The following is a 57,551-nucleotide window of genomic DNA, read 5'->3' as shown; positions in this document are numbered from 1 at the left end:
GCTACGGCTATTGAATGTGAACTAATGTACAGTTGAGCTTGTGCAATCAGCAATGGTTTATTCTAACTTAGCAGCTATGAAACCAAGCGCTAAGTTTAACAGGTGAGCTTCTTCTATGATAAGCTCAGCTAGGTTGATGTTGAAAAATTGGATTTTCTGTAATGAAAACATGGTTTAAAGCTTACCTACAATTAGATAAAGATATTGAAAATAACTTATATAGGAAAAAAGTTACCAGTAAATTTATCTTGTTATTATCTTTTACTATCCTCTCCGTTTTGCTGCTTGGTAACTTTATTTATAGCAACCAGGCTACTTTTTATGTGAATCTTAGCTTATTCATCATTATGTCATTAATAATGCTTTTACCTGGCCAGCAACGAAAATACGCTTCACATATTGTCTTGCACTTTATGGCATTAGGTATTTTGTTGGTGGTTTATTTTAATCAGGGTAAAGAATATACCCCCATTTGGTCTTTTCTCTATATCTTCCTCATTATGTCCCTCTATGGACACCGAATAGGTTTACGAATATCTCTGTTTTATTTGACGATATTACTTATATTATTATTCTCATTTACTCCTAGGGCATTGACTACTATGGAGTTTATACGCTTTACTATGGTTGCTTGTTTTACCCTCTTTTTTGCCTATTTGGCGGAAATGCTTATTTCGAGAACATTTGAAAAATTAATTACCGCCAAAAGCCAGTTAGAGCAGTTAAGCAAAACAGATGCTTTAACAGGCCTTTTTAACCGTCGCCATTTTGATGAAGTACTGCCACAGAAAATGAGCAGTGCTAACAGAGGCCATGATTTATTAGCACTGGTGATTATCGATATAGATCATTTTAAAGGCTATAACGATACTTTTGGCCATCCTGCCGGTGATGTGGCCCTTGTTGCACTAGCAAATTTATTAAAAATACAAATGAAGCGGGGTAACGACGCTGTTTTCCGTTTAGGTGGCGAAGAATTTGCACTGCTGTATCAAGCGAAAAGTGACCAGGCCGCAGTCAAGTTAATCGAAGATATTCGGGTAGCCGTAGAAAACTTGGATCAATACTGTGATATTGAAAAGAAAATAACCATATCTGCCGGGCTATTATTGATTAATTCGAAACAAAATATAGCGGTAGAAACTGCCTATGAATTAGCGGATAAATTGTTATATCAAGCAAAAAATTCTGGGAGAAATAAGGTGGTAATATCAAACTGATAAACTGATAAACAGATAGCCATAGGCTAGCCATTTATCAGGGTTATACAGTCGTTATTTTTTTGGAATATTAGCCAATACAGCGACTAATAATTGCCAATATAGCGCAACGCTAGCAATTTCAATTTTTTCATCGGGTGAGTGAGGGAAGTTAATTGTTGGTCCAATAGACACCATATCCCAATGCGGATAAGCGCTTTTAAATAAACCACACTCTAAACCAGCATGAATGACCATTACCGCAGGGACTTTATTAAATATGCTTTGATAGGTATCACGTACGGTCTGCATGATGGCAGAATCGGTATTAGGCTTCCAACCAGGGTATGCGCCTGAGAAGATAATGCTAGCACCAGCAAGCTCAAAAACAGATTGTACTGTCCGTTGAGTTTCTAAACGGCCATCGTCATGTAAGCTACGAATAAGGACCATAGCATTAAATTTGTTACCGCGAGTATGCATAACACCAAAGTTTAATGAGGTTTCCACAATACCGTCAATATCATCACTCATACGCATTACACCATTTGGGCAAGCATTGAGCGCGCGTAAAATGGCGGCTTGTGTTGCTTTTGTCCAACACTGGTCAAAGTCTTCGGGAGAAATTAATAACATGTCGATATCAGTTTCGATAGCACCAAGGTTTGCTCTAATGGTTGCTAAGTAGTCTGATAAAGCAATTTTTAATGGCTCAACTTTATCTTTAGCAATAACAAAACTGGCATTGGCTTCACGAGGAATAGCATTGCGTAAACTACCACCATTTAGCTCAGTTAAACCTATATCGAACTCATTGCTTGCCTCTAATAAAAAGCGCACTAATAATTTATTAGCATTGGCACGGCCAGTATGAATATCAACACCTGAATGACCACCTTTCAAACCAGAGATAGATAAGTTAAAAGCTTTATAATCGCTTGGCACATCCTCAAAAGTTAGTGGGAAAGTTGCATTGCCATCAATACCACCAGCACAACCCATGTACACCTCACCTTCTTGCTCAGAATCGGTGTTAATTAAAATATCACCGTCAAGCCAACCTGCTTCTAGGCCAAAAGCGCCTGTCATACCTGCTTCTTCATCAATGGTTACCAGTACTTCTAATGGGCCATGAGGAATATCATCACTGGCTAAAACCGCTAATGCTGAAGCTAAACCAACACCGTTGTCAGCACCTAGTGTTGTCCCTTCAGCCGTTACCCAATCACCGGATTCGATAATATAGGGCTTAATAGGGTCGGTTAAAAAGTCATGGTCAGTGTCATTGTTTTTTTGTGGCACCATATCCATATGTGCTTGTAAGATAATGCCTTTGCGATCTTCCATGCCTGCGGTTGCTGGCTTTTTAAGAATTAAGTTGCCGACAGCATCTTCCTTAATAGCTAAACCAAGTTCTTTGGCCCAGTCTTGGATCCACAAAGAGATTTTTTGCTCATGTTTAGATGGATGTGGAATACTGCAAATTTTTTCAAATAATTGCCATAAACGGGCAGGTTTTAATTGTGAGAGAGCACTCATAGGTTTCCTCGGGAAATATTAATATTATTTTGCTGTAAATAACAGGTATAGCCAATGCTATTTTGCTTACAGCTTAGATGATGACAGTGTTATTGCTATTATTTATCGGCCATTAAAAATTGCCATTGTTCACTAAAGTCACTACTGGGTTTCTTACTATAACCTGAGCGAACAAATTGGCTCATTTTACCTTCAGCGAAAGCAACAAGTAAGCTAGCTAAAGCGGCTTCACTAATGGTAAATGTTTTGCCTTCACGTAGTTTACGTTCACGCAAAACTTGTTTAAATTGTGATTCTAATTTTTCAAAAAATTGATGAACTCTGCCACGTAAGCGTTCATTTTCACCCATTAAGGCGTCACCCGCTAAAATTCGACACATGCCAGGATTGCGTTCAGAAAAAACTAATAACACATGCAGGATATGATGGCATCTTACTAAGGCTTCTTTATGGTCCGCTAAAATTAAATTGATGCGAGAAAAGATAGACTCTTCAATAAAGTCAATTAAGCCTTCAAACATACGTGCTTTTGACGGGAAGTGACGGTATAAAGCGGCTTCTGAAAAACCCACTTCTGCAGCTAACTTTGCCGTAGTGATACGCTGTCCCGGACAATTTTCTAACATTAATGCTAAAGATTCTAATATTTGGTGTTTACGGTTTGGCTTTTGGTTTTTACTTTGTGTGGCGACCATAGTTAAACATTCTCTATTGTTATTGTGCTATCCGTTAAGCTTACAGAGCGAGTTAGCTCTTAAAGTTATTGAGTTTTATTGCTTAGTACTTTTCGCTAGATAATGTTGATTGATTAATGACACTAGCTGTTTGGCAATTACCTGTTTATTGGCCAAAGGAATTTCTATCTTATCAACAGAGCTAAAAAGGGTTAAGGCATTATCATCACTGTTAAAACCTTGCCCTGCTTTCGACACATCATTGGCAGCAATTAAGTCTAAATTCTTACGCATTAACTTACCACGGGCATAGTGCTCGAGGTTTTGTGTTTCAGCAGCAAAACCAACGATAAAAGGCTTATTGGCTAACTGTGCCACATCAGCAACAATATCGTGGTTTTTGACGAGAGAAAGTTGCATATGTTCATTGTCTTTCTTAATTTTTTCTTTGGCAATATCAGCAACTCGATAATCAGCAACGGCAGCACAAGCAACAAAAGTAGTCCCTTGTGGCGCGTAAGTTAGCGCTTGCTGATGCATTTCTTCGGCACTAGTGACTTGAATTAATTGACAGCCTATGGGAGCTGAGATATTTACCGGACCAGAAATCAAAGTCACTTTAGCGCCAGCACGTAATGCGGCATGAGCAATGGCATAGCCCATTTTTCCTGAACTATGGTTAGAAATATATCGCACAGGGTCTATCGCTTCACGTGTTGGCCCGGCAGTAATAACCCAGTGTTGATTTTGTAGGTATTTGTCGGCAAAAAAACCACTACTCAAGCTCACCAATTCATCAACCTCTAGCATTCGACCTAAGCCAACATCGCCACAAGCCTGTTCGCCCGCACCAGGACCCCAAATATGCAGGCCCCATTGCTTTAATGTACTGATATTTGCTTGAGTTGCTTTGGCATGCCACATTTGTTGATTCATAGCTGGGGCAATGGCAATTGGCGCACTGGTCGCTAAACATAAAGTGGATAATAAATCATTGGCCATGCCGGCAGTGATACGAGCAATAATATCAGCGGTGGCAGGAGCAATTACAATCAAATCAGCCCATTTAGCCAATTCAATATGACCCATGGCAAGTTCAGCCTGACTATCGAGTAAGCTATCTGAAACATGATTGCCCGAGACAACTTGCAGTGTTAACGGGGTAATAAAAGCCTTAGCGCCGTCGGTCATAACCACACGTACATCTGCGCCCTGATCTTTAAGTCGGCGTACCAATTCGGGGGTTTTGTAGGCGGCGATGCCACCAGTAATCCCCAGTAGTATTTTTTTGTCCTGAAGAATTTGCATAAGCTGCTAATCTTAAAGTAACCAATAATGCCGATAAGATAACATTTATTGGCATTATTTAGAAATAACTGTTGCTAAATAAAGACAGTAATCCATCGATTCAAAACACCAAAATGTAAAGCAAGGACGCACTTATGTTAAAAGGAACAGCGCTTAAAAAATTGCCGCTAAAGTCAAGTGTGTTAAAAGATTGGCCCGAATTAGAAAGGCCGCGAGAGAAGCTGGTTCATTTGGGCTCAGCAAGTTTAAGTGATGCGGAGTTGTTGGCGATATTTTTAAGAACCGGGGTCAAAGGCTGCCATGTGGTCGATCTTGCACGGCAGTTGCTGACGAGCTTTGGTAGTCTGGGTGCTATTTTTTCTGCTAGTCAGGAGGATTTTTGTTCAAGACACGGACTTGGTACGGCTAAGTATGTACAACTGCAAGCTTGTTTAGAAATGTCTAAACGTTATTTAGCCGAGAAAATGAAACAGAGCGACTGTGCCTTAACCTCTTCACAAGCAACTCGCAATTACTTAATAAGTGAATTACGTTTTGAAAGTCGTGAAATATTCGCGGTATTATTTTTAGATAATCAGCATCAAGTATTAACCTTTGAACGGCTATTCTTTGGCACACTGGATGCGGCCGCTGTTTACCCTAGAGTTATCGTCGAACAAGCATTAAAACATCATGCGGCTGCGGTAATTTTAACGCACAACCATCCTTCAGGTGTCGCCGAAGCAAGCCTTGCCGATAAACAAATAACCAATAAATTAATACAAGCGTTGCAGCTAATTGATGTGCGGGTATTGGACCATATCATTGTTGCGGGCAATCAATGTTATTCGTTTGCAGAACATGATGAAATTCCCTAATTAAAAGGGAGATATAGTGGATAATTTGCTAAAAACTTGAAAGGCAATTACTTTTAATTAGTGACTAGCTTAAACAATAAGAAAGAAGGATCATCCGATGACTGATAGTAATAGCGAGGAAATGGAACGACGTACATCGTTTCGTTTAGATATGGAAAAAGAGTTGGTGGATATCGTTTGGAACGATGAAAAAGGTCAAGAACATAATAAAAAAATTATTTGTTTAGACTTTGCCCGTGGTGGCTTGAAATTAGATTGTGATGAAAGCTTACCCGTTAATACCGCCGTAACCGTGGTATTTAAATCAGCAAATGCCCGTCACCAAAAGCTTTATGGCAAAGTGTTGCGCAGTATTAAACAAGAAAATGGCTGGTTTGAAATTGCTTTAGTCTTAGATAAAAATGCTTAGTAATTAAAGAGTAAGTTGGCTTGTTGAGGTAAAAGCAATATCGTGAAATTGAACTACAATTAGCACGGTAAGATGTTAATTATATTGTGGTAAAGGACGGTACTAAGCATGATGATATTAGTGGGTGGCGAAAAAGGAGGCAGTGGCAAAAGCTGCTTAGCGCAAAACTTAGCGGTATATTTCGCCGGAAATAAGAAAGCAATAGTGTTAATGGTTGATTGTGATCCGCAAAGAACAACTTCAGATTGGATACAAGCTAGAAATGGCGATCCGTCATTACCGGCAATTAATTGTATTCAACTGTATGGCAAAATTCGTAATGATTTACTGAGCTTAGTACAGCATTATGACTACGTTATCGTCGATTGTGGTGGCCAAGATAACCTTGCCTTGAGGGCGGCAATGTCTGTTGCAGATCACGTCATTATTCCTTTGAGGCCTAAAAGGCGAGATTTGAAAACAGTAGCTCATATGGAAGATATGCTCAGTACTTGTAAAATGGTAAATCCGAAAATGATAGCCTCATTTGTTATTACTCAGTGTCCATCATTACCAAACCAAGCGGGAAGAATACTTGAAGCAAAAGAAGTGTGTAGCTCATACGGCATTAATGTTTTAGATGCGGTAACCTATAATCGTAACGTTTATGATGATAGTGAAGAGCAGGGCTCTTCTGTTATTGAAATAGATCCCACAGGTAAAGCGGCCCTAGAGATGATGGCTATTGCCGAAGAGTTATTGGCAATGGAACCGGACAATTCACATGAGTTTAACTGATTTAAAGAAAAGCAAGGATGGCAAGGCGAAAAAGAAAAACTTCACCATCGATGAGTTTATCTCCGATGCTGAAGATTATGCAAAAGGCGCCCCTAAAATTGTTAGTGAATTGACTAACGAAGGCACTGCTCATAAGTTAAACCTTAAGCAAGCGTTTAGTGAAGCAAAGCGCTATGTTGAAATGACAGAAATGGAACATCGGCAGGCGCAAGAGGTTAAAGTTGGTGTTAGAAATAAGGCTGAAAAGCCATTTCGCCGGGCAACTTTTACTTTAAGTGAAGAGGCGATTGAGCAGCTTCATGATTTATCTGCAGGATCAGACTTAGCTAAATCTCATATTTTGCGTATTTTAATCGATGAATTGTGTAATAAAGAACAAAATGAGCAATTAAAGAAGTTATTGCAGTCAAGAATCGGTTAATTTCACATGTTTTAACTAAATTTTGTTGACTTTTCACCCTTGAAAGAGACACTATTTAGTCGAAAACTCACTGTTTAGCTGAGTTTTTTCTTTATATATCCTATTTAACTATATGAAACTTATTGAGAACTACTATTTTTTTAGTATTTTTCTATTAAAGCTAGTATTAGTTAATCAGTTTCTCTATAATATGCCACCTTTTTCAGGATCCCGAGACGACGGTCTTGGGGAAAATATAGCTCGAGCTGAAATTAATATTGGAGTACTCACATGTCTAAAGTTTGCCAAGTAACAGGCAAAGTGCCAATGGTTGGAAACAACCGTTCTCACGCAAGAAACGCGACTCGTCGTCGTTTTTTACCTAACCTTCAATCTCACCGTTTTTGGGTTGAGAGTGAAAATCGTTTCGTTAAATTACGTTTAACTCCGAAAGGAATGCGTATTATCGATAAAAAAGGTATTGATGTTGTTTTAGCAGACATCCGTGCCCGTGGCGAAAAAGTTTAATAACTTTATTATTCTAAGGAAAATACTATGCGCGATAAAATTCGTTTAGTTTCTAGTGCTGGTACTGGTCATTTTTATACTACTGATAAGAATAAAAAGACTATGCCTGAGAAAATGGAAATCAAAAAATTTGATCCAACCATTCGCAAGCACGTAATCTATAAAGAAGCTAAAATTAAGTAATTAATTTTGTTTCTACTAAAAGCCCGGTTTATACCGGGTTTTTTTATGTCTGGAATAAAGCATAAGCTGCATTTGTAAATGCATGTGGGCTGTTATGCGCGCTATTCTATAAAAAGTTCAGTATGATAATGGCATCGCTAACGTGGAATATTTGTATGAAACTATCTCGGACCGGGTGGAATAACGTCATTATATTTTCAGTAATGATAATAATTTTATTGATCAATGCTACTAATGACAAACTCTTCCCAAAGGAAGGAAAGGCAAATAATGCCGAGCAATTAATTCTCCCTCAACATAGTATTATTTTAACGCTAGCAATCGATTTTTCATTAAGCCAACAAGTGTTATTTGAACGTAGAGGCCGCAGTTGGCAGTTAACCGCTAAAGGTGTCTTGTTGGAAAAAACTGATCAACAGATTGAGCAGATGATGTTTGCTTGGCAAGAAAGTAGTGGCTTAGTACAGGCCGCTGAAATTATCATTGATAGTGAGCAAAGTATTACAGTGAAAATTGCTTTAGCGGGAGAATCGCAAGCACGAATTTTTATGTTATATCCACTTAATGACCAGTTATTAGTTTATCAGCAACAAGGCAATACCTGGTTAGCCTTGCCTCCAGCATTAGCTCAGCAGCTATTACCTATTATTTTGTAGTCATCTTTTTTAAGAGACAACAGTTTCCATTGCTTAAATAAGAATAAATTATGCCAGAATTACCCGAAGTTGAAGTATGCCGCTTAGGTATAAGCCCTCATATAATCGCTCAGCAGGTCATTAAGGTGACTATTCGTGATAGCCGCTTACGATGGCCTATCCCTGAAGAAGTACGCTCCGTAGTAGGCTTACCTGTACTTGCTGTGGATCGCCGCGCTAAATACCTTTTATTGCGCTTTAAAACCGGTACGTTATTACTGCATTTAGGTATGTCAGGCACGGTAAGAGTTATTGAGCATGATACGCCTGTAGCTAAACATGATCATTTTGATCTCGCTTTTCAACACGGCAAGGTATTGCGCCTTAATGATCCTCGACGCTTTGGTGCGGTTTTATGGCTAGCGAATGATGAAGATGAATTAGGCTTACTTAGTAAATTAGGACCAGAGCCCCTTAGTGATGACTTTTACCCAGGTTATTTGTTTAGCAAAGCTAAAAATAGAAAAGTACCTATCAAGACCTTTTTAATGAACAATCATATTGTCGTAGGGGTAGGTAATATTTATGCTAATGAAGCATTATTTCAAGCGGGGATTTTACCGACAACGAAAGCGGGTGATATTGATGAGGCAAGACTCAATAATTTAACCAATATTATTAAACAAGTACTGAGTGCTGCGATTGCCCAAGGGGGCACCACTCTTAAGGACTTTACCCAAGCAGATGGCCGCCCAGGTTATTTTGCTCAATCACTGATGGTATACGGTCGTGCAGGGCAAGCCTGTTTGACTTGCCAGACTAAGTTAGAGGAAATTAGACAGTCTAATCGTAGCTCTGTCTATTGCCCTATTTGCCAACAGGATTAGAGTCCCTAGCTTTGCTCTAATGCTTTTTTTACTACCGGATGGACAAACTGACTTACATCGCCATGGTGAAGGGCAACTTCTTTTACCAAGGTTGATGAAATAAATGAATTTTCTTCTGCCGGTGTCAGAAATACACTTTCAAGATCCGGGGATAAGCGACGATTCATATTTGCAAGCTGAAATTCGTATTCAAAGTCTGACACTGCGCGTAAACCACGAATAAGTACTTTGGCTTGGTGTTGCTTAGCAAAATCAACTAATAAGCCGCTAAAGCCAACGACAGTCACATTCTCTAAATGTTGAGTTACTTGCTCAATCATGGCAACACGCTGTGTTAAATCAAAGCGTGGTTGTTTACTGGGGCTTGAAGCAACACCAATAATGACTTCACTAAATAATTTACTAGCGCGAACAATTAAGTCGCTATGGCCATTGGTAACGGGATCAAAAGTACCTGGGTATATTGCTTTTATCGTCATTATCTACTGTTTTATTTAACGGTTGTTAAGGGGTATTGTAATGCTATACCCGTGACCATTCAAGATGCATGTTTCAGAGTGCTTGAGCAATTTTAATTAGAGGCGCTGTGATGAAATAATGGTTGTTCAGGAGAATATGCTCAGGATAATTGCTCCTGCATTATCCACATAAGGTACTTCCTGTACCGTCTGCATTCTCTAATAGGCTACATCCATGTAGCGCCCTTATAAATCACAGTAACGATGAAGTGATGTTGCTCAAACGCTTCTTCGATGGGTTAAAATGACTTTATACCGCGTTAAATAATCAAACCATAGAATGACTATGCTTAAATTATTCTCCTTGCCTAAAGCCATTTTAATTCCCACTGAAATCCAGCACTTTGATTTGTAACGGCTATAGAAGTGACTTAGTGCCAAGTTTTTATGTTTGCTAGTTTATCGCTAAGCCATGGATAACCAACTAAAATGAATAATTAATCATCAAGAAAAACAAAAAAGCTTAAAGTATTTACTCAAAACACTTTATATATACTGAATTTTGATAGTATTATTGTGCTAGTTTTAATCAAATCAATAAGAAGTAGTTGCATGAAAACCCGTGATAAAATAATCCAGGCCAGTATTGAATTATTTAATGAGCAAGGAGAGCGTAATGTCACCACTAATCATATCGCTGCTCACTTAGCCATTAGCCCTGGTAATCTGTATTATCATTTCCGTAATAAAGAAGACATTATTTTATCTATTTACGAAGAGTATGCACGTAGCTTGCTATTGGATACCTTGCCTAAGGTGTCTGCGGAAGTAAAGCCACTAGACTCACTTGTTGTGTATATGGATGCGGTTTTCCAAACGACAATGAAATTTCGTTTTTTTTATAGCAACCTACCTGTGTTACTGGATAAAAGTCCTAGCCTGCGAGAAAAATATGTTGAAGTGCAGCAGTCTATTTCAGAGCGTGTAAGTCAATTACTACTTTCATTAAGAGCTGCAGATATCATTGATTTTGGTGATGATGAATTGGCTGATATTGTCAGTATTTTACGTCTTATTAATACCTTTTGGGTAAGTTTTTATCAAACCCAAACCATAGTTAATGAAGTCAATGATTCGGTATTTTATCAAGGGGTGCTTAAAATATTAGTGATTTTACGTCCATATACTAAAGCACATGCCATGAGTGAACTTAATCAAGCGCGTGATGTATATCAGCAAAGGTACCAAGAAGCGGCAGAGACAGTTTAATATTAGTTAAGGGCTAAGCGGTCAATTCGAATTGAAAGTTATCCGGTTTTTCATAACCTTGGCTTACTGTAAAGTAAAAGCTTTCGATACGCTGAGCTCGCTGTTGTACCTCATTCGATTGTACACTATCAGTACTTTGATTAGAGGCTAGCTTTTGATTTGATGAGCTGGAGATAATAGCTTCTTGTGCGGATAATGTTTGCTTAATTAAGCTATCAAAATCAGTACTGTTATCACCTTGGTTATCATTACTACTCGGATTAGATTTAATATTAAGATTGCTACTAGCATTATTGGTTTGAGTCGCTGCATCACTGTTAATCGATAATATTTCTGATTGTGCTTCGAGAATTTTTTGCACTGCACTGGCGGCAACTCTGGTGTCTTGTGTTGACGGGTTTGCTGGCGCTAATGCCGCCGCATGCACCTTTTGCATCTTCATGATGGTTGCTTGTGGATCACCAGCGACACTGCTTAAGTCGACAGCAACCTCACCACCTACTGCATATTTTTTTCCATCAGGGCCCATTTTAAAAGTATAACTAGGAGAGCCTGTCGCGGAACCACCTATGGTCGCGTGAGCTAACTCATGCGCTTTTACTTCTTTATCTCTTTGTTGTAGCTGACTAATAATTTTTTCATCAGCAAGTGCTTGCTTGCTTGCTTCGTTATCCTTATCGTCTCCTGAAGTAGCAACTCCAGCGTCAGCATTTTGTTCTTCTTGCTTGTGTTCAGAATTATGTTGAGAGCTCTGCTCGCCTTGCTGTTGCTTGCCTTGCTCTTGCTCAGCAATAGAGCTAGCAGCATGCTCGGTTTGTTTTCTTAAGTTAGCAAAATCGACTTGTTCGTTTACTTGGGTAGGTGTTCTAGCGCGCTCTTTTTCTGAAGCGACACCTTTTTCAGCGGCAGCAGGGTTGGTGGCGGTAACTTGAGTGATAATTTGTCGTTGATGGTTATCTCGGCGCAAGCCTTCCGTAGGTGGGTTAACCACTGTTGCCAAGGATAAGTTTGCTGCATGCGGGGTGATATTCATAAATACAAATTATTTACCAATTAATAAAAAAGCTAACGGGTATATATTGTTAGGCGGTTACATCAAGTAGGGTGCCAAGTGCATCATCAGCACTTTTAATAACCTCTATGGACGCTTTGGCTTGAAATTCAGCCACTTTCAAATTAACAATCGCTCGGTTTAAATCTGGTATCTCTAAGTTACTATTTGGCTTAGTCACCTCAGTATTTACCTCGCCATTTTCGGCGGGATTCATTTGTTGTTCGGTGCTAAATGTTGTTGTGGCGACAATATCTGCAGCAGCTTGATCAGCCGTTGCTCTAGCATTTTGTAAGCCTTGTAACCCTGAATTAAATGCAGATGGTATTTCCATGGGTATTCCTCCACTGCTAATAGCTATATTGCTTAATTATTAATCTAAATGGCGAAAAAGTAAAGCTGAAATTTCATCTGGACAAGGCTTTATATCGCTATTTTTTCGGGGTAAGTTCGGTATTATTTTCGTTAAAATGTGAATTTAACCAAGTAATTAACACCTGATAAAAGTTATCAAGATGAGAAATAAATGGCGCATGGGAAGCGTGGTCAAATAAGTGCAAGTCACTCTGGGGAGCTAAACGATTAATTTTATCAATTACTGTTTTGGGTACCAAGCTATCGTTCTGTCCGTATAACCTTAAAAAAGGTTGTTGAATATTAGGTAACTTTTGGCGTAGATCACAGTGACTCAATAATGCCAGGGAGTCGGTTAATGTCTTTTGGCTAGGCAGGGCATGTGCCATCACTAACTTACTTATCAGCTTTAAATCTTGTCGAATAAGTGGGCTGCCCATGGCTTGAATTTTTAAGAAACCAGTTATCGTTTTCGCGGTATCTTGCGCTAATTGGCTATGAAAACTAGCAAGCACATTCTCCTTGATACCCGGCCAGTCATTTTTTTGTTGCTCGACAAAATACGGGCTGCTGGCAACCGTCACCAAAGCTAATACTTTTTCTGGGTATTTAAGAGACATCTCTGTTGCAATTAAGCCGCCCAATGACCAGCCAAGGTAGATAGCAGGTTGTTCAATAACCAGCTCTAGCTGATGGCAAATATTAGCTAAAGTATAGGGTTTTATATCAACAGCACTATTGATGCCAAAGCCCGGTAAATCCACCGTTATTAATTGGAAATTACTATTTTCACTTTCACTGAATAATTTTAATAGCGGCTGCCAAACACCAGAGTTCAAGCCCCAACCATGAATGAGCACAATAGGAATGGCATTTTTATTAAGACTGTTATTAGGAGGGAAGGTGGAAAATTTTAAGCTGTTTGCCATGCTTACTACTGCGTAATTAGGTATAAAGGTTTAGTTTATCTCATATCAGTTGATAGCAAAAGGAAAGCAAGGTGACATGGCAGCTAGACCTAAGCAAACTTAAAAGCTTTTATATTAAAACACTCAGGAATATTAGCTGTTGTGATCTGTGTGGTGCAAACGTTAGCGATAGCTACTTGCTTGGTTATTCGCTCCCGCAAGCCTTACTTTGCCAAGATTGTATCAACGATTTACCTTATTTTGATCAAACACTAGTTTCGGGTAATTTACTCAGTTGGCCGGCAATTCATCGTGCTTTACCAAAAATTCATTTTGAACAACTCTTTGCCTTATCACCCTATATCTACCCCTTCAATAAATGGCTGGCGCAAATGAAATATCTAGGTCGCTTTGAGCTAGCACATTTGTTTAGTGCTTTACTCTGTGCTCAGTGGCGATCAATGGCAAAGAATAACCCTATAGCTCCCGTTGATTTGGTGCTATCGGTGCCGTTACACGTTAAAAAATGGCAGCTGCGTGGTTATAACCAAGCACACCTTATCGCCAAGTGTTTTTCTAAGCAGCTAGCGCTGCCTTACGACTCAAAGTTAGTGGTGCGTATTACCAATAATACTAGCCAAATGGGAAAGACTGGTAATCAAAGGCGCAAGAATTTAGCTAATGCCTTTGAATTACAGCGAAACTTAGCGAGCGATATCAAGCATGTATTAATTATTGATGATGTGGTTACTACGGGTACCACAGTAAGTGAGATCAGTAAAATATTGAAACAAGCAGGGGTTGAAACCGTAACCTTAGTTACAGTTTGCTTAACCCTACCTAAAACTATTAGCTAGTTTTAAACCTTTAAATTATCTCTAATAAAGCACATTTTTATTCGGGTTAGTGTTTACTGATATGGCGTTGAAAAAGCTTTACTGAAAAATAAGCTGTTAGCGAGCAGTTTAGCAGTACCATGCCAATAACCTCTAAAGGCGAGCACCTCTGTGGTGGCAATGACCCTACCTTTACCGACGTTGTGAGCAACAATGGCGGCGTTATGTGCTAATCGATTAACTAAATTCTTGTCGGTATAACCACTTAGCAGTGGTGATGGGGTATAACGCGCTAAAGTTACAAACGGTTGTTGAGGCTGCTCCATAATTAAATTGCTATTACGAAATACTGGCAATAAACTTTGCTGATAACCATAAGCTAACGGATGACTTGTATCTAATTCTACTTGGAAGATAGCGCCGGCAATACGTTTTCGACTAGCTAGTTTTTCCTTATCTTGATAACTCAGGTTGTCATGATCAAATAACTGATTAATCTGTTTCTTGGTGAAGAATCTAGTACGTAATATTTCTTGTTTTGCTAACCATTGCGCCCCGCGTTTTTGGCCGATAATCACGCCACCTTGCTTGACCCATTGCTTTAATTGCTTCGCGGTATGCTCAGAGACATGCTGGTAATTACCATCAACAAGAATAATATGACTGTAAGTTGATAAATCAACGCGTCTTAGCTTGCTGTGATCAATAATTGATAACGGGATATTTAGTGTCTCATCAAGATAAAAGCGTACTTCGCCTGCTTCATACTGAGAAATACCACTACCACCCAACAACAGCGTCTTAGCCTTTTTTATTGGCTTTAATGAACTACTACCAATATCAACGCCTTTCATTGTTAAACCGGTAGTAATGCTGTCTAAGGGGATGCCTACATGATTACTGGCAGCAATTAATAGTCCTTGCCAATCTGCATTTTGTTGAATACCTGCTGGGATCACAATACTGCCGGCCTTAAAGTGTTTCTCTTTGCCATTGATTAAACTAGAAAAAGACTTAGTGGCTACTCTTGCTTTGATATTATTGGCGAGTAGGTTATTAAGTAATTTTGGCGCCAAAAAGTGGTGCCACTCGAAGATATAGCCATAAGCCGATTGGTTTTTGCTATTCTGTGTAAATGTAGCGGGTATTGACCAAGCTTGTTTGGCCAGTTTTAGTCCTCGTGTTCGGTTTACTTGAACCGCTTCAATGTTCATTGCCAAAGGCATAGTCCAGCCAGAAACATCGTAAAAGGTATTATCATTGAAATTGGTTTGTCGATTAAACAAAGCTTGAATCAGGCGGAATTGTGGTTGAGCAAGGGGTAAATAATAGCTGTTACTTTTTTGATATTCTTTATCTTTAAATTCAAAATCAGCAGTAAGCGGGTAAACCTTAATTTTATGCTGAGTCAGATTTGATAACAAAGCATTAAGGCGATAGTTATCTTTACTTTCATGTAATAAGTAACCGGAAAAGTCTTCTTTTTTGGCTAGTTTATTACTTTGCTGGTAGAAATCACTGCGATATCGTTTTAATTGCTGACGATTTTCCCAAGCACCATTAATGGTTGAAAGCGATGTGGTCACGTGGTTTTCAATACTAAACTCTAAGGTTAGTAAACCATTGATGCTTTCTTGCTGCATCCCCCTAGCACTGGCTTGTTCGAATAAAACGCCGATACTGCCATTAATATCTGGGTAGGTTGAGCCTTTGCCGTAGTAGAAATCATCAAAATTTTCTTCACTGTAATAAAGGCGCTGTTGCTTATCTAACGCTGCCGCATGAAAGGTGGCCAAGGTAGTGGTTAATTCGACATTTCTCTTTGGCGTTAGTGGATGAGTACGGCTTTGAATTCCCGGTTGAAAAAAGTAACTGCTGTTGTGGCCCATTTCGTGAAAATCACCAACAACATGCGGTTGATACTGATGGAAATACTTTAATCTGTGTTGACTCTCTTGTTGAGAAAGTAATAACCAATCGCGATTTAAATCAAACCAAAAGTGATTAGTTCGGCCGGTAATCCAGCCTTGGTGATGCTCCATATGATTAGCGTCACTATTGTCAGTTGAGTTGCGGTAAGTACTAACCCAATTAACAAATCTGTCCATGCCATCGGGGTTGATACTTGGCTCTAATACGATGACGGTATTGGCAAGTAACTCCGCCATTCTTTCATCGTCATTAGCCGCTAAATAATAAGCAACTATCATGGCAGCATTCGCACCACTTATTTCATCACCATGTACACTATAACCTAGCCAAATGACTAAGGGCACCTCATCGGATTTTTGCTTAGTAAGTTGCTGCTTATTCGGTGAAAATAAATCGCGTTCACTTAGTATATTGACTAAGTTAGCGAGATTTTCAGGACTAGAAATAGTCACCAGTAATTGCTCTCTTTGCTGAGCAGTTTTACCCATAGAGGTAATATTCACCCGTGCTGAGTTATTGGCTAGTGTATAGAAGTAGCTGCTCAGTTGGTCATGTCTGATATGGCGCTGACCAATTTCAAAGCCTAAAGTGCTGCTGGGTAAGGGGATTTCATTATTAAATTGGCTGCCTGCGGGCAAGTAGTCTTGTATTGGCTTGGCATCAAGCCAAATAGAGCAGAGTAAGGTGAATGAGATAATTAGAATTCGTATAAGTAACATCTAGGAGGCCCCTTTATTAGACTCGTCTAAAGTAGCAAACAAAAGCGTAAAAATCATTAGCACATAACTAAATTGCAGAGTAAAATGGACATACTTGAGTAAAACAGTCAGGTACTTTTCACTTTTAATGGATAAAACTGAATAAGTATCAGAGAGCAAAGAGAGTTAAAATAATGATCAGTATTTCAGAAAATGCTCAAAAGCATTTTATTAATTTACTTTCGCAACAAGCTGAAGGTACCCGTATTCGTGTTTTTGTCGTCAATCCAGGTACAGCGAAAGCTGAGTGTGGCGTTTCATACTGCCCACCTGACGCGATAGAGTCTGACGATATTGAAATTCCTTTTGACGGCTTTTCAGCTATGGTTGATGCCGACAGTAAAGGCTTTTTAGAAGACGCTGAAATTGATTTTACTACTGATCAAATGGGCTCACAGCTTACTTTGAAAGCGCCTAACGCTAAGCTACGTAAAGTTGCTGATGATGCGTCACTATTTGAACGTGTGCATTACTTTCTACAAGCGGAAGTTAACCCTCAATTAGCGGGTCATGGCGGCGAATGTACCTTAGTTGAAATTACTGACGACGGTTATGCGGTATTACAATTTGGCGGTGGCTGTAATGGTTGTGCACAAATTGACGTGACAGTAAAAGATGGTATTGAAAAGCAATTAGTTGATTTAATGGGTGATGAAATTAAAGGCGTTAAAGATGCAACTGAGCATGAACGCGGCGATCATTCATATTACTAAACCTAGTTTATATTACTCAGATAATATGACTAAGTAGATATGATTAAGCTATTAGAAAAACTAGGCCAAGATCCCCAGCGCAGTTTAACCCTGTTCTTATATGGACTTGGCCTTTTTGTTATCGGCTTGTTGTTCGTTGCCTTAGGTTATTTCCATCACCACCTATGGCAAATCATGGGTGTGATCATTTTAGCTCTTGCTTGTTTAATTGCCGCTTGGGGTTACCTCGGTATATTTGCTAATCGCTGGTTAAATATCATTTACCGTACTAGACCTAACCAAAAAATAAGCACTAATAACAACCCATAACTAATACCAACTCCATTAAGTTAGTTCCTACTTGGAATTGGTATAACTCACCTCTTTACAATACCCGCTAGGGTGAATGCAGTAATTCAATGACATTTATACTCAATTTAATTAAACACTACTGGCTGTTCATTACGGTTTTTTTACTAACTGCGATTGCCACGTTGTCTTTATGGCCAGCAGAATATTTACCGAAAGTTCCAGGAAGTGACAAAACTCATCACTTTATTTCTTATGGCGCATTAATGTTGCCGGTTGCGCTTCGAAAGCCTAAACACTGGCTCTGGATTGCGCTAGGGTTTGCTGCTTTTAGTGGTGCCATTGAATTGATTCAGCCGTATGTTAATCGTTATGGCGAATGGCTTGATATGGCCGCCAATGTTGCAGGTCTAGCTTGCGGCATTATCCTGGCAAAAATTCTTGAATACTTTTTTCAGAATACGCCGAGTAATATATAATTTCACCAGGCTGGTAAGTGATTGATTAATCGTTGACCGGCATCAAGTTTGACAGATAGTGGCATGTTAAAATCATGCCACTTTAAGCCAATCAAGTCAGTTACCTTATGTCAAAAGAAACTCCAGCTCACCATCTTCCTGTCGTACACCCACCCAAGCGGCTATGGCAAAAAATCTCTGCAATTATTGCCAAGACTAGTTTTGCTTTAGCTGCTATTGGAGTAGTGGCAATTCTAGTTTATGGCAATGACGTTGCCGCAGATATTAAAGCCGCTCTGGGTGCCACTACCTTTTTTTGTTTTGCTGTTGGTGTTGTTTGCCAAGCTATGGGTGGCACTAGCATCCCCAATTTAAAACCGGCACCGGACAAACTCAATTAACAAAAATGCGCTCAAGCACTTTCTCGTCGATAGCAATGAAAGTGACATGCTAGGGTCACCCCTCTGACCAGCATAAAACTTGAAAAGCAGCCCATAAGCCATGATTGCGCACTTAACCCGTAGTGACTAAACCGAGTAAAGGTACGGTTATATTTGATAAAATCATCGGTAACGCTAAGTAAAATAAGCATTTGTGTTGGCCTAAATGGCTAGTGTTAGACAAAGAAATACCCTAAAGTGCTAGTGGTTTACAGATAAAGACTTATCTCTTCTGATTTTTAAGGGTATATACCATGAAATATATATTGCGGACACTATTTTCAGTTTCATTATTATTGGGCGTTGTGCTCAACAGTCATGCCGCGGTTATTTTACAATATCATCATGTTAGTGATAGCACACCGGCAAGCACTAGTATTTCACCAAAGCAATTTGCAGTGCATTTACAGTACCTTAAAGATAATAATTTTAAGGTAGTGCCCTTATCAGAGTTAATTGAAGCTATCAAAAAGCAGCAGCCTTTACCGGATAAAAGCGTCGCCATTACCTTTGACGATGCTTATATTGATGTTATGACACAGGCAAAACCCATCTTAAATAAGTTTGGCTTTCCGTATACCATTTATGTCAATCCAGGCATTATCAATCGCCATGAAAGCAATAATGCTTCACCTTATTTATCATGGATTCAACTAAAATCACTTTCCGATGAAGGTGTGATTATTGCCAATCATGGTTATGAACATGATTCAATGGCGCGTATTACCGACGGTTTAACGCAAGCACAATGGTTGACTAAACAAACCGAATTATTATTAAAAGCCGAAACTATTATCAAAGATCATACTGGCCAAAGCTGGCGATATTATGCTTACCCTTACGGTGAATATGATAAGGCAGTGCAAGCCTGGGCGAAAGCCAATGATTTTGTCGCTTTTTCTCAACAATCAGGGGCTATCGATTTATCAACAGACTTAACCAGTGTGCCACGTTTTCCTGCATCAAAACCTTACGATAAAATTTCTGGTTTACGGGATAAGTTAAACTCATTGGCGTTTAATATTCGTTTAGAAGGTGAGCAAGCCGAAACAATTTTTAAATACCAAGAAGCGAAAAGTATAACCTTTAATATCGAGACTGGAGATTTTTATAAATCAGCGCTCAATTGCTATATTTCTGGTTTAGGCAAACAAAAAATCACTTGGCATGATGACAGTAGTTTTAGTATTAATTTTAGCAAAGACCTACCCGTAGGCAGAGTTAGAGCCAACTGCACGGCAGCAAGTATTAGTAAGCCAGGGCGTTACTACTGGTATTCTAAGCCATGGTTTATCTTAAAGGCTGACGGCAGCTGGTATCACTTATAAGCGGGCATATTATTTATGCATCGCGATTAATATATTCACCATTACTGATATAGCGCGACTATCTTTTGGTAGTCGCTTAATAACTTTTCATTATCAATAATTGGCACTGCACCAACTTCTTGTTCAGGCTTAAATATTGCGGCGACTTTTCCTGCAGGGTTAATTAGTACCAGTGATGAACTGTGATCAACCCAGTAGCTTTCATCTGCTCCCTCAGCATTCTCTTTACTAACTTCTTTACTAGTAATCGCATACATCATGCCTAAATTACGAGCAAACGGAAAAAGCACATCGTGCTCTGCGCGCAGCGCTTTAAAGTCTTTATTAAAATAGCCAATGTATTGCGCGAGCTTTTCAGTGGTATCTCTTTTAGGGTCAACGGATACTAATAGCACTTGGCTATTGCTGGCAATAGTGGTTAGCTCGTCATAAATGAAATTGAGGTTTTGCAAGGTGATTGGGCAAACATCTGGGCAAGAAGTATAACCGAAGAAAACCAGTGACCATTTATCGAGTAACTGGCTGTTATTAAAAGACTGTCCTAACTCATCGGTTAAGGTAAACGCAGCTATTGGCCGTGCTTGCTGATAATGCAAAGCATATTCGGCAGGTGGCAGTTGCTTTGTTTGCTTAATGAGATGAAAACCAACCGCACCGGCACTGATGGAGAGTAAGGCAATAATTCCATAGATAATTTTCTTCATTGAAATCCTGTATTTTTTTACATTTTGACTAGGGTACTGGTACCAAGCTGTCGCTATAAGTTATCGCGGCTAAGATTTACTGTTAAAGGGATGCAGCTAACTCATTGGCAGCCAATAATGATCGACCAGCAAAATAATAAACAGCAGCATTAAATGCACTATGGAGAATTTAAATGTTGCCATAGCTGTGCCCTCTTTAGCATGAAACTTAAGCTGCCAAGCATAGCCAAAAAAGATCAAATTTAAGCTACAAGCCCCTATTAAGTACAGCCAATTACTCATACCCACTAAGTAAGGTAATAAACAAACCACAAAGAGTAATACGGTATAGAGCAATATTTGTGTTTTAGTGAAGCTGACACCATGGGTTACCGGCAACATGGGAATATTCACTTTGGCATAGTCATTTTTACGATGGATAGCTAATGCCCAAAAGTGTGGCGGTGTCCAAGTGAAAATAATTAATACTAATAATAAGGCGTTAGGGGCAACTTCATTGGTCATTGCTGTCCAACCTAGTAAGGGCGGGATTGCACCGGCTAAACCGCCGATAGTAATGTTTTGCGGCGTAGCCCGCTTTAAATACATGGTATAGATAAAGCTGTAGCCCACTAAACCTGCTAAGGTCAAAAATGCAGTTAGAGGATTGACCAAGGCATAAAGAATAATAAAACCAAGTACGGCTATGCTAATGGCAAAAACAATGGCATTGGTGACAGTAATTCTACCTTCAGGTAAAGGCCTGTTATGCGTTCGCCCCATAATGGTATCAATTTTCTCATCAACAATATGATTGATAGCTGCCGCCGCAGAAGAGAGCAAAGCAATACCTAACATTGCTGGGAATAATAGTTGCCAAGGTAAACCGCCAGGAACCGATAAACTCATACCAACGAGTGCTGTCAGTACCAGCAAGGCGACGACCTTAGGTTTGGTTATATCGTAATAAGCACGCCAATTGGTAAAAATATGACTGATGGAAAAATGATTATTGTTGTCAGCAATTAACTCTGGCATAGCACTACTCATTGATTTATTGATGGCTTTACTCATAAAACGACTCCTTGGAATTTTGTCTTAACTTATACGCTAAGGCGATCAGGCTCAGCATTAAACAGGCGGCTACTAAGTTGTGCGCTACCGCAACTTTAAGTGGCAGAGAAAACCAAATATTACTAATTCCCAAACTGATCTGGATAATTAGTAAACTCATCAGCACAACAGCGGCACTTTTTATTGCATGATTCCTGGCTTTTAGAAAAACCATAATGGCTAACCAAGCGAGAAAAATTCCGGTAACCATAGCGCCTAATCTATGACTAACATGAATGGTTACGCGTTCATTATGGGCTAGGTGACCAAACTCATAGCTTTCTTGTTTGGGGGGAATTAAGTCAAAGGACTGCTCAAAAGTTAAATTTCCGAGCCAGTTCCCCTGACATATAGGTAATTCAACACAGCTCATTGCTGCATAGTTGGAAGAGGTCCAACCGCCGAGGGCAATCTGCGCCGTTAAAATAGTAATGCCCAGTAGTGCATAGCTACTGTACTTTTTAAGCTGCCAATCAACTAAGTTTGCTCCTTGAGCATTGATTCCTTTGGCTTTAATGCGCAAATATAATAAAAATAGCAAACATAGCGTAGTGAAACCGCCGAGTAAGTGCGCCATCACCACCACAGGCATTAATTTCAAGGTTACAGTCCACATACCTAGCGCGGCTTGAAAGATAACAATACATAAAATAAACAGTGGCAGAATTACCGGATACCTAACGCTGGATTGTTTTGAAAAGCGTAATTTAATTGAAAAGAAAGCAATAGCGGCAATAAGTAGGCCCAGACTGCCAGCGAAATAGCGGTGGATCATTTCATTCCAGGCTTTAGCGGGTTCTACAGGTCTTTGGGGATAAGCTTGTTCCGCTGCAGCAATTTGTTGACTCGTTTCTGGCACATCAAGCAAGCCATAACAGGTTGGCCAGTCTGGGCAGCCTAAGCCGGCATGGGTTAAACGGGTATAAGCCCCTAGGCCAATAACAACAATGGCTAATAGTAAACTTGTTAGCACTAAACGACGTAGTGTTTGGGTATTGCTACTGTGTTCGGTCATTTAGTTAACCCACCTTAGAATATTTCAAAAGTTTTTTCATATCAGCAATAATGGCCTTACCCAATGACGTTTGTTGCTGCTCTTGCTCTGGCAACTGATGACTTAAAATAATGTTGCCTAAAGGGTCGGCAATGAGTACTTGTGGTCCTTGCAGTAAGTTTTTCATTTGCGGGGTTAAGGCAAGTATCTGCCATTGGCTCTTGGTCAGTTGTTTATTTTGTTGGGCTGAAAAAATATTTTCTTTCAGTAATACTGGTGTGACCCTAGGCATATCTTTTCCTAAGGCAACATAACTGTTGTGCACGGTTTCAATACTGTGCAAACACATATCGGGACACTGGCTCGGCAGTCGATAAATAATAAGCCACTGTTGGGCAAACTCTTGTTCATTCATTCCTAGATCAGTCAGTGTTAACTGTTGAGTTAATAACTCACCTTGGTTAGTTACCCCTAAGTCTAGCCATTGGTTTTCTAAGGCCAATTTTGCTAATAATATCGGCAATATAAAAACCGTTATTAGCAAGAGTAAGCTGCGGCGATTGCTCTTATTTGAACTATTGTTTGCATCGCTGGGAGAAATGGATTTAGCCATGTTTTATCGCCTTAATCTTGTTCATATTATTGAGAGAATTAGTGAGAGTCTTATTGTCAGTATCCGCATGAGTGTCAATGTTAGTCGCTTGCCTGTCGGGTAATGATGCAGCTGATTTTGACTGCTGACTACGGGTAGATTTATGTGTTTTTATGCGTAAGCTAATCATCAATATTAGCCAAGCGATCGCTAACGTAGCCCATTGGAAAGCGTAACCGAAATGTTTTTCTGCGGGCATCACTATAGGGTGCCAGTTTTTTTTATGACCAAGGGTTTCTGCTGGGTCTACATAAATAACAAAGGGTAAAAGTGGCTTGTTAATAAGGGTAGCGAATTTATCTAACTCTATTTGTTGTACCCGCAATGGCCAACTGGCTTTAGTGAAGTCTTGCTCCGTAAGCATTATGCCTTGTTCGACAATGCGTACATGTCCTTGAAATTTATATTGTCCATGCAAAGGGCTTACCTCAGGGAGTATGCTGCGATCTATTGAACCTTGTACCCAGCCTAAATTGACTAGTACAGCATGAGTTGGCGTTTCTACAACTTGTAATACCCGGTAGCCTAAAGAATACTTTTCCACTTGATTGTCGAGTAAAAAGATATATTTTTCATTAAACTGGCCGGTAATTGTGACGGGAAAATCGTTAATACTTTCTTTACCGATAAACTGCTCTTCCTTTGAAAGTTTAACTATTTCATTAAGTGTAAGCGGTGATTGTTGATTCAATTGGGTAATACGGGCAGTACGCAGTTCTTTCTCAAAACCGCGGTTATACTGCCAAATAGATAATTTAACCAAACAGACAAAAACAATAAGCGTTAGCGCTAACCAGAGGAAAGTCCAAAGGGCGTTGCTTACTAATGAATTAGCTAATACTTTTTTTTGTTTATCAACATACTGCAAAAAGTCAGACCTTATAAGATATAGACAAAAACAAATAGCATGACCCAAACCACATCGACAAAATGCCAATACCAACTTGCTGCTTGAAAAGCAAAATGGTTATCTGGGGTAAAGTGGCCTTTTAATACTCTTAACCACATTATTATCAACATGATACAACCCAAGGTGACATGCATGCCGTGAAAGCCAGTCAATAAGTAAAAAGTATTGCCATAGACACCGCTATCTAGAAATAGACGCATTTCTTCAGAGTAGCCGTGCGCATATTCTAGAACTTGAAAACAGATAAAAGCCACACCCAAAATTATGGTTAGACCAAGCCACGCTTTTAAACCCTTGCGGTTATTTTTAAGTAAGGCACTGTGGGCAAAGTGGGCAGTAACGGAAGACGTCATCAGTAAAACCGTGTTAATTAACGGTAAGCCAAACCAACCCATAGCCGTGGTAGTGGTGCCATCTGGGGTTTTTATTAACGGCCATATTGCGGTAAAATCAGGCCAGAGTACCGCGCCAGTTTCGACATTATTGCCGGCACCGCCAAGCCAAGGCACTGAAAATACGCGTAAATAGAGTAAGGCGCCAAAAAAGGCGACAAAAAACATTACTTCTGAGAAGATAAACCAACTCATACCTTGGCGGAATGAATTATCCATCTGATGTGAGTACTTACCCGTTAACGACTCATTAATAACATCACTAAACCATCCCACTAACATATAAATAATCAGGGCTATGCCTGCGAGTAGTAGATAGCCACCGTAACCACTTTCTTCATTTGCTAAATCAGTGACATAGTTACCCGCACCAAAGGCGATCATAAATAGTGCTACCGCGCCCATGATTGGCCAGTGACTATGGCTGGGTACATAATAACTTTCGTATTCTTTGTTAGTCATTTTCTATCCCTTTTCAGTGAACCCTATGACGACTTCTCTGTTATGTCATACAAGGTATAAGATAAAGTTAAGGTGTTGATGTCTTCGGGTAATTCTAAGTCGATATAAAACTGCAGGGTCATTTCAACTTCTTCTGCAGCTTTAAGCGGCTGTTGGGTAAAACAAAAACATTCAATTTTATGAAAATAATTTGCCGCTAAGCCGGGTGAAACAGACGGTACGGCTTGACCAATAATGTCATGCGCTGCATTGTTTTTTGCATAAAATGAAACCAACTTCATTTCACCTGGGTGAACAGTAATCTCATTAATAACAGGCTCAAACTTCCACGGAATGCCTTGGGCATTGCGGGTAATAAACTGCACTTTTATCAATCGAGACTTATCAATACCTGTGGCGGTATAAGCCACCGCAGTACCGTTAGTCTTGCCATTTAAACCGGTAATATCACAAAAAACATCATATAAAGGTACCAGCGCAAAGCCAAAGCCAAACATAGCAACAACAACCAGCAGTAATTTCTTTACCGTTTTGCTGTTGTTACTGACTTGAATACTAACGGCAGTCTTAGCTTCAGTACTAAGGTTAGTATTCTCGTCAGGTGTTAGGTTGTCTTGCTCGTCATTGGTACTCATATCGCTTAATGCTCATGTTGATCGGCATTATCAATGTCTTTTTGCGGCGGCGGTGTGCTAAATGTGTGGTAGGGTGCTGGACTTGCTACTGTCCATTCTAAACCTATGGCGCCATCCCAAGGTTTTGCTGGTGCTTTCTCGCCACCACGAATACATTTGATCACTACTGCTAAGAAAATCAATTGCGATAAACCAAAGGCAAAACCGCCAATACTAACCCACTTATTAAAGTCGGCGAATTGCAGCGCATAATCTGGGATCCTGCGGGGCATACCTGCTAAACCTAAGAAGTGCATTGGGAAAAACAGTAAATTCACTGAAATTAATGAGCACCAGAAGTGCCACTTACTCAAAGTGTCGTTGTACATATGGCCGGTCCATTTTGGTAGCCAGAAATAAGCACCCGCATAGATAGAGAACAATGAACCAGTCACTAATACATAGTGAAAATGGGCGACAACAAAGTAAGTATCGTGGTATTGGAAATCAACCGGCGTCATTGCCAGCATCAGACCGGAGAAGCCGCCTATGGTGAATAAAATAACAAAGGCAATTGAAAACAGCATAGGTGTTTCAAAGCTTAATGAACCGCGCCACATGGTCGCGACCCAGTTAAAGACTTTTACCCCTGTTGGTACTGCAATAAGCATGGTGCAATACATAAAGAACAGTTCACCAAATAACGGCATGCCTGTAGTAAACATATGGTGTGCCCAAACGATAAAGGACAGTAAGGCAATAGATGAGGTGGCGTAGACCATTGAGCTATAGCCAAATAATCTTTTACGAGAAAAAGCCGGGATAGTGGTTGAGACAATACCAAAAGCCGGCAAAATCATAATATACACTTCAGGGTGACCAAAGAACCAAAAAATATGTTGGAACATAACCGGGTCGCCACCACCGGCGGCATCAAAGAAGCTAGTACCAAAATACGTATCGGTCAGTAACATGGTTACTACACCAGCGAGCACGGGCATTACCGCAATAAGCAGGTAAGCAGTGATGAAAAAGGTCCAAACAAATAGCGGCATTTTCATGTAAGTCATACCAGGAGCACGCAAGTTCATTATGGTAACGACAATATTAATTGCCCCCATAATGGAAGAGATACCCATGATATGCACAGCAAAAACAAAGAATGCAGTACTGCCGTTAGAATAGGTGGTGGATAATGGTGCGTAGAAAGTCCAGCCGAAGTTAGGCGCACCACTTTCCATAAAGAATGAGCTAAGCAAAATCGCAAAGGCAAAGGGCAGTATCCAAAAACTCCAGTTGTTCATGCGCGGCAGTGCCATATCTGGCGCACCTATCATCATAGGTATCATCCAGTTAGCAAAACCAGTGAAGGCTGGCATAATTGCGCCAAATACCATGATCAGCCCATGGACTGTGGTTAATTGGTTAAAGAAATCCGGTTCAACTAATTGTAAGCCAGGCTGGAATAACTCAGCACGAATGACCATTGCCATGGCACCGCCAGTTAAAAACATAATAAAGGCAAACCATAAATACAGCGTGCCGATATCTTTATGGTTAGTGGTATAAAGCCAGCGTTTTATTCCGGTCATTTTCCCATGTTCATGTGAGTCATCATGATGTTCGTCGTGCGAATCTTGTGCTATAACGTCTGTAGTCATTTTTATATCCCCCTAATTCGCACTAGCAGCATCAACAGCTGCAGGTTGTACTAAATCACCGGTATTATTTCCCCAAGCATTACGCTCATAAGTTACAACAGCAGCTATTTCGGTTTTGGTTAGTTGGCTAGCAAAAGCAGCCATGGCAGCATTTTTCTTACTCCCGTTCAGCACCATATCTAAATGAACAGCGATATCTCCCGTTGCAATTACACTGCCTTTAAGCGCAGGAAATACCGGAGGTAAGCCTGCACCTGTCGGTTGATGACAAGCAACACAAGCTTTCATATAGACTTTTGCGCCCATTGTCATTAATTCATCATGGCTATACACTTTAGCTAAATCTTCTACCGGTGCTTCTTCAGCAATCGTCTCTACCGTTTCTTCAATGTTAGTTTCAATTGCTACGGATGTTATGGCCTCTTGTGTTGTACCTTCAGCAGAAGAGACAACAGCAGATTTAACATCAGATGCTTGTACAACATCACCGGTATTATTACCCCAAGCATTACGCTCGTAGGTCACAACAGCAGCAATTTGTTTCATACTTAATTGCTTACCATAACCTTGCATACCCGTACCCGCTTTACCGTTAAAGACAATGTTAATATGTTCTTTAGCACTACCTGATGTAGTTATTGGGCTACCTTTTAAGGCTGGGAAGGCAGGTGGTAAACCTAAGCCTGTTGGCTGATGGCATGCCGAGCAATAGGCGGTATAAGTGCTTTCACCTAATTGCATCAATTCTTCTTTTGATAGTGAAGCACTTAATGACGCTCTTTCAGCTTCGGCAGCTTGGGCATTACGTTGCTGCTGTTCATTTATCCAAATGTCATAATCAGCTTCAGATTTCACTTCAACAACTATCGGCATAAAGCCATGGTCTTTACCACATAGCTCAGCACATTGGCCGCGGTAAATACCGGGTTCATCGACCTTAGTCCATGCTTCGTTAATAAAACCTGGATTAGCATCTTGTTTAACGGCAAAAGCAGGTACCCACCACGCATGGATAACATCATCAGAGGTAATTAAGAAACGAACTTTTTTATTGACGGGAATAACCAGAGGTTTATCAACTTCCAAAAGGTAGTTCTCACCTTTAGTGGCGCCAGCGCCTTGTTGATTTTGGTATTGTTCGCGTGGTGTTGAGAGTACCGAGTAATATTCGATATCTTGATCAAAATATTTGTAATGCCACTTCCACTGAGAGCCGGTTATTTGAATTGTAACATCAGAATTGCTGTTATCTTCCATGGCTATTAAAGTGTGGGTTGCCGGTATTGCCATACCGATTAAGATGACAACGGGTATTGCCGTCCATAATATCTCAACCTTAGTGCTTTCATGAAAGTTAGCAGGTTTTACCCCTTTAGATTTTCGATGAAAAGCCATCGACCAAAACATAGCGCCAAATACTATTACGCCAATGGCGGTACAAATGTACAGCACTAGCATATGCAAATCATATACATCTCGGCTAACGGCAGTAACCCCTTTCGTCAGGTTTAACTGCATTTCTGCCCAAGCTGAATTGGTAAACAGGCTTACCAACACTAGCCAAAATAGCTTATGTTTCCCCACACGGCATCTCCTCTTGATAATCATAGAGAACAGATGTACAGCAATGTACTTCATAACCACTGAACTGAATATCTGTAGTTTTTTATTATTTTATTTTTTTATAAACTAACAAGATCTCGGTTTAGCCACGGCTTCGCGATGTAGAACGATTGATGGCGAATAAACTTATACCGTTTGGTATCCATACCGAGTTCAGGTTTATTACCGACGTGAAATAGTAATCTGACATGACACTAGTAATTTAGTGTGACAGGATTAGCGCATCGACGTCTTTTTATTCTTTTTATGTTCGTTTTGTATGCGTTACTGTTACTAGAATTACGCTAAAATTTGATCTAGGTCAAATGTTATATAGCTAAGTAATTAGAAAAAAGTCATTTAATTCAATGGAGTAATAGCTCTAATGTTTGTGTGAGCTTTGCTGTAAGTAGCTTTGATAAATTTGGGACGTAGATAAAAAAAGAATATGGAAATATTTCGGGCTTTTCTGCTATGAAGAAATAAAAAAACCATAATTACTGCTCATTTTATTATTAAAAAGAGTAATTATGGCATTTAGTATATTGCTGATTAAGCAACATTCGTTTGGGCTGTTTTTTGGGGTTTTACATCCAACTACCGCTGCGAATAATGCCCACGGCAATACCCTCAATATTGAACTCTTGGTTAGTTAGATCGACTTTAATGGGAGAAAACTCTTCATTTTCAGCATGTAAATAAACAATATTACCTTCACGTTTATAACGTTTTACCGTAACTTCGTCTTCAACGCGGGCAACAACTACTTGGCCATTTTGTACATCAGTAGTTTGATGCACAGCAAGTAAATCACCATCTAAAATACCAATGTCTTTCATGCTTTCACCATTAACACGCAAAAGGTAATCGGCGGCTGGATGGAACAAATCACCATCTACTTTATAATGCTCTTCGATATGCTCTTGCGCCAAAATAGGTTCACCAGCAGCGACACGGCCAATAAGTGGTATACCTTCTTTTTCTAAAAACTCTTCAACTAAACGAATGCCACGAGAGGTGCCGGCAAGCATTTCAATATAGCCTTTTTTGGCTAAGGCTTTTAAATGTTCTTCGGCGGCATTCGCTGATCTGAAACCAAAAAAATTGGCGATTTCAGCACGCGTTGGTGGCATACCCGTATCTTTGATTTTATCTTTGATTAAATCATAAATTTGTTGCTGTCGCTTAGTCAGCGGGCGCAATTCGGTGGTTGAATCTATCATAGCTTAAGCCTGTAAATTTACACAGTATTACTGGTAGTATATACAGGAATGTTTTAAAGGCAAGTTTTACTTTAAGGGCAAGTATGTCTAGGTGATTTTATGATTATGGCTAACAAAAAGCTGACTAATTTTTCTTTAATGACATCAGGTAGCCTTTAACTAAGGCAAATTGAGCGAAGTAATAGGTTGCCATTACCCAAAGTTGGTTTTGAACAATAGTGCTGTTAAATTTATCAAAACCAATTAATGAATCGGATAGTACAAAGCTAATACCACCAAGTACTAGCCATAAATTAGACCTGTGACTAAATACTGTTGCCAGTGCCATAAGCAGTAGCACTACCATATAAGCCAATACTGGAATAAACAACTCAGCTAAGCCATTAATAAACAGCATAAACATCAGTGCACCAAAGCCGATATATGTGATGAGAATAAGTGGTTTCTTATCAGCTATATGGACATTATTAAAAGGTTTTAAGCTAATTAAATAACAAAGATGGGCAATAAAAAAAGCCGCTAAGCCGAAAATAAACCAATCCTGTTGGTTGTAATCTAGTAGAAAATCACCGCAGCTAGAAAACAATAAACCAAAGATAAAAAACCTAACGCTAGTTGATTTCTGTTGGACGATAAGCTGCTTACTGTGCTGCCAAGTAATAGCAATAAGCAAGAATATAGGCAGCATTTTTACTGCCCAACTAAATGGATACGGCTTTAATAGTGTTGATAAAATAAAGCTAATGGCTAAGGTGATAAATACTAGGGTGTTATTTTTATTCACTGCCATTTTACCTTATATGTAACTTGTTTTTTTGTTAAGGATATTGCTGTCAGGGTTGCTTAAGTATTAATTTACTTGCGCATACTCACCGCTTTACTCTAACTTGCTTATTTTAACTTAGATAGCTGAATTATTATCATATTTTCACCGGTAAGTGAAATATCTGCTGGCTTGTCACTGGCTTGGTTTTCAATGCGAGCTAAAGCCCCCTGGGCAACATCAGTTTTATTGTTACTCTGCTCAAAAGTCATTGCTGCCGATAAGCTATAAGCGAATATTAAGGTGCTCGCTTTGGCTGATAACATTACTTTTTCATTAGTCGTATAGGTATCAACTTGCGCAGAAAAATGACCCTGCTTGGTCATAATATTAAAGTCTTTAATACCACCATTGATTAGCGCGCCATAAGTATTGCTGGCGCCATCAAAGTGGGCGATATCCAGTGATTTCGTTAGTTTATCAACATCGCCATTGCGGTGATCTAGTGTTAAACCTTCGCCTTCTATTAAGACTAAATTACGTTGATAGCCGGAAAAATTTGAAAAGTCGCCGTCATTTACTACGCTGGCGATACTTAATCGCCAAGCAAAATCATCTAAATTACCGCCATCGCTAATGGCTAATTCAGTGGTGTGGCCTAAGCCATTTTTCCATGGAATAGTTTTAAAGTTTTCAGCAGATAATATAGTTAACATAAGGGCTTCATCGTAAATTTTTGCTCATATTACCTTGCTCACTCATATTGGCAATGGTTATTTTTACTCTGCTTTGTCAGTGGTCTGCTTTGTCGTGTTTATTATTTTAGCGCTTGCACTATCCGCTAAGCTCACGTTAGAATCTAGCCGCGCTTACCTAGTTTTTAAGAATATTGGTAAGCGCACACTTGTCGGAGTGCCAAAGGCTGAGATCGCGAAAGCGGGATCCGTAAAACCTGATCAGATTAATATCTGCGTAGGAAACAAGAGAGAGTGATTAAGTCCTGTAACCTTAATTTTTTCCAACCTCTTTTTGCCTCTTTTTAACTATGAAATAGTTAAAAAACTCCGCCTATTTTTATTTTTTTCTTACTTTTATTGTCCTTAATTTGGGAATAAAACAAGAAAAACAAAAACAAGGTGCGACTATGTCCAATTCAACCAATGTTGATAAAGTAGTAAAAAAACCAACCAGACGTGAAAAACGTGCAGCGGCAGAAGCATTCTTAAAAAATGTTTCCGACCAATCATTTCCTAATTCAAAAAAAGTTTATGTATCAGGTAAAATCCACGATATCAAAGTGGGTATGCGTGAAATTACCTTATCTGATACCTTAATTAGTGGTAATAAAGATACTGCCGTTTATGAGAAAAACGAACCTTTATGTGTTTATGATACTTCGGGTTTTTACACTGATGAAAATGTCACAATTGATGTGCATAAAGGTATTCCACGTTTACGTGAAAGCTGGATAGATGCTCGTGGTGATGTCGAACCGTTAACTTCAACTAGCTCTGAATATGCCCAGCAACGGCTTGCCGATGAAGGGGTTGACAGTATCCGCTTTGAAAATTTACCGCAAATGCGTATCGCTAAAAAAGGTAAAAACGTTACGCAAATGCATTACGCTCGCCAAGGTATTATTACCCCAGAGATGGAATACATTGCTATTCGTGAAAACATAAAACGTGAAGAAGTGAAAGATGCAACCTTACTGCTTCAACATAAAGGCGAATCTTTTGGTGCCAGTATTCCTGAGCAAATTACCCCTGAATTTGTCCGTGATGAAGTGGCTCGCGGTCGCGCAATTATTCCAGTAAATATAAACCACCCTGAATGTGAGCCTATGATCATTGGTCGTAACTTTTTAATTAAAGTTAACGCCAATATTGGTAACTCAGCAGTAACCTCTTCTATTGAAGAAGAAGTAGAAAAGCTGGTTTGGTCAGCAAAATGGGGCGCAGATACGGTAATGGATTTATCTACTGGCCGTAACATTCATGAAACACGTGAATGGATCATGCGTAACTCGCCAGTACCTATTGGCACAGTACCTATTTATCAAGCACTTGAAAAAGTAAATGGCGTAGCAGAAGACCTAACTTGGGAAATATTCCGCGATACTTTAATTGAACAAGCAGAGCAGGGTGTTGATTATTTCACTATTCATGCCGGCGTTTTACTGCGTTATGTACCTATGACAGCTAAACGTGTCACTGGTATTGTTTCGCGTGGAGGTTCAATTATGGCGAAATGGTGTTTAGCGCATCATAAAGAAAACTTCCTTTACACCCATTTTGAAGATATCTGTGAAATTTTAAAACAATACGATGTGTCATTCTCATTAGGTGATGGTTTACGTCCAGGCTCAGTAGCCGATGCCAACGATGAAGCGCAATTTGCGGAATTACATACTTTAGGTGAGTTAACTCAAATCGCCTGGCAGCATGATGTACAAGTGATTATTGAAGGCCCTGGTCATGTGCCGCTTCATATGATTAAAGAAAATATGGAAGAGCAAATCAAACATTGTGGCGAAGCGCCTTTCTATACTTTAGGCCCATTAACCACAGATATCGCCCCAGGTTATGATCATATTACTTCTGGCATAGGTGCGGCTAACATTGGTTGGTATGGCTGTGCCATGCTTTGTTATGTAACGCCAAAAGAGCATTTAGGTTTACCGAACAAAGAAGACGTAAAAGAAGGTTTGATGACTTATAAAATTGCTGCTCATGCTGGTGATTTAGCTAAAGGTCATCCTGGCGCACAAATTCGTGATAATGCCATGTCTAAAGCGCGTTTTGAATTCCGTTGGTATGATCAATTCAATATTGGTTTAGACCCAGAAACCGCTAGAGCTTATCATGATGAAAGCTTGCCACAAGAGTCAGGCAAAGTAGCGCATTTCTGTTCTATGTGTGGACCTAAATTCTGTTCGATGAAGATCTCACAAGAAGTACGAGAGTACGCCGCTAATCTTGATAAAAATGCCATAAAAATTCAATTGCTTGATGAGACAATAACGATAACGTCTGATGACGCTATAGAAAAAGCGATGCAAGAAAAGTCCGCTGAATTTAAAGCAGCGGGTAGCGAAATATACCAACTCGCTGACTAATACCAGTTCCATTAAATTAGTTTCCACTCAGAGCTTGCCAGCGGTTTGAGAATAAATAGGATTTTTTTGCATATAGTCACTCTATATGAAAGAAATTCTGTGCTGTTATCGAATCGCTGGAAAGCTCCCGAAGGGCGAGTTTAAAAGGCTTATATACGGCGTTATTGTTTTTGATAAGGGAATAACCATTATCTATAATCAATAACGCCGTATATAAGACTTTTAACTCTCGCTGGGTGGGAAGAAACTTATTGGAATTGGTATAACTCAACCTTGTCATTCCCGTGTTGTATTAAGCGGGTAGTATATTGCATCCCCGACAAGAAATTTCGGGGATGACAATATTATGCTTTAGATAGAATAAAATTTTAGGCAGAAAAAAATGAACATAGCCATTGTTGGCGCAGGATTGATGGGGCGCTTACTCGCCCTGTCTTTGCTTCGAGGTGAACAGCTTAGACAAAAGCAGTCTCAAAACGTAACTATTACTTTATTTGATAAAGATAATAGACTCGCCCATAACAGTGCGGCCTATGCAGCTGCAGGTTTATTAACGCCATTGGGTGAATCACTGCATTGTCAGCCTAATATCGTTAGCATGGGTTTTGAGTCATTACGTTTATGGCCAACGTTGCTCGACAGTTTGGATGAATATACCTTTTTCCAACAAACTGGCGCCATCATGGTGAGTCATGAACAAGATAAAGGTGACTATCAACGTTTTGTTAGACACCTTAGCAATAATTATCCTGAGCAAGAGTTACACTCGCTAAACCGTGCCGAATTACTTGAGTTAGAACCAGAAATAGGCCGGAGTTTTAACCAAGCTTTATACCTGCCTCAAGAGGGGCAGCTGGGTAACCGCCGTTTATTAGTAGCATTGCGCAAACAACTTGAAAAAGAAGGTCAGCAGGCAGTTCCGGGAAATAATAGCTCAGGCAATCAACTTAAGTGGTTAACTGAGTGTGAAGTTGTTGAAATCAATAGCAGTGAAAAGAGCAGCACGGTAGCTTACTTGCAAAATGGAGCTAAACACAGTCAGAAATTTGATCTAGTCATTGATTGCCGTGGCACCGGGGCGACGAGCAAAAATAGTCATAGCAGTTGTGCGCCTTTGGCCGATTTAAGATCGGTACGCGGTGAGCTTTTTCAACTGTTTGCACCTGATGTAAATATTTCAAGGCCAGTACGGCTAATGCATCCGAGATATCAGCTTTATATAGCGCCAAAGGGCAAAGGATTTTATGTGGTTGGTGCAACGGAAATTGAGAGTGATGATAACTCTCCTATGACAGTACGTTCAGCAATGGAATTACTCAGCGCCGCTTATAGTGTGCATCCTGGTTTTGCCGAAGCGAATATTCGCCAACATGTTAGTCAATGTCGACCAGCCTTTAGTGATAATCAGCCTAAAATTACCGTGCAAGACTCCCTTATTCAAGTTAATGGTTTATTTCGTCATGGATTTTTAATAGCGCCAGTAGTACTTGCACAAACCTTAGCTATTATCGCTAATCTACTAAACTCTAGTAATAGTACTTTACCTTATGCCGACCTGTTACCTGTAGCGAAGCCTGTGGACATAAATAAAAAAGAGTCATCTTATGAACATTCATATTAACGGCAAAGCCTATGCGCTAGGCCATGAAATCCATATCAGTGTCAGTTCCGCGTTAACCTTGCACTTTATTGAGCCGCAACAGAGTACCTTTGCTGTGGCACTTAATGGTGATTTTGTTGGTAAAACGGATTACGACACCACCATGGTAAAAAATGGCGATAGCCTTGATGTCTTACAACCTATTCAGGGAGGCTAAGTTTAATGTCATTGAATATCTACGGACAAAATTTAGACAGTCGTTTGCTCATTGGCAGCGCTTTGTACCCGTCGCCACAAGTGATGAAACAAGCTATTTTGGCCAGTGGCTCACAAGTAGTGACGCTGTCGTTAAAAAGACAGAACCCTAATGAGCAGTCGGGTCAACAAATCTGGCACTATTTACAAGAAATAGTGACGCAAACTAATGGCCACTTACTACCCAATACGGCTGGCTGTAAAACTGCCAAAGAAGCGGTAACCTTGGCACATATGAGTCGTGAGATTTTTAAAACTGACTGGATTAAGTTAGAGGTTATCGGCGACGATTATAACTTACAACCGGATCCTATCGAGTTACTGCATGCTGCAGAGCAACTCATTGCTGAAGGTTTTAAAGTGCTACCCTATTGCACCGATGATCTTGTGATTTGTCAGCGTCTATATGACTTAGGCTGCCAAGTGATCATGCCTTGGGCATCACCTATAGGTACAGGTAAGGGCTTGATGAACCCTTATAACCTAGAAACTATTCGTTTACGTTTACCCGATGCGACTTTGATTTTAGACGCCGGTATTGGCAAGCCATCGGATGCTTGTTTGGCCATGGAAATGGGTTATGACGGTGTATTGCTTAATAGTGCTGTGGCACTGGCGGATAATCCGGTATTGATGGCAAAAGCCTTTGGTCAAGCATTGCAAGCAGGTGAACAAGGTTATGTCGCCGGTATAATGCAAGAAAGACAGACAGCTCACCCTTCAACGCCCACCCTTGATACACCTTTTTGGCACCAAAATAGCTAAATGACTTTGTTACTTAACCTAACTACGTCGTTGGAAGTGCTCACCTAGTAAACTAGGCTCCGCGCTTCCGCCTTGTATTTTGGCTAACTAACTTAGCCTTTAAGCTATTTGTATTTTAACTTTTAAAGCATAAGACATTGATGACTGATCTTAATAAGAAAAAACCAATAATTTGGACTATTTCTGGCAGTGACTGCTCTGGTGGCGCGGGCATTGCTGCTGATATCAAAACCGGCCATGGTTTAGGTGTGGAGGTTTGTCACCTTATTACCGCGAATACCGTGCAAAATTCTTCGCTATTAATCTCAGTAAACCCAGTATCTGTTGATATTTTACAGCAACAGTTTGAAGCATTAATTACTGACAAGCCGCCGTCGGTCATCAAAATTGGCCTAGTGGCCAATGTCGAGCAAGTGCAATGGTTAGCTAAGTTACTTGAACAAGTTAAGCATTCTAATAAAAATTTAATCAGTGTTTATGACCCCGTTGGCCAAGCTAGTGTTGGTGGTAGTTTTAGCGCTTTGACTATCGAGCAACTTACGCCTTTATTAAAACAAGTGGATGTAATCACCCCTAACCTGATGGAAGCAAAAAATTTAGCACGCTTTGGTCCGGTAGCTAAAGAGACAAATGCAGAGAAACTCGCTAAGAAAATCTATGATGATTTTTTGATCACCAGTATTATTATTAAAGGAGGTCATAGTGATAAAGATAATGGCTTAGCGATTGATTACTGTTACCACCAACTTAATCAGCTCAGTGAAGAGAAGCAAGATAACCAAGAAAAACAGCATCAAGTCATTAGTTATCAACTTAGTTCTCCTCGTATAAATACACATTACAGTCATGGTGGTGGTTGTAGTTTTGCCACAGCATTAGCAAGCTTTCTTGCCCAAGGTTACCTAATGCGTGACGCCCTTATGCTAAGCAAAGCCTTTATCAGCCAAGGTTTAAGCGCTAGTGAGCAAGTAAGTGAATTAAACGGTCATCAATATTATGGCGCATTTGAGCAACAAAACTGGCCATGTAACGCTAAGTTCTTTCCTAACGTTGTTGACCAATTGAGCCTGCAATACCATGACTTACCCGCTTTTAACTCTTTAGAACTTAAGGATAAAAAACTTGGTTTATACCCAGTAATTGCCTCACTATATTGGCTTAAACGATTACTGCCGTTAGGTTTAGAAATTATTCAGTTACGAGTTAAAAACTTAAGCGAAGATGAATTAGAGCAAGTGATTATTACGGCAGTAGAGTTAGCGAAAGACTATAATACACGCCTGTTTATCAATGATTATTGGCAGCTAGCGATAAAGCATGGTGCTTATGGCGTACATATCGGTCAAGAAGATCTAGCCGATGCTGACCTAGTTGCTATTCAGCAGTCAGGTATTCGTTTAGGCATAAGTACTCATGGCTGTTATGAATTTCTGTTGGCGCAACAGTTACAGCCGTCCTATTTAGCCATCGGCGCAATTTTCCCGACCAAAACTAAAGACATGACCGGGCAGATTCAAGGCTTAGATAATTTAAGGCAGGTATTAGCTTTACGACCAGCAGAAAAGGCTTTGCAAATCCCAGTGGTTGCCATTGGCGGTATTACCCTTGAGCGTGCACAAGAGGTAGCCGTAACAGGAGTAGAGAGTATTGCTGTAGTCACCGCGATAACTGAAGCAACTCAATCACACGGCATATCTCCAGAGCAAGCCGTTACAGCATTTGAACAAATCATTGCTAAAGGATAAGCAGATAAGATTGCTTATAAATTAAGACCTCCAACCTTATTACTTGGGTAAATATTATTTAACCCTTTATAAATTCACTATTGATAATTATTCGTATTTGCTATTATGGGGCAATTCTTATCCATTAGCAGTATAAATAGATGAATATCATCATATCTCTTCTTTGTCGTTTGACCGTGACATTAGCCATTTTACTTTCTTTTCAATCCGTTGCTGTTGAGCGACTTTATTATGTCGCCGCCGACGAAATTGAATGGCAATATGCAGAAAAACATCATAATTTAATGATGGATATGCCGTTAATGCCAGAGCAGCAAGTATTTGTTAAAGCCAGTGAAAATACTATTGGCAGTAAGTATAAAAAAGCACTTTACCGCGAATATACCGATGCTTCATTTAGTCAACTAAAAGCACGACCAGCCAGTGAACAGCATCTGGGTTTATTGGGGCCATTGTTTCGGGCAGAAGTGGGCGATACCATCAAAATAGTGTTCAAAAATAACGGCACACGTCCGTATACCATTCATCCACACGGCGTATTTTATAATAAGGCCAACGAAGGCTCACCTACCAACGACGGTACTTCGGGCAAAGATAAATTAGATGATCGGGTCATGCCTGGGCAAACTTATACTTATAACTGGCAAGTACCAGATACAGCAGGCCCAGGGCCGGCAGATACTAGCTCGGTAGTTTGGGTTTATCACTCACACGTTCAGAGTATCAGGGATTCTAATAGTGGCTTGATTGGCGCTATAGTTGTTACCGCGAAAGGCATGGCCAAGGCAGATGGCTCTCCTAAAGATATTGATCGTGAGTTTATCAATCTTTATACCGTGATGAATGAAAATGAAAGTTGGTTTTTAGCTGATAACATTAAAAATTATCTGACCGCTCCGGCCAATGATGACATTACTGAAGACGACGATTTTGTTGAAGGTAATCTGATGCATATGATTAACGGTTACCTGTTTGCTAACTTACCTGGTTTAACCATGGTTGAGGGTGAAAAAGTGCGTTGGCATTTAATTGCTTTAGGCACGGAAGTTGATTTACATACCCCACATTGGCATGGTCATACAGGTTTGATTAATGGTCATAGAACTGATGTGGTGGAATTATTACCCGCGTCGATGAAAACCTTAGATATGACGGTTAATAATCCGGGTACTTGGATGTATCACTGTCATGTTAATGATCATATCGCTGCAGGTATGACGGCACTTTATCAAGTATTGGAAAAATAATATTTGGTATACTTAATAGTAGGACAACAGCGATTTTTTATTGCTGCCGTCCTACTCCCCTAATAAATAGCTTTAGTAACTACCTCTACTATTTAGCAGAAAGTAATTTAGGGTTAGTTACTAGGTTTCTTACACCATGAGCGTGATCTTCATTAAAGGTATTACCTTCACACCACTTAGCAACAGTTTCAATATTTACTTTAGCAACTTCAGGACGAACGCTCCAAGAAACTTGCAACGGTGAGCCTTTTTCGTTGTAGCCAGGGCCAGTAGTTGAACCCGCATATTGAATGGCACTACCGGTATTGTTTGGAATATTAAATGCTTGCTGATAGCTGTTTTTAGCACCATGTTTAGTTAATTTAGCAAAATCTAGCGCATTTTTATCATTAACCAATACATATACTTGGGTTTCTACCCGTAATTGTGGGTTCATGATCGATTCACTTAAACAAGCGCCTAATGTTGGGCCTGGCATTACTTGTGCTGTTGAATGCACGTAATGAACTTCAATAGTATCACCAGAATTTAAAGCACCATGTTTGCTTGGGCATACAGCTGCTTTAGTTGCTCTTTTTTCACTTGAGCTTAATTTACCAGAGTATACATAGCCACTTTGAAAGCCATGACCATCACCATTACCAGCGTATTTAGCAAACTCGCCACCTTTATGTTCAGCATTTTTATGGAAGTGAATATTACATAGGTTCATTTCAGTATAAGCGGGTGCAGCATTAAAATCGCGAGCATTCATACCCTTGATGGTATCGATATCTCGTGGTGATTGTGGTCCAAAACCTTTGCCATCAGTGTTTGTTTCTAACATAGCGCGTTGCTTTTTAATGACGCTATCTGCAACGTTGTCGTGGCCACTGCCAGCACACGCTGTTAATGGTAGTAATGTGGCAGTAATTATCGCCGCAAGAATATTTGCTTTCATTTCTTTCCCCTAAGGTTGTTGATTAACAGGTTACTTACGACGAATAGTACTACTTAAGTATTTATCTTAGCGCTACAGCCAGCAGAGAAAGTAGTTTTACCAATTATTGTATAAAAATAAACCATTCTTCGTTTTTATTTTATAGCTGGTAAATGACAAAATCACAAGTCATTTTCACTTGAATAATTGTACGTTTAAGCAATGTTACGCTTTGTTTTTTCTTACTTTTCATCATAAGTTGATAGCTGGTTATGCTACAGTAAAATCGTCTACTAGACACTAGTTCAAGCCCAGCATATCCCGCTTAATATGTTAAAAATTGTAATTATCTTGATGGTGGTGGTAATGGCATTTATCAGTATAAGTTAACGCATTATCTTTACTCTACTAAGGTTTGTGAGGTGAAAATAGCCAGCTATAATTTTAGTTACATCGACTGGCCAGTATTGAGTTAGAACATTGCTCTATAACATTGATAATGTCTGGCAATTAACCTGGAGTATTATTATGATTGAACTGAAAATACAAAAAATTGGCGCTGGCTTGGGCGTGGAACTTCCTCTGGAAGTACTGAATCAGCTAGAGACCAGTGCCGGGGAAAGTATCTTTTTGGAAAACATGTTTGATGGCACTTATAGCCTGACTAAACACGATGAGAAGTCTGCTGAGCAAATGATGTTAATTGACGGTCAAATGCATGAGGAAGACTCCTAAAAATATCACCACACCATAAGAAGTAAAAATGAGTCGTAATAAACTGCTACGTTATCAGAAAATTTCTGTTGCCAATGTTTTTGACAAAGAAAGCCAAGTAATAAAACAAATACAAGCAGGTGAACTTCAGCAGTGTCTAATGTTATGGCAAGCTAAACAAGCTACTTTGGTGTTACCTGCAGGTAAGAAGTGGCCAGAGTCAGATGCCCTTAAAGCTGGCTTATTAGCGGATAATTGGCTTTTGCATGCACGTAAAACCGGTGGTGCACCTGTGCCGCAATGCCCTGGGGTGATAAATATATCTCACCTTTATTTATGGGCAAGTGACACGCCGTATTCAATTCCCCAAGCTTATAAAAACTTATGTACGGTGTTACAGGGTTTTTTCCTGCAATTTAACTTAGTTAGTCAAGCGCACGCCACAGAGTTTTCCTACTGTGATGGCGATTACAATATGAATATCAACGGCAAAAAAATTGTTGGTACTGCGCAGCGAGTTATCTTGAAAAAAGGCGGTGGCAAGATAGTGTTAGCCCAAGCCTTTATTCTTATTGATGTGTTATTAGATGAGATAATCAAGCCGGTTAACTTGTGTTACCAACTAAGTGATAAAACGGAGCGGGTTAAAGCACAAGTGCATACTGCGCTTTTTGATAATATTACTGAGCGACCGACAATAGAAAAGTTATATAAGCAGCTTACTCAAGCTTTTGTTGAGAGTGGCTTGTATTGATAACACAACTACCAGTCATAGTTCATCCGTCATTAAAAGCAGCCATCAAAAAAGTGGTCAGCTTATTTCCTAGTAGCTAGCTCCTAGCTACTACTTTCTAGTCGTTGCTTGTTAATTATTACAGCCTAGCTCTCGTTTTTTAGCTGTAAGTAAAGCTCGGAAAATTTAACACGTTTTTTATACCCTTTAAAAAAGTGTTTATGAATGACCTTGCCATTGTCATCAATGACCACGACACCCGGGTAAGGAATACCGTAATGCTCATCACCGATAGCATATTCACTATTAACAATATTGTAAGCCAACATAGTTTGTACTTTCTGGTCGGATAATAATGGGTAACTGATATTTCTCTGCTCAGCGAACTTCTTTAATATGTCGGTATGATCATACGAAATAGCCGCTAAGCCATAGCCTAATTTGGTAAACCGTTCAGCCAGATCGTTCAATTCAAGAATATGTTTTTTACAAAACGGACACCAATCGGCAGAGCGGAAAAATAAGATAATAAGCCCTTGTTCACCAGAGAGCTGTTTGATATTAACGGGCTGCTGGAGAGTATTAATAGCTGTGATGGCAGGCGCTTGCTTACCTAGTGATGGGCCAACATCAATGCTGGTGTTGGCAATAGCGTTATTAGTAAATAATAAGAGTAGCGAGATAAGTACACTCAGTATTTTATTATTTGTTTTGAAATTTATTATATTGTTCACTTTGGCTACATTCTGTTGTGGATTCTGAGCTAAAAGACCGTTTGATGAAGTAAAAATTTCATCACAAGGCTAGATTCTACTGATTCCATGATATTTAACCATCATCAATGGCAAGTTTTAAGCGTTCACTTAGTGACCAGTAAATTAGTATGACCAGAAAATTAGTCCGATTGGTATTATTAGGGTGAGCTATTAGTTTCTATAATTAACACAAACGATGATTTTATCAGTATCATAAGCGCCAGTAATTTTTGCCTCTCAAAAGTACTCAACCTATGGTAAAACCAGTGAATGACAGCATTTGTCCTTTATGCAAACAAAGTAATCGTTGCGATGTTAAGTCTAGCAATGGTTGCTGGTGTATGAGCACCCAAGTGCCAGCGGCGCTGCTAGCGAAAGTTCCTGTAGCTCTTAAGGCAAAGGCTTGCATTTGTAATCGCTGTATTGAGCGTTATCATCAGCAACAACTATCAATAAATACTAAAAGCATTGGTAAACGCATAGACTAAATAAATTGAATTGTATGATGTGTAAAAAGAAAGACACACGTAAACAACAATTATTTATGTTTTAACACTACGAAAATAGCGCCCAGCAAAGTAAAATACAGCCCATGAAAACACTTTCTTGTCACAATTATGAATAAAGCTCAAGCAAAGCACGTAAGCCAAGCAGTACATCAGCCAATCCTCAGCTCAAAAGCCAAAATTGCCATTATTGGTGGTGGTGTTGCGGGCTCTACCATAGCGTTGCGATTTGCTGAATTAGGCTTAGACACCACGTTAATAGAGAAAGGTCCGAGTTTAGTTAATGGCCCACCAATTTGCCATTTACATGCTGGCGGTAACTTGTATCGTGAAATTTGTGATCAGCAATGCCTAACTTTATTACAGCAATCAATAGATACCGTTAAAGTTTATCCACACAGCGTGAATATTCGGCCGACACTTATTGCCTTGCCTAAAACCGATCATGGCCAACCAGAAGACTTATTACCTCGTTTAGAAAAGCTACGCGCCAGATATGCAGAACTGGTAGTTCAAGATGCGAGCAACAAGGTATTAGGTGAGCCAGAGCAGTACTTTCAATTTTTCTCGCGAGCAGAGCTTGATGCACTAGTAAATTTACCCTTACCAAGTGTGGCAACAGCCGACAGTGATTGGTTAGTCGCCTTTGCCCAAAATGTAGATTTAGACAGTATTAAATTTCCCGTATTACTGGTGCAAGAGTACGGTTTGTCGGCATTTCGTTTTGCTGCGATTACCAATTTAGCGATAGAGCGTTTACCCAGCTGTCACCTTAAAACGAATAGCCAAGTGATCGCCATTACTTCGCAAGAAAATACTCAGCACGAGAATGCACTAGGCTGGCAAGTATCTACTCAACAGCAACAAAGCCAAGTGATTGAACACAGTCATTATGATTACGTCATTAATGCCTGTGGTTTTAAAAGTGGTGAAATTGATGACATGGTAAGCGCTAAGCGGCAACGTATGGTGGAGTTTAAAGCCGCATATGTTGCCCATTGGTCTAAATGCCAAGGCTTATGGCCTGAAGTTGTTTTCTATGGCGAGCGTGGTACTCCGCAAGGTATGGCGCAATTAACCCCTTACCCAGATGGCTATTTCCAGCTACATGGTATGACACAAGACATTACCTTGTTTGATCAAGGCCTAGTGGCCAGTTGCCAAAATAGTGCTCAGCCCAAATTAGCACAACGCTTTATTGAAAAGATTGATAAACACTGGCCTGAGCATGTGGTGAATAATAGAACCTTAGGCTCAATTGCCCATATTGCCCAATTTATCCCCACTTTTAGCACCGCAGTGGCAGCGGCAAAGCCGTTATTTGGCGCTCAGCAAATTCCCGGAGAAGATGCTGACTTACGCGCAGCGGATGTATCTTTTTATGGTCAACATTATGCTCGTGCCGAAATTGTGAAAGCTTCATCGGCTTTAGCCGCAGCTGATGCTATTTTGGCAAATTTAGTGGAGTGCGGCTTAGTTGCTGAGTTAGAGTTGGGTAACTACTTAACGGAACACTATTTTCCCATAAGCCAGCAATGTTCTGCCACCGAAGTCACAGAGCAAGCAATCGCTTTAGCCAAACAGCGTGATTACCCTATTGCGTTGGCAAAGAACCTATAAAGCGCTCTTTAAAGTCAGCTAACGATAAGATTGAGTAAATTAGAGTTAGCTGGAATAAATAACAGTCGTTATCGCTGTAGTGCAGCTAATAGCTCAGCAAAAGTATCAAAGCACCACTCTGGCTGATATTTACTAATATCTTCACCATAGTTATAGCCATAAGTTAAGCCGACACTGTCTATGTTGGCTGCTTTTGCCGCTATGATATCGTTTTTAGAATCACCAATCATCAAACACTGCTCGGCAGTTACTTTAAGCTGTTCTAAAGCATAAGTTAATGGCGCTGGGTGGGGTTTTCTCTCAGCTAAAGTATCACCACCAATGAGTATTTCAAACAGTCCACCTATGCCTAAACCCGCTAAAATAGGCTGGATAAATACGGCTGGTTTGTTGGTAATGATAGCCAAACGGAAGCCCGAGCTTTTTAATATTAATAGACCTTCTTTTACATCGTCATACAGAGCCGAGTCAATGCATAAGCCATCTTGGTAATGTTTAAGAAAAATACCTAACGCGTCATTTACCAGTGCTGGCTCTAATTGCTCATTAATGTCTGCTGAGCCGGATAATCCACGCTCAACTAGTGTTTGTGCACCATTACCGACCCAGTGACGAATCGTCCGCTGACTATATTCCTTCTGTTGCAAGTCTCGTAGCGTTTTATTTAACGCTAAAGCAAGATCTGGGGCACTATCAACTAAGGTGCCATCGAGATCGAATAAAAGCACATTTTTTTCTTGTAGGGTCACAAAATTCTCACTGGGGGTAAGGTCAATTATGGCGCTATTCTAGCATTCAAATGGCTAGGATTCATGACCACTAGCGAAAATAGCTAGTTAGCTAAAAACTAGCTATATGTTGCGTAATAATAAGCTAAGTAATTATTTATCAATAAATATGTAAATGATAATGGTTTTTGTTTCCGTTGTTGCTATCATAGCTATATTATTGCTGCACCTTGTCAGAGGAAGTTATAGCGGCAGCCTTTAACTTGCGGTATTAAAAAGCTTGCTAATGCGAGCATGGAATAACAGTGCCTTACCTTGTCAATAAATTTAATTTAGCTAGCCCTCGTTGGCCAGTCTTCTCTCGAATACTAGCGGCCACCTTTGGCGGCTATGCCTTAGCCACAGCCAGTTCACTTTTTATTAGTCAGTTACTGTTGAATGTGGTGGGTAAATACCAAGCCATACATATAGGGTTGATGCTTACTTTCATCGTTTATGCCTGCGCAGCCATGTGGGTATTTTCAGTGGAAAGTGCAAGTAAGGCTTGGATGGGATTAATTAAGCTAACGCTTTTCTTTACCGTCACAGCTTGGTTATTGATGCAATTTACCGGTGCGAACAGTTAATGAAAGATAACTTTAGACAATCAATGAAGTGGTTTCATACTTGGGTCGGCCTTATTGTCGGTTGGATCCTATTCTTCATGTTTCTAACCGGCACTATGGGATATTTCTATCAGGAAATTACCCGCTGGATGGAACCAGAAAGGCCATTCATTGAACATAACATCAGTAATGAGCAGCTACTGGATACTGCGCAGGCTTATCTTAATAAACATGCGCAAGGCATTGATGGTTGGGATATATATTTACCTAACGTGCGCGATCAAAATTTACGAGTCGGCTGGCGACATCCAGCAGAACCGGGTAAAAAACGGGGTCAATATAAGATAAAAGTTCTGGATATTGCGACTGGTGATAAAGTTGCAAGTAGAGCAACGGATGGCGGCCGATTACTGTATCGCATGCACTATCGTTTGCACTATTTATCAACTGATATTAGTTATTGGATTGTTGGATTTTGTAGCATGTTAATGTTGCTTGCGGTTATTACTGGCGTAGTTATTCATAAGAAAATCTTCAGCGATTTTTTTACCTTTAGAGCGAAAAAGGGTTTGCCCGGTTGGTTAGACATTCACAATGTCTTAAGCGTTATAGCACTACCATTTCACTTTATGATCACCTATAGCGGTTTGCTATTCTTCCTCTTTACTTACATGGCGCTAAGTACCAACTTACAAACCAATGATGATGAATATAGGGAAATGCGCAAAGAGATATATCCGCGTATCGCCCATTTAGAAAAGGCAAACCAACCAGCTGAAATGTTGGATGTTTCAGTGCTATATCAGCAAGTAAAACAGGTATGGCCAGGACATAAACTCAATTATATAGAAATTTTTTCCGCTAACGATATTAATGCTCAAGTGTTGTTTGTTCGTCATGAAACCGACATTACTTATAATCCTGCCGATGAAGTCATGATAAACGCTGTTACTGGCGAAGTTATAGCGCAGCAAGCTAAAGAGTATACTGGCGCAGGTATGATTCACAATGGCTTCTTCTCTTTGCATGAAGGGCAGTTTGCTGGCCCATTAGCTCGCTGGATATATTTCTTCACTGGTCTTATTGGCACGGCGATGATTGCCTCGGGGTTAATTCTTTGGACCACCAAACGTAAACCCCAACAAATGAAAAAGTCTAATGGCCCTGATTTTGGTTATCGATTGGTTGAGCAGTTAAATATTGGCACCATTGTTGGTTTACCTATTGCCATTGCTATGTACTTTTATGCCAATCGTCTATTACCCCTTGATATGGTTGAGCGCGCTGCCTGGGAAGCTCACGTGATGTTCATTAGCTGGGCAATATTATTAATTTATCCAGCGTTTCGCCCTGCGGCTAAAGCTTGGCCTGAGCAATTAACATTGGCGGCGCTGGTTTACCTGACTTTACCGCTAGTGAATGCACTAACTACAGATAAACATTTAGCTAATAGTTTGCCTCAGCAAGACTGGAACTTCGCCGGCTTTGATTTAACCTTTCTGGTCGTTGGTGGTTGTTTTGCATTTGCTGCCTATAAAGTCAAAGTCTTGCAAGCAAGCAAACGTTCCAGTAAACAATCAAGTAAACAAAGAGTTCAGCAGAATAAGCCGCCAGTACTAGCAGCGAATGAAAGCCTATTGTCGTTGCAGCAAGTGAATAAGGAAAAGTGCTAATGTTAGTACTAACCAGTTTATGCTTCATTGCTATGGTGCTGTTTTGTTTAGCGATGACAAAACATAGGGAGCAAGTGATAGTGCATGAGGTTTCTATTCTTGCGGTACGTTTTTTCAGACCTTTGGCTTGGTTACTGTTGTCTTTCACTGCCTATTTAAGTGTCGAACTATATGGTTGGTCTATTGGGCCAGCACTGCTATTTGGTGCACTCACCATAGCGATTTTATTACTGACATTACTTTTAACCTACCGAGCGAAAATAGTGCCGAAATTAGCCATTGTTATGTCATTAATGGCGAGCATTAGTATCTTTATTAGCTAAGCCTTAACACTGAATGCCAAACATCTAATAGCTAACATCTAGCACCTAAAAGCAGCTTTATCTTTTCTTCTGTTGAAATCGATTATTGATGGTGATGGCTTGCTAATTCATCAGTACTTGCTTAAAGTCTTCGGCAATTTGTTGATACAGTATTATCGCAATAGATATTAGTGTTATAGGCACTGTTGTTTTAGGTACTGTTCTAGTCATTGTTGAAAATTAGAGGAAGTGTTGTGGAGTTTGCCAGCTTAACTATTGAAATAGCCTTATTTTTATTTACCATCGCCATTGTTGCCGGTTTTCTCGATACCTTAGCGGGCGGCGGCGGCTTATTAACCTTGCCGGCGCTAATGATGAGTGGCATGCCGCCTTTAGCTGCGCTGGCAACTAATAAACTGCAATCAAGTATGGGCACGGGTACTGCCAGCTTGATGATGTTACGAGGTAGGCGAGTACGTTGGCATCAGGTGAAACATCTAATGCTCTCTGCTTTTATTGGCTCTGCCATTGGCACAGTAATCATTCAGTTTATTGATGCAGAAATGCTGACGGCTGTTATTCCTATCGTTATTACCATCATTGGTTTTTATTTTTTATTTACGCCGACGATTGATGAAGATAACAAACCGGCAAAAGTCTCATCTGCGAGTTATAAAAGATTTGTTGTACCGATTATTGGCTGTTACGACGGTATCTTTGGCCCTGGTACCGGTTCATTTTTCACTCTTGCAGGGCGAGCATTACGTGGGCAGAAGTTTCTTGAAGCTACCGCTATTGCAAAAACACTTAATTTCTCCACCAATATAGCTTCACTTATCGTATTTCTATTTGCCGGCCATGTGATTTGGCTGGCAGGTATGGTCATGATGGTCGGGCAGTTTATCGGTGCTTGGTTAGGTTCACATTGTTTATTCAAAATACCGGTTAACTATTTACGCTATCTAGTGGTATTTATGTGTTTTGCCATGTTAATTAAATATGTTTCGGCATAGGCATAGGGAAAAAAATTGTAGAAATAAAACTAGTCGAGGATTAAAGTAAGCATGTTGGTCAGGGCTAAGCCCCTCAATTTTTAAGGATAAATTAATGTCATTCAAGCGTGTTTACCAGCCTCTTTGCTATTTTTTCTTTGTTGTATCCTTGTCCGCTTGCTCGATGTTGCCAACAGATTTTGAGCAAGTAGCCAGTCACGCCTATAGCGATACCGAACAAACTTGGCTGGGTAAAACCGCCAGTAATATTCAAATAGATGATAGCGAAAACTCTGCTATGTACTTAATTAGCGAGGGTACCGACGCTTTTTTAACACGTATGGCTTTACTGTCGAAAGCTGAGCGCTCGGTGGATGTGCAATACTTTATCTGGAAGGCCGATATCATTGGTAAATTACTGATGGATAAAATGATAGAGCTTGCTGATAAAGGTGTACGGGTTCGCTTGTTATTAGATGATTTGAACATTGATAGTGAAACAAAAGCCATACTATTCGCCATGGATCACCATGAGCTAATTGATGTACGAATTTATAACCCTTTTTCATCGAGCGGCTATAAAGCTCCAGCCGCATTGGCTGATACTGCGCGTATTAACCGACGTATGCATAACAAGTCATTTACGGTTGATAGTCAATACACCATAGTGGGTGGTCGTAACATTGAAGAGAGCTACTTTTCCGCTAATGTCAGAAGCAATTATGCCGACCTTGATATAGTGGCTGTGGGTCCTGTCGTCGCGGAAGTGAACGAGCAATTTGATATTTACTTTAATAGTCCCTTCGCTATTCCTGGTTATATTTTTGATGATCATAAATCTCATAAAGATGCTTTAGCACAAGTGAGACAAGCGCTGTCTGCTTATGTTTTATCTGTGCAGGACTCTGATTATGTCCAAGACCTAAGAAACACGGCAATGTATAAACGCATTGAAAGTGGCTTGGCTGGAGATAATGAACAGTTAATTTACCGCGGTAAGGCACATGTTATTTATGATAGCCCGGATAAAACTTTAGGTAAGTCTGAGCTTGAAACCACTTATTTGATTACTCTGCTACGCTCACACGCTAATAAAATTGAACATAGCCTAGAGCTGATATCACCTTATTTTGTTCCCGGCGATAAAGGTACTAAACATTTAGTCGCTTTAGTTGAACAGGGCATTAGCGTTAGAGTGATCACTAACTCACTCGCCTCTACCGATGGCATTATGGCGCAATCAGGTTATGCCCGTCAGCGCTATAACTTACTCAAAGGTGGCGTTGAGTTATATGAGCTTAAACCCAAGGCAAAATCTAAGGCCAGTCGTTCGTTAAGTCGCAGCGCCGAAGCCAAAAGTGCGCTGCATGCAAAAACCTATATTTTTGATCGTAAAGAAGTCTATATCGGCTCATTTAACTTCGATCCTAGATCAGCCAATATCAACACTGAGTTGGGCGTAGTATGTGAAATACCAGCGATGGCAGCCTATATAGCGACAGAATTATTTGATAAAAATCTCAAGGCATCGGCTTATCAAGTCACTTTAAAAAATGATGCGGTGGTTTGGCTAGAGACTATTGATGATGACGTGATTGTCCATGACGTTCAACCAGAAACTAGTTGGTGGCGACGTTTTAATTTAAACCTGTATTCAATTCTTCCCATTGAATCTCAATTGTAAAAATCGTATATAGGGTTTATCTCAACACTATTACATCATTTTACCGATAGCTTGTGATAGTTCGGGCTCACTGGCTAAGATAGGTTTTATTTTTTCCCCGGGTAACCAGATAATATCCACCAAAGAGGTCGCGGTAATACTCTCGGCAGAAAATCCCGATAGTAACGATACAGCACTTAATGTTTCACCTGCACCTAAGACACTGGTAATTGTTTTACCATCTTGCTCGCGTACTAATTCGACAGTACCTCGGGTGATTATACCTAAGGCAGAAAAAGCCTTACCCGCCTTAGCTATTTCTTCATTGGGATTATAAATACTGTGTTGCATAATGCTGTTCACTTTTTCTTGGGTACTTTTAGGTAGCTCTTGTAACCAAGCGAGTTGTTTCATTAACTGTTCACCAGAAGCTGAGTTTTCGATATTTGGCGCTTTATTGAGTGCCGCCATGCGCTTCTCCACCGCCATGATCATGCGTTCTGCTTCGGGTTTATCAAGTACCGCTTGTTTAAGCTGCTGCGAGATAACCGCTCGTTCTCTATACAAGAGTAACCGACAAGCTGAGTAAGTTTCTAAGCTATGGATGATCTCAGGAAAGGCTTCACGTAAGCTGGCGATATAACACAGTGTGGTTTTTTTGTTGTCCTCTACCATAATATGCACGGCTTCTGCGGCTTTATCGTTAGGTGCTAACTCATCAACATGGGATTTAAGTTCGCTTTGGGCCTGAATAAAACCTCGAGCAACTTCATAACTTAATGATAAGCGATTAAAGCTGAGTTTTAAGGCGAATTTCTTCATTGATTTAATATTCTTTAAAGCATTTAACAGTGGCGGCGTTTGCCACAAATTTTCTAGCTCAGAACGTGGAGCTATGGTGGGTGTGCCATCTAAGGCATGTTCAACCGAGGATACCAGTTTGTTCGTTGCCCCTTCACCCAAGGTGCCTTGTTCAAATTGAGTCCAATAATGTTTGCGCTCTGTTTCGAGTAAGCGCCGTTGATAGGCGGTGACCAATTCTTCTTCACTGATTTGCTCCACTTGGGTTTGTCTACTGACCGCGTGAATACCGGAAATTTTCTTTACTTGTGGCCAGTTAGCGCCTTTTAAAAACTCATCGGCCATCATCTCGGGTAAAATAGCAGATAAGGTTTTATTCACCTCGCCCCCCGCTTTATCAACGGTGGCTTGTTTGGCTTCGGGTAAACGATTCAGCGCTAATTTTTTCAGTAACCAGCCCATGCTGCCACCATTAAGTAACATGGTGAGTACAACAATTCCGGCGCATAAAAACAGAATTTGGTCGCCAATTTCTCTAGGGATAAGTTCATTTTGGGCAACAGTAAGTGCCAAAGCTAATGATACCGCGCCGCGTAAACCGCCCCAAACCAGTACAATAGCTTTTTCACGGGTAATGCCAATGCCAATACGTTTAAGTAGCGGCATAAACAAGGCGACTGAAAAGCTGCGAATAAGCTGTATGCTGATATATAAAATTAGCAGAGTAAACCACATTTGGCTGTTATCTAGTTGCACTCTGCCGGCGATGAGTGTGCCAACCAAGAGAAAGATAATGGTATTGGCTATATGGGCCATCATTTCCCAAAAATGATGTAAAAAGCCACTGACCTCAGGAGATATTTTAGTACGGCCTAAGCTAGCAAACATTAACGCTAATACCACCACCGCCACTACACCGGAAACATGTAATGCTTCGGCGACCATAAAGGCTAAGTATGAGACCACGATAGAAAGAGTAATTTCAATCATAGGATCGTTGAATACTCGGCCAATCCAATGAATAACAATAAGACCAAAGGCCGCGCCGATAAAGCCGCCAATAAATACTACCCGCAAAAAATCCCAGGCGATTAGTGCCGGATTTATGCTCGCTTCGGTAGGGCTTACCACCATAGAAAGAAATAGCATAAAAAAGACAATTGCTGTGCCATCGTTAAATAAAGACTCACCTTCAATTAACGTTTCTAGTCGTTTCCGTGAGCTTAATTCTTTTAGTAATGCCACCACAGCAACGGGATCTGTCGCACTAATAAGAGCACCAAACATAAAACATAATGGCCAACTCCAATCCCAAGGAAAGGCATATTTTGCTAGTACCGCAGTTAACAAGGTTGCCACCATTAATCCGGGCACGGCCAATAGCGCAATTTGCCCAAATATCCGCCGAAATAAATGTACTTCCATGGCAAAGGCGCTTTCAAAAATAAGAATAGGCAAGAAGAGCCATAAGATTAAGTGAGGGTCGACGTCGGCGACCATTAAAACGGTAGCATCCATCAAAGGTATATATTGCTGGAAGACGCCACTACGTTGGATCAAACCTAGTGCCAAGCCAATGACCAGTAGTGCAACCGAATAGGGGATGGGAGTATTCTTTAGTGCATCACGGGTGATGGCACCAATTATTAGTGATAGCACCACAAATACCAGCACCAACATACCAGTTTCAAAATGCATGATCCTTACCTATCAGTTAAGGGCGGATTCGTTAAGTATAGTAAAATTTTTTTAGCAAAACCTTCTTTAACGACTGAGTTAGTCATGTTAATTTAAATAAACACAATGTTAATAATATTTGACATAGAGTCGGCTGGGTATTACCTTGTGTTAAGTTTATTTAACATTTAAAACCCAGGAAGGTAATATATGATTTTAAAAAATAGTAATTTTAGTGAACAAACAGCATGGATTAGTGTGATTTTTACTGTATTCATTGCTTGGTATTATGGTACGGGTTTGATGCAACTCGAGGGGACTTTTTCGAGCCACGCAGAACAAGTTGTTGGTTTATGGGTAGAAACAATAATTGTTAGCACTATTTTTGTAGTAATAGCCTTTATAGCATTAGCTGTGATTAAAAAAATCACCGGCGATGATGAAGACATCTCTTTGGTTGACGAAAGAGATGAGCTCATTGAGGCGAAAACGACCACTTGGGCCTATTTTAACCTGAGTACTTGTATTGCTATATTACTTGTACATGTATTTTGCCAAGGGGTTATTATTAATTATCCCTTTTTTAGTAACGTGCCACCTATCGACTTTATCATTCATGGTCTGATGTTTTCAGGCTTATGGGTTGAGTTTGTTGCACGGGCTACACAAATTTATCGCTACCGTAAAGCGGCTTAGTTGCAGGGCTTAGTTAACTTTAGAAATTAATTTTAGAAGTTAACCTGAGTAGTTAATTTGAATCGTTAATGTGAATAGTTAACGTAAATAGTAAGTGTGAGTAGTTAAGGGTAAAAGACATGACTAAAAAACCAAAAGGTATTATTAGTAATCAGTTAAGAAAAAAACGCTTTGAAAAAGATGAGATGACTCAGCAAGAGCTAGCCAAAGCTTTAGGGGTAACTCGGCAAACAATTGCGGCTATTGAAGCGGGTAAGTATTCACCGTCATTAGAAGTAGCTTTTTGTTTAACTGATATCTTTGCTACACCACTTGATGAGTTATTTCAGTGGCAAGCCAATGATAGTGAAATCAATAAAGATTAAATACAATAAACTTTATTTAGAAAGTTAGCATCACCGCGGGGTACTCATGGTGATGCTTTTTTGTATTAGGCTGAATAACTTCGCAGACTGTTGAATATTGTTGATCAACAAGTGTGAACTGTAATGGTCAGTAATTACCACTGAGCCGACATTAGGTTACCAGTGTCAATCACTGTTTATGATTAGATTTTGTATCTGTAAACTGTCGAATTAGGTTGTGAATAATAGCGGACAAAAATGTGAAGTAAATTGAAATTGGATTAACTGTATTTTGTCCATTTATCTAATCAACAAAGTGGACTTTTCGAACCACGAAAAGCCCACTAAGAGTATTTTAACCGATTTAGTCGTTGCTACTTTGTTTTAACAGTTTAATTTGTTGATCTTTCATGTACATTGGATGATATGGCCCAACAGGCATACTACCAATAAACCGTCCATTTGCTTGTTTAGCATAAGTCGTATAATCAGCTGCTGCGGTATTGATTGCTGTTGCTATTGCGCTAACGAGTAAACCAGCTATTCCTCCGCCACCATTTACAGATAAATCAATAACAACCGTTCCATTATATTGCCATAAAATCTCAGAGGTTTTGGTTGATTTGATCTCTGCATCGATAGAAACCGTTAACGTTGAGGCTAAGACAGTATATGAAGTATCCCAATTAACAATTTTTGTAAATAGTACTGCATCCGCGCCAAAGTATTCATGAAACTTATTTAGCGGTACATCATAAACTAGCTCACTATCATAAATGCCTTGTTGTCTTAATACATCAGCAGTAAGTTGATAAGGAAAGGTATAATAACCATGTAAAGCAATAGGCATTTCAACTGTCGTGGAATAATAATCTTTTGCTTCGGCATCAGTACTTAGGTTTATTGGTGGCATAACTAACAATGAGCGAGGCTTTTCTTGGTACATTTTAGGGAATTCTTCCCCTTTTGTTACGTAAGTTGGCGCTACGCAGCCGCTGAGAAACAGTATCGATATGGTTAGTAGTGAAGTTTTTATTTTTTCAATGATATTCATTTTGATTATCCCTTCACTTTTGCTTTTTTAATTAAATTTTCCATAAATCTGCTTGATTCAGGATAAATGCTTTTTTCTTGTTCAAAAAATTCAATCGCCTTTGGGTAATTATTTGATTTTAATTGAATATAACCTAAGTTTGCATAAATTCCCGGTGGAACTCTTACCGCTTTAGCATTTGATTTTTTGATAATGTTTTCTAATGAGCTCTGCCATTGCGAATCAGCTTCATGGCCACTTTCTTTTTTCAGGGTATAAAAACTTTCAGAGTAATTTTCATACATATACATTGGTGGTGTTGATTTACAGCCACTAAGAATTACGGTAAATAACAGAAGTGTTAATACTAATTTCATGTTGATCCTATGATTATTGTTATTGGTATTTTTATTGGGGAATATTTATTTCTTTTTCATGATCATCGCCGAGTAATACGTCACGCTGAACAACTACCTGACCTCGTTTGGTAACTATAATTGTATGCTTACCTGGTGTTACCTTATATTGTTGTTTAGGGCCTGCTTTGGTTACCAAAAATGCAGGAGCGCCATCAATAGAAACTTCAGCGTTTGTAATATTTCCTGTGAAATAAAGATAAGATACTGGTTCTGTAGTCATTTGACCTGAACTATAAGTGTTGTAACTACTACAAGCTGATGTCATAGCCAGTAGTAAAAATATAAATAATGTCCGAATAATATTCATTTTAATGTCCTTATGTTGTTATTTAATAATTTCTTGAATAAACAAATCTTTATAATCATTTGCTTTGATATAAGTGTCCAAGTTTCCCTCTATTATTTGGCTAAATGAAACTTCTGATTCTGGTGATTCGCCATATGAACTTATCACTTTAACTTTAGCAATCGTTTTACCGGGTAAGGTGATAAACATACCTGTTTGAGGATTCTTAACTTTTTTACCCGCCTTGACTACTTCAAAAATTGCCCCTTGTTTAATATTCTGAGACTTACCACCAGAAATTATCAAATTGCCTTCATCATAAGAAAGAACATAAGAACGCCATGCTTTACCTAACATATTTTCAACAATATTTGAGGCTAAATCGGTAATAGCAACATCTATTACTTTGTCATTTAACGAACTATCGTAAGCGGCTTTGTCACCCACACCTAGTACAGTACCTGCTTCAGAATAAGCTATGCCTTTACCTTTTTCTGAGTAGATAATTTGACCTGTAGAGACATCAATAATACGAATATTTACAGTTGCATTGGCTTCTTGACGTTTAACACGTGAGAAAACGCCTACATCGCTAACTTCTTTACGTCCAAACTCCGTAATTGAACCAACAATTATAAAATCAGCTGCGTTATTTAGTGCAGAACTGCCTGACATAGAGAGTTCTTTTTCAATTTTGCTTAAGTCAGCACGCTCAAGCATGATGAACTTACCCGTTTCAAATAATTTTGATGAAAGAATATCCATGGCTTGTTTACCAATACGGTTATTATCGTTATCAATAAAAAAGCTTTGTCCGTAGGTTGTTTCGTTGGTGAAACGACCAATAGCAACTTTTCTTTTTAGATATCTAGTTTGATCGGCACTGGCTGTGATTGTTTTACTTATAGCGGGAGATTTAACTGGTGTGTTGTGAATTTCTTTTTTTTCAACCGTTGCACAACCGGTGAATATTAGACTAACCGACATAGCTAGCATTAGTGTTTTATAATTCATCTTATTCCTTGATAACATTAAAAATTTAAAAAATATTAACATAAAAAAATAAAGGTTCCCATTTTTCTGAGTGATTTTATCTA

The 57,551-nt window shown here is 39.7% G+C and carries 61 protein-coding genes and 1 riboswitch; of the genes, 33 read left to right on the top strand and 28 right to left on the bottom strand.

Going from position 1 to position 57,551, the window contains the following annotated elements; translation table 11 throughout:
- Window positions 1-161 precede the first annotated feature (161 nt).
- Complete coding sequence (locus HRT55_RS13650) at window positions 162-1,220, top strand: diguanylate cyclase (RefSeq protein ID WP_291622104.1); 1,059 nt, start codon at window positions 162-164, stop codon at window positions 1,218-1,220.
- 54 nt (window positions 1,221-1,274) lie between these two features.
- Here the strand turns inward: HRT55_RS13650 and HRT55_RS13645 are convergent, their stop codons facing one another.
- The 3 genes from HRT55_RS13645 to coaBC form a co-directional block, all read right to left on the bottom strand.
- A complete protein-coding gene (locus HRT55_RS13645; protein ID WP_291622102.1) occupies window positions 1,275-2,738 on the bottom strand; it encodes an aminoacyl-histidine dipeptidase in 1,464 nt (487 codons plus the stop codon).
- 98 nt (window positions 2,739-2,836) lie between these two features.
- Window positions 2,837-3,433 carry a nucleoid occlusion factor SlmA gene (gene slmA, locus HRT55_RS13640; RefSeq protein WP_291612902.1) on the bottom strand — a complete coding sequence of 199 codons (597 nt, stop codon included), beginning with the start codon at window positions 3,431-3,433 and terminating at the stop codon, window positions 2,837-2,839.
- A gap of 75 nt (window positions 3,434-3,508) precedes the next feature.
- Window positions 3,509-4,720 (bottom strand): bifunctional phosphopantothenoylcysteine decarboxylase/phosphopantothenate--cysteine ligase CoaBC, encoded by a 1,212-nt coding sequence (coaBC, locus tag HRT55_RS13635; protein ID WP_291622100.1) that lies wholly within the window; start codon window positions 4,718-4,720, stop codon window positions 3,509-3,511.
- A gap of 134 nt (window positions 4,721-4,854) precedes the next feature.
- On the opposite strand from coaBC, the gene radC reads away from it, so the two are divergent.
- The 8 genes from radC (at window position 4,855) to mutM (ending at window position 9,396) form a co-directional block, all read left to right on the top strand.
- Window positions 4,855-5,577: a DNA repair protein RadC gene (radC, locus tag HRT55_RS13630; protein WP_291622098.1), complete on the top strand. Its 723-nt coding sequence runs from the start codon at window positions 4,855-4,857 to the stop codon at window positions 5,575-5,577.
- 97 nt (window positions 5,578-5,674) lie between these two features.
- Window positions 5,675-5,986: a PilZ domain-containing protein gene (locus tag HRT55_RS13625; protein WP_291622096.1), complete on the top strand. Its 312-nt coding sequence runs from the start codon at window positions 5,675-5,677 to the stop codon at window positions 5,984-5,986.
- A gap of 108 nt (window positions 5,987-6,094) precedes the next feature.
- Window positions 6,095-6,763 (top strand): AAA family ATPase, encoded by a 669-nt coding sequence (locus HRT55_RS13620; protein WP_291612894.1) that lies wholly within the window; start codon window positions 6,095-6,097, stop codon window positions 6,761-6,763.
- Window positions 6,750-7,184, top strand: coding sequence for a hypothetical protein (locus HRT55_RS13615; RefSeq protein WP_291622094.1), 435 nt, complete (start codon window positions 6,750-6,752; stop codon window positions 7,182-7,184). Before HRT55_RS13620 ends, HRT55_RS13615 begins: the two co-directional genes overlap by 14 nt.
- 270 nt (window positions 7,185-7,454) lie before the next feature.
- The gene (gene rpmB, locus HRT55_RS13610; protein WP_019029297.1) at window positions 7,455-7,691 is read left to right on the top strand and encodes a 50S ribosomal protein L28; all 237 of its coding nucleotides are present in this window, start codon (window positions 7,455-7,457) and stop codon (window positions 7,689-7,691) included.
- Between the two features lie 27 nt (window positions 7,692-7,718).
- Window positions 7,719-7,874: a 50S ribosomal protein L33 gene (gene rpmG / locus HRT55_RS13605; RefSeq protein ID WP_011041084.1), complete on the top strand. Its 156-nt coding sequence runs from the start codon at window positions 7,719-7,721 to the stop codon at window positions 7,872-7,874.
- A 155-nt stretch (window positions 7,875-8,029) separates the two neighbouring features.
- Window positions 8,030-8,530: a hypothetical protein gene (locus HRT55_RS13600; protein WP_291622092.1), complete on the top strand. Its 501-nt coding sequence runs from the start codon at window positions 8,030-8,032 to the stop codon at window positions 8,528-8,530.
- Window positions 8,531-8,580: 50 nt separating this feature from the next.
- A complete protein-coding gene (gene mutM, locus HRT55_RS13595; protein WP_291622090.1) occupies window positions 8,581-9,396 on the top strand; it encodes a bifunctional DNA-formamidopyrimidine glycosylase/DNA-(apurinic or apyrimidinic site) lyase in 816 nt (271 codons plus the stop codon).
- A gap of 5 nt (window positions 9,397-9,401) precedes the next feature.
- On the opposite strand, the gene coaD is transcribed toward mutM, so the two are convergent.
- The gene (gene coaD / locus HRT55_RS13590) at window positions 9,402-9,875 is read right to left on the bottom strand and encodes a pantetheine-phosphate adenylyltransferase (RefSeq protein ID WP_291622088.1); all 474 of its coding nucleotides are present in this window, start codon (window positions 9,873-9,875) and stop codon (window positions 9,402-9,404) included.
- 591 nt (window positions 9,876-10,466) lie between these two features.
- Here coaD and HRT55_RS13585 point away from each other — a divergent pair.
- The gene (locus tag HRT55_RS13585) at window positions 10,467-11,123 is read left to right on the top strand and encodes a TetR/AcrR family transcriptional regulator (protein ID WP_291622087.1); all 657 of its coding nucleotides are present in this window, start codon (window positions 10,467-10,469) and stop codon (window positions 11,121-11,123) included.
- Between the two features lie 13 nt (window positions 11,124-11,136).
- Here HRT55_RS13585 and HRT55_RS13580 read toward each other — a convergent pair whose 3' ends face one another.
- From HRT55_RS13580 to bioH, 3 genes are all read right to left on the bottom strand, one after another.
- Window positions 11,137-12,156: a putative metalloprotease CJM1_0395 family protein gene (locus tag HRT55_RS13580; RefSeq protein WP_291622086.1), complete on the bottom strand. Its 1,020-nt coding sequence runs from the start codon at window positions 12,154-12,156 to the stop codon at window positions 11,137-11,139.
- Between the two features lie 49 nt (window positions 12,157-12,205).
- Window positions 12,206-12,508 carry a hypothetical protein gene (locus HRT55_RS13575; protein ID WP_291622085.1) on the bottom strand — a complete coding sequence of 101 codons (303 nt, stop codon included), beginning with the start codon at window positions 12,506-12,508 and terminating at the stop codon, window positions 12,206-12,208.
- Window positions 12,509-12,605: 97 nt separating this feature from the next.
- Window positions 12,606-13,457, bottom strand: a complete 852-nt coding sequence (bioH, locus tag HRT55_RS13570) for a pimeloyl-ACP methyl ester esterase BioH (protein WP_291622084.1) — start codon at window positions 13,455-13,457, stop codon at window positions 12,606-12,608.
- Window positions 13,458-13,528: 71 nt separating this feature from the next.
- Between bioH and HRT55_RS13565 the strand changes: the two genes are divergently transcribed.
- Window positions 13,529-14,293, top strand: a complete 765-nt coding sequence (locus tag HRT55_RS13565; protein WP_291622083.1) for a ComF family protein — start codon at window positions 13,529-13,531, stop codon at window positions 14,291-14,293.
- A gap of 53 nt (window positions 14,294-14,346) precedes the next feature.
- Here HRT55_RS13565 and HRT55_RS13560 read toward each other — a convergent pair whose 3' ends face one another.
- Window positions 14,347-16,923, bottom strand: a complete 2,577-nt coding sequence (locus HRT55_RS13560; RefSeq protein WP_291622082.1) for a M14 family metallopeptidase — start codon at window positions 16,921-16,923, stop codon at window positions 14,347-14,349.
- Window positions 16,924-17,096: 173 nt separating this feature from the next.
- Between HRT55_RS13560 and nfuA the strand changes: the two genes are divergently transcribed.
- The 5 genes from nfuA (at window position 17,097) to HRT55_RS13535 (ending at window position 20,189) form a co-directional block, all read left to right on the top strand.
- Complete coding sequence (gene nfuA, locus HRT55_RS13555) at window positions 17,097-17,675, top strand: Fe-S biogenesis protein NfuA (protein WP_291612854.1); 579 nt, start codon at window positions 17,097-17,099, stop codon at window positions 17,673-17,675.
- 39 nt (window positions 17,676-17,714) lie between these two features.
- Window positions 17,715-17,984 carry a hypothetical protein gene (locus tag HRT55_RS13550; protein WP_291622081.1) on the top strand — a complete coding sequence of 90 codons (270 nt, stop codon included), beginning with the start codon at window positions 17,715-17,717 and terminating at the stop codon, window positions 17,982-17,984.
- 89 nt (window positions 17,985-18,073) lie between these two features.
- A complete protein-coding gene (locus HRT55_RS13545) occupies window positions 18,074-18,442 on the top strand; it encodes a VanZ family protein (RefSeq protein WP_291622080.1) in 369 nt (122 codons plus the stop codon).
- A gap of 107 nt (window positions 18,443-18,549) precedes the next feature.
- Entirely contained in the window at window positions 18,550-18,822 is a 273-nt protein-coding gene (locus tag HRT55_RS13540; protein ID WP_291622079.1) for a hypothetical protein, read from the top strand.
- A 293-nt stretch (window positions 18,823-19,115) separates the two neighbouring features.
- Window positions 19,116-20,189, top strand: a complete 1,074-nt coding sequence (locus tag HRT55_RS13535) for a polysaccharide deacetylase family protein (RefSeq protein WP_291622078.1) — start codon at window positions 19,116-19,118, stop codon at window positions 20,187-20,189.
- A 41-nt stretch (window positions 20,190-20,230) separates the two neighbouring features.
- Here the strand turns inward: HRT55_RS13535 and HRT55_RS13530 are convergent, their stop codons facing one another.
- The 12 genes from HRT55_RS13530 to HRT55_RS13475 all read right to left on the bottom strand — a co-directional run bounded on the left by HRT55_RS13530 (window position 20,231) and on the right by HRT55_RS13475 (window position 31,974).
- On the bottom strand, window positions 20,231-20,893 hold the full coding sequence (locus tag HRT55_RS13530; RefSeq protein ID WP_291622076.1) for an SCO family protein: 663 nt from the start codon (window positions 20,891-20,893) through the stop codon (window positions 20,231-20,233).
- Between the two features lie 96 nt (window positions 20,894-20,989).
- Entirely contained in the window at window positions 20,990-21,910 is a 921-nt protein-coding gene (gene cyoE / locus HRT55_RS13525; RefSeq protein ID WP_291622362.1) for a heme o synthase, read from the bottom strand.
- Window positions 21,911-21,938: 28 nt separating this feature from the next.
- The gene (locus HRT55_RS13520) at window positions 21,939-23,000 is read right to left on the bottom strand and encodes a heme A synthase (protein WP_291622075.1); all 1,062 of its coding nucleotides are present in this window, start codon (window positions 22,998-23,000) and stop codon (window positions 21,939-21,941) included.
- Window positions 23,001-23,004: 4 nt separating this feature from the next.
- On the bottom strand, window positions 23,005-23,592 hold the full coding sequence (locus HRT55_RS13515) for a hypothetical protein (RefSeq protein WP_291622074.1): 588 nt from the start codon (window positions 23,590-23,592) through the stop codon (window positions 23,005-23,007).
- Entirely contained in the window at window positions 23,585-24,499 is a 915-nt protein-coding gene (locus tag HRT55_RS13510; RefSeq protein WP_291622072.1) for an SURF1 family protein, read from the bottom strand. Before HRT55_RS13510 ends, HRT55_RS13515 begins: the two co-directional genes overlap by 8 nt.
- 11 nt (window positions 24,500-24,510) lie before the next feature.
- Window positions 24,511-25,395 (bottom strand): cytochrome c oxidase subunit 3, encoded by an 885-nt coding sequence (locus HRT55_RS13505; protein WP_291622070.1) that lies wholly within the window; start codon window positions 25,393-25,395, stop codon window positions 24,511-24,513.
- Window positions 25,396-25,418: 23 nt separating this feature from the next.
- Window positions 25,419-26,030 carry a cytochrome c oxidase assembly protein gene (locus HRT55_RS13500; RefSeq protein WP_291622068.1) on the bottom strand — a complete coding sequence of 204 codons (612 nt, stop codon included), beginning with the start codon at window positions 26,028-26,030 and terminating at the stop codon, window positions 25,419-25,421.
- A gap of 5 nt (window positions 26,031-26,035) precedes the next feature.
- Complete coding sequence (ctaD, locus tag HRT55_RS13495; RefSeq protein ID WP_291622359.1) at window positions 26,036-27,601, bottom strand: cytochrome c oxidase subunit I; 1,566 nt, start codon at window positions 27,599-27,601, stop codon at window positions 26,036-26,038.
- A gap of 81 nt (window positions 27,602-27,682) precedes the next feature.
- Window positions 27,683-29,188: a cytochrome c oxidase subunit II gene (coxB, locus tag HRT55_RS13490; protein WP_291622357.1), complete on the bottom strand. Its 1,506-nt coding sequence runs from the start codon at window positions 29,186-29,188 to the stop codon at window positions 27,683-27,685.
- 671 nt (window positions 29,189-29,859) lie between these two features.
- The gene (gene lexA / locus HRT55_RS13485) at window positions 29,860-30,474 is read right to left on the bottom strand and encodes a transcriptional repressor LexA (RefSeq protein ID WP_291622355.1); all 615 of its coding nucleotides are present in this window, start codon (window positions 30,472-30,474) and stop codon (window positions 29,860-29,862) included.
- Window positions 30,475-30,619: 145 nt separating this feature from the next.
- Window positions 30,620-31,279, bottom strand: coding sequence for a lysoplasmalogenase (locus HRT55_RS13480; RefSeq protein WP_291622066.1), 660 nt, complete (start codon window positions 31,277-31,279; stop codon window positions 30,620-30,622).
- 107 nt (window positions 31,280-31,386) lie between these two features.
- On the bottom strand, window positions 31,387-31,974 hold the full coding sequence (locus HRT55_RS13475) for a HutD family protein (protein ID WP_291622064.1): 588 nt from the start codon (window positions 31,972-31,974) through the stop codon (window positions 31,387-31,389).
- Between the two features lie 182 nt (window positions 31,975-32,156).
- Window positions 32,157-32,254, top strand: a riboswitch (TPP riboswitch).
- Window positions 32,255-32,402: 148 nt separating this feature from the next.
- On the opposite strand from HRT55_RS13475, the gene thiC reads away from it, so the two are divergent.
- From thiC to HRT55_RS13445, 6 genes are all read left to right on the top strand, one after another.
- Window positions 32,403-34,376, top strand: a complete 1,974-nt coding sequence (gene thiC, locus HRT55_RS13470; RefSeq protein ID WP_291622063.1) for a phosphomethylpyrimidine synthase ThiC — start codon at window positions 32,403-32,405, stop codon at window positions 34,374-34,376.
- Between the two features lie 382 nt (window positions 34,377-34,758).
- A complete protein-coding gene (locus tag HRT55_RS13465) occupies window positions 34,759-35,997 on the top strand; it encodes an FAD-dependent oxidoreductase (RefSeq protein ID WP_291622062.1) in 1,239 nt (412 codons plus the stop codon).
- Window positions 35,981-36,193: a sulfur carrier protein ThiS gene (gene thiS / locus HRT55_RS13460; protein ID WP_291622061.1), complete on the top strand. Its 213-nt coding sequence runs from the start codon at window positions 35,981-35,983 to the stop codon at window positions 36,191-36,193. The genes HRT55_RS13465 and thiS overlap by 17 nt, the downstream gene beginning before the upstream one ends.
- Window positions 36,194-36,198: 5 nt before the next feature.
- Window positions 36,199-36,996, top strand: a complete 798-nt coding sequence (locus HRT55_RS13455) for a thiazole synthase (protein WP_291622060.1) — start codon at window positions 36,199-36,201, stop codon at window positions 36,994-36,996.
- A 140-nt stretch (window positions 36,997-37,136) separates the two neighbouring features.
- Window positions 37,137-38,741, top strand: coding sequence for a thiamine phosphate synthase (gene thiE, locus HRT55_RS13450; protein ID WP_291622059.1), 1,605 nt, complete (start codon window positions 37,137-37,139; stop codon window positions 38,739-38,741).
- A gap of 140 nt (window positions 38,742-38,881) precedes the next feature.
- Window positions 38,882-39,988, top strand: coding sequence for a multicopper oxidase domain-containing protein (locus tag HRT55_RS13445; RefSeq protein ID WP_291622058.1), 1,107 nt, complete (start codon window positions 38,882-38,884; stop codon window positions 39,986-39,988).
- Between the two features lie 88 nt (window positions 39,989-40,076).
- Here the strand turns inward: HRT55_RS13445 and HRT55_RS13440 are convergent, their stop codons facing one another.
- Complete coding sequence (locus HRT55_RS13440; protein WP_291622057.1) at window positions 40,077-40,928, bottom strand: delta-class carbonic anhydrase; 852 nt, start codon at window positions 40,926-40,928, stop codon at window positions 40,077-40,079.
- 459 nt (window positions 40,929-41,387) lie between these two features.
- Here HRT55_RS13440 and HRT55_RS13435 point away from each other — a divergent pair, with 459 nt between their 5' ends.
- Window positions 41,388-41,642 (top strand): hypothetical protein, encoded by a 255-nt coding sequence (locus tag HRT55_RS13435; protein WP_291622055.1) that lies wholly within the window; start codon window positions 41,388-41,390, stop codon window positions 41,640-41,642.
- A gap of 28 nt (window positions 41,643-41,670) precedes the next feature.
- Window positions 41,671-42,375, top strand: a complete 705-nt coding sequence (locus HRT55_RS13430) for a lipoate--protein ligase (RefSeq protein WP_291622052.1) — start codon at window positions 41,671-41,673, stop codon at window positions 42,373-42,375.
- A 125-nt stretch (window positions 42,376-42,500) separates the two neighbouring features.
- Here HRT55_RS13430 and HRT55_RS13425 read toward each other — a convergent pair whose 3' ends face one another.
- A complete protein-coding gene (locus HRT55_RS13425) occupies window positions 42,501-43,088 on the bottom strand; it encodes a peroxiredoxin family protein (protein ID WP_291622050.1) in 588 nt (195 codons plus the stop codon).
- 275 nt (window positions 43,089-43,363) lie between these two features.
- Between HRT55_RS13425 and HRT55_RS13420 the strand changes: the two genes are divergently transcribed.
- Together HRT55_RS13420 and HRT55_RS13415 are read left to right on the top strand one after the other, a co-directional pair.
- Complete coding sequence (locus tag HRT55_RS13420; RefSeq protein ID WP_291622048.1) at window positions 43,364-43,597, top strand: cysteine-rich CWC family protein; 234 nt, start codon at window positions 43,364-43,366, stop codon at window positions 43,595-43,597.
- A 129-nt stretch (window positions 43,598-43,726) separates the two neighbouring features.
- Window positions 43,727-45,235: an FAD-dependent oxidoreductase gene (locus tag HRT55_RS13415; RefSeq protein WP_291622046.1), complete on the top strand. Its 1,509-nt coding sequence runs from the start codon at window positions 43,727-43,729 to the stop codon at window positions 45,233-45,235.
- A 68-nt stretch (window positions 45,236-45,303) separates the two neighbouring features.
- Here the strand turns inward: HRT55_RS13415 and HRT55_RS13410 are convergent, their stop codons facing one another.
- Window positions 45,304-45,984, bottom strand: coding sequence for a phosphoglycolate phosphatase (locus HRT55_RS13410; RefSeq protein ID WP_291622044.1), 681 nt, complete (start codon window positions 45,982-45,984; stop codon window positions 45,304-45,306).
- Window positions 45,985-46,268: 284 nt separating this feature from the next.
- Between HRT55_RS13410 and HRT55_RS13405 the strand changes: the two genes are divergently transcribed.
- The 5 genes from HRT55_RS13405 (at window position 46,269) to HRT55_RS13385 (ending at window position 51,219) form a co-directional block, all read left to right on the top strand.
- Window positions 46,269-46,589: a hypothetical protein gene (locus tag HRT55_RS13405; protein WP_291622042.1), complete on the top strand. Its 321-nt coding sequence runs from the start codon at window positions 46,269-46,271 to the stop codon at window positions 46,587-46,589.
- The gene (locus tag HRT55_RS13400) at window positions 46,589-48,241 is read left to right on the top strand and encodes a PepSY domain-containing protein (RefSeq protein ID WP_291622040.1); all 1,653 of its coding nucleotides are present in this window, start codon (window positions 46,589-46,591) and stop codon (window positions 48,239-48,241) included. Before HRT55_RS13405 ends, HRT55_RS13400 begins: the two co-directional genes overlap by 1 nt.
- Window positions 48,241-48,564, top strand: coding sequence for a DUF3325 domain-containing protein (locus tag HRT55_RS13395; RefSeq protein ID WP_291622038.1), 324 nt, complete (start codon window positions 48,241-48,243; stop codon window positions 48,562-48,564). The genes HRT55_RS13400 and HRT55_RS13395 overlap by 1 nt, the downstream gene beginning before the upstream one ends.
- 233 nt (window positions 48,565-48,797) lie before the next feature.
- Window positions 48,798-49,556, top strand: a complete 759-nt coding sequence (locus HRT55_RS13390) for a TSUP family transporter (protein WP_291622036.1) — start codon at window positions 48,798-48,800, stop codon at window positions 49,554-49,556.
- A 94-nt stretch (window positions 49,557-49,650) separates the two neighbouring features.
- Window positions 49,651-51,219 carry a phospholipase D family protein gene (locus tag HRT55_RS13385; RefSeq protein ID WP_291622034.1) on the top strand — a complete coding sequence of 523 codons (1,569 nt, stop codon included), beginning with the start codon at window positions 49,651-49,653 and terminating at the stop codon, window positions 51,217-51,219.
- Window positions 51,220-51,249: 30 nt separating this feature from the next.
- On the opposite strand, the gene HRT55_RS13380 is transcribed toward HRT55_RS13385, so the two are convergent.
- The gene (locus HRT55_RS13380; RefSeq protein WP_291622032.1) at window positions 51,250-53,697 is read right to left on the bottom strand and encodes a cation:proton antiporter; all 2,448 of its coding nucleotides are present in this window, start codon (window positions 53,695-53,697) and stop codon (window positions 51,250-51,252) included.
- Window positions 53,698-53,886: 189 nt separating this feature from the next.
- On the opposite strand from HRT55_RS13380, the gene HRT55_RS13375 reads away from it, so the two are divergent.
- Both HRT55_RS13375 and HRT55_RS13370 read left to right on the top strand, forming a co-directional pair.
- Window positions 53,887-54,372, top strand: a complete 486-nt coding sequence (locus HRT55_RS13375) for a hypothetical protein (RefSeq protein ID WP_291622030.1) — start codon at window positions 53,887-53,889, stop codon at window positions 54,370-54,372.
- Window positions 54,373-54,491: 119 nt separating this feature from the next.
- Window positions 54,492-54,737, top strand: coding sequence for a helix-turn-helix transcriptional regulator (locus HRT55_RS13370; protein WP_291622028.1), 246 nt, complete (start codon window positions 54,492-54,494; stop codon window positions 54,735-54,737).
- Window positions 54,738-55,080: 343 nt separating this feature from the next.
- Here HRT55_RS13370 and HRT55_RS13365 read toward each other — a convergent pair whose 3' ends face one another.
- From HRT55_RS13365 to HRT55_RS13350, 4 genes are read right to left on the bottom strand one after another with little or no spacing between them, the layout of a single operon-like run.
- On the bottom strand, window positions 55,081-55,770 hold the full coding sequence (locus HRT55_RS13365) for a GNA1162 family protein (protein ID WP_291622026.1): 690 nt from the start codon (window positions 55,768-55,770) through the stop codon (window positions 55,081-55,083).
- A 5-nt stretch (window positions 55,771-55,775) separates the two neighbouring features.
- Entirely contained in the window at window positions 55,776-56,126 is a 351-nt protein-coding gene (locus tag HRT55_RS13360) for a DUF4810 domain-containing protein (protein ID WP_291611100.1), read from the bottom strand.
- 31 nt (window positions 56,127-56,157) lie between these two features.
- Complete coding sequence (locus HRT55_RS13355; RefSeq protein WP_291622024.1) at window positions 56,158-56,475, bottom strand: hypothetical protein; 318 nt, start codon at window positions 56,473-56,475, stop codon at window positions 56,158-56,160.
- Window positions 56,476-56,493: 18 nt separating this feature from the next.
- Complete coding sequence (locus tag HRT55_RS13350; RefSeq protein ID WP_291622022.1) at window positions 56,494-57,468, bottom strand: CsgG/HfaB family protein; 975 nt, start codon at window positions 57,466-57,468, stop codon at window positions 56,494-56,496.
- Between the last annotated feature and the right edge of the window lie 83 nt (window positions 57,469-57,551).

The organism is Colwellia sp. (genome assembly GCF_013214175.1).
Classification (GTDB): Bacteria; Pseudomonadota; Gammaproteobacteria; order Enterobacterales; family Alteromonadaceae; genus Colwellia.
The sequence above is the reverse complement of the archived record's forward strand: the minus strand, read 5'-3'. Positions and strand labels throughout refer to the sequence as shown.

Excerpts from the sequence above, each read along its gene's own strand:
- HRT55_RS13650 (WP_291622104.1), top strand. The coding sequence starts at position 162 with ATGAAAACATGGTTTAAAGCTTACCTACAATTAGATAAAGATATTGAA.
- HRT55_RS13645 (WP_291622102.1), bottom strand. The coding sequence starts at position 2,738 with ATGAGTGCTCTCTCACAATTAAAACCTGCCCGTTTATGGCAATTATTT.
- slmA (WP_291612902.1), bottom strand. The coding sequence starts at position 3,433 with ATGGTCGCCACACAAAGTAAAAACCAAAAGCCAAACCGTAAACACCAA.
- coaBC (WP_291622100.1), bottom strand. The coding sequence starts at position 4,720 with ATGCAAATTCTTCAGGACAAAAAAATACTACTGGGGATTACTGGTGGC.
- radC (WP_291622098.1), top strand. The coding sequence starts at position 4,855 with ATGTTAAAAGGAACAGCGCTTAAAAAATTGCCGCTAAAGTCAAGTGTG.
- HRT55_RS13625 (WP_291622096.1), top strand. The coding sequence starts at position 5,675 with ATGACTGATAGTAATAGCGAGGAAATGGAACGACGTACATCGTTTCGT.
- HRT55_RS13620 (WP_291612894.1), top strand. The coding sequence starts at position 6,095 with ATGATGATATTAGTGGGTGGCGAAAAAGGAGGCAGTGGCAAAAGCTGC.
- HRT55_RS13615 (WP_291622094.1), top strand. The coding sequence starts at position 6,750 with ATGAGTTTAACTGATTTAAAGAAAAGCAAGGATGGCAAGGCGAAAAAG.
- rpmB (WP_019029297.1), top strand. The coding sequence starts at position 7,455 with ATGTCTAAAGTTTGCCAAGTAACAGGCAAAGTGCCAATGGTTGGAAAC.
- rpmG (WP_011041084.1), top strand. The coding sequence starts at position 7,719 with ATGCGCGATAAAATTCGTTTAGTTTCTAGTGCTGGTACTGGTCATTTT.
- HRT55_RS13600 (WP_291622092.1), top strand. The coding sequence starts at position 8,030 with ATGAAACTATCTCGGACCGGGTGGAATAACGTCATTATATTTTCAGTA.
- mutM (WP_291622090.1), top strand. The coding sequence starts at position 8,581 with ATGCCAGAATTACCCGAAGTTGAAGTATGCCGCTTAGGTATAAGCCCT.
- coaD (WP_291622088.1), bottom strand. The coding sequence starts at position 9,875 with ATGACGATAAAAGCAATATACCCAGGTACTTTTGATCCCGTTACCAAT.
- HRT55_RS13585 (WP_291622087.1), top strand. The coding sequence starts at position 10,467 with ATGAAAACCCGTGATAAAATAATCCAGGCCAGTATTGAATTATTTAAT.
- HRT55_RS13580 (WP_291622086.1), bottom strand. The coding sequence starts at position 12,156 with ATGAATATCACCCCGCATGCAGCAAACTTATCCTTGGCAACAGTGGTT.
- HRT55_RS13575 (WP_291622085.1), bottom strand. The coding sequence starts at position 12,508 with ATGGAAATACCATCTGCATTTAATTCAGGGTTACAAGGCTTACAAAAT.
- bioH (WP_291622084.1), bottom strand. The coding sequence starts at position 13,457 with ATGGCAAACAGCTTAAAATTTTCCACCTTCCCTCCTAATAACAGTCTT.
- HRT55_RS13560 (WP_291622082.1), bottom strand. The coding sequence starts at position 16,923 with ATGTTACTTATACGAATTCTAATTATCTCATTCACCTTACTCTGCTCT.
- nfuA (WP_291612854.1), top strand. The coding sequence starts at position 17,097 with ATGATCAGTATTTCAGAAAATGCTCAAAAGCATTTTATTAATTTACTT.
- HRT55_RS13550 (WP_291622081.1), top strand. The coding sequence starts at position 17,715 with ATGATTAAGCTATTAGAAAAACTAGGCCAAGATCCCCAGCGCAGTTTA.
- HRT55_RS13545 (WP_291622080.1), top strand. The coding sequence starts at position 18,074 with ATGACATTTATACTCAATTTAATTAAACACTACTGGCTGTTCATTACG.
- HRT55_RS13540 (WP_291622079.1), top strand. The coding sequence starts at position 18,550 with ATGTCAAAAGAAACTCCAGCTCACCATCTTCCTGTCGTACACCCACCC.
- HRT55_RS13535 (WP_291622078.1), top strand. The coding sequence starts at position 19,116 with ATGAAATATATATTGCGGACACTATTTTCAGTTTCATTATTATTGGGC.
- HRT55_RS13530 (WP_291622076.1), bottom strand. The coding sequence starts at position 20,893 with ATGAAGAAAATTATCTATGGAATTATTGCCTTACTCTCCATCAGTGCC.
- cyoE (WP_291622362.1), bottom strand. The coding sequence starts at position 21,910 with ATGCCAGAGTTAATTGCTGACAACAATAATCATTTTTCCATCAGTCAT.
- HRT55_RS13520 (WP_291622075.1), bottom strand. The coding sequence starts at position 23,000 with ATGACCGAACACAGTAGCAATACCCAAACACTACGTCGTTTAGTGCTA.
- HRT55_RS13515 (WP_291622074.1), bottom strand. The coding sequence starts at position 23,592 with ATGGCTAAATCCATTTCTCCCAGCGATGCAAACAATAGTTCAAATAAG.
- HRT55_RS13505 (WP_291622070.1), bottom strand. The coding sequence starts at position 25,395 with ATGACTAACAAAGAATACGAAAGTTATTATGTACCCAGCCATAGTCAC.
- HRT55_RS13500 (WP_291622068.1), bottom strand. The coding sequence starts at position 26,030 with ATGAGTACCAATGACGAGCAAGACAACCTAACACCTGACGAGAATACT.
- ctaD (WP_291622359.1), bottom strand. The coding sequence starts at position 27,601 with ATGACCGGAATAAAACGCTGGCTTTATACCACTAACCATAAAGATATC.
- coxB (WP_291622357.1), bottom strand. The coding sequence starts at position 29,188 with ATGCAGTTAAACCTGACGAAAGGGGTTACTGCCGTTAGCCGAGATGTA.
- HRT55_RS13475 (WP_291622064.1), bottom strand. The coding sequence starts at position 31,974 with ATGTTAACTATATTATCTGCTGAAAACTTTAAAACTATTCCATGGAAA.
- thiC (WP_291622063.1), top strand. The coding sequence starts at position 32,403 with ATGTCCAATTCAACCAATGTTGATAAAGTAGTAAAAAAACCAACCAGA.
- HRT55_RS13465 (WP_291622062.1), top strand. The coding sequence starts at position 34,759 with ATGAACATAGCCATTGTTGGCGCAGGATTGATGGGGCGCTTACTCGCC.
- thiS (WP_291622061.1), top strand. The coding sequence starts at position 35,981 with ATGAACATTCATATTAACGGCAAAGCCTATGCGCTAGGCCATGAAATC.
- HRT55_RS13455 (WP_291622060.1), top strand. The coding sequence starts at position 36,199 with ATGTCATTGAATATCTACGGACAAAATTTAGACAGTCGTTTGCTCATT.
- thiE (WP_291622059.1), top strand. The coding sequence starts at position 37,137 with ATGACTGATCTTAATAAGAAAAAACCAATAATTTGGACTATTTCTGGC.
- HRT55_RS13445 (WP_291622058.1), top strand. The coding sequence starts at position 38,882 with ATGAATATCATCATATCTCTTCTTTGTCGTTTGACCGTGACATTAGCC.
- HRT55_RS13440 (WP_291622057.1), bottom strand. The coding sequence starts at position 40,928 with ATGAAAGCAAATATTCTTGCGGCGATAATTACTGCCACATTACTACCA.
- HRT55_RS13430 (WP_291622052.1), top strand. The coding sequence starts at position 41,671 with ATGAGTCGTAATAAACTGCTACGTTATCAGAAAATTTCTGTTGCCAAT.
- HRT55_RS13420 (WP_291622048.1), top strand. The coding sequence starts at position 43,364 with ATGGTAAAACCAGTGAATGACAGCATTTGTCCTTTATGCAAACAAAGT.
- HRT55_RS13415 (WP_291622046.1), top strand. The coding sequence starts at position 43,727 with ATGAATAAAGCTCAAGCAAAGCACGTAAGCCAAGCAGTACATCAGCCA.
- HRT55_RS13400 (WP_291622040.1), top strand. The coding sequence starts at position 46,589 with ATGAAAGATAACTTTAGACAATCAATGAAGTGGTTTCATACTTGGGTC.
- HRT55_RS13395 (WP_291622038.1), top strand. The coding sequence starts at position 48,241 with ATGTTAGTACTAACCAGTTTATGCTTCATTGCTATGGTGCTGTTTTGT.
- HRT55_RS13385 (WP_291622034.1), top strand. The coding sequence starts at position 49,651 with ATGTCATTCAAGCGTGTTTACCAGCCTCTTTGCTATTTTTTCTTTGTT.
- HRT55_RS13380 (WP_291622032.1), bottom strand. The coding sequence starts at position 53,697 with ATGCATTTTGAAACTGGTATGTTGGTGCTGGTATTTGTGGTGCTATCA.
- HRT55_RS13375 (WP_291622030.1), top strand. The coding sequence starts at position 53,887 with ATGATTTTAAAAAATAGTAATTTTAGTGAACAAACAGCATGGATTAGT.
- HRT55_RS13370 (WP_291622028.1), top strand. The coding sequence starts at position 54,492 with ATGACTAAAAAACCAAAAGGTATTATTAGTAATCAGTTAAGAAAAAAA.
- HRT55_RS13365 (WP_291622026.1), bottom strand. The coding sequence starts at position 55,770 with ATGAATATCATTGAAAAAATAAAAACTTCACTACTAACCATATCGATA.
- HRT55_RS13360 (WP_291611100.1), bottom strand. The coding sequence starts at position 56,126 with ATGAAATTAGTATTAACACTTCTGTTATTTACCGTAATTCTTAGTGGC.
- HRT55_RS13355 (WP_291622024.1), bottom strand. The coding sequence starts at position 56,475 with ATGAATATTATTCGGACATTATTTATATTTTTACTACTGGCTATGACA.
- HRT55_RS13350 (WP_291622022.1), bottom strand. The coding sequence starts at position 57,468 with ATGAATTATAAAACACTAATGCTAGCTATGTCGGTTAGTCTAATATTC.